The organism is Microcoleus sp. LAD1_D3 (assembly GCF_036702135.1).
GTDB lineage: Bacteria > Cyanobacteriota > Cyanobacteriia > Cyanobacteriales > Microcoleaceae > Microcoleus.
This window is the reverse complement of record NZ_JAUBSB010000002.1, coordinates 1-57,671: the sequence shown is the minus strand read 5'-3', so window position 1 is coordinate 57,671 and position 57,671 is coordinate 1. Positions and strand designations below refer to the sequence as shown.

Annotated in this window: 35 protein-coding genes, 1 tRNA gene and 1 pseudogene (1 of these 37 running past the window's edge); 28 read left to right on the top strand and 9 right to left on the bottom strand. The window is 46.3% G+C overall.

Annotated features, from left to right (window positions below):
* Positions 1-1,719, bottom strand: partial view of a PAS domain S-box protein gene (locus QUA74_RS01225; RefSeq protein WP_333324220.1) — the 5' portion only. 1,308 nt of this gene lie to the left of the window's left edge; only the first 1,719 of its 3,027 coding nucleotides appear in the window; it begins with the start codon at positions 1,717-1,719; the stop codon falls past the left edge of the window.
* Positions 1,720-1,760: 41 nt separating this feature from the next.
* Here QUA74_RS01225 and QUA74_RS01220 point away from each other — a divergent pair, with 41 nt between their 5' ends.
* A complete protein-coding gene (locus QUA74_RS01220; protein WP_333324218.1) occupies positions 1,761-2,069 on the top strand; it encodes a hypothetical protein in 309 nt (102 codons plus the stop codon).
* 69 nt (positions 2,070-2,138) lie between these two features.
* Entirely contained in the window at positions 2,139-3,566 is a 1,428-nt protein-coding gene (locus QUA74_RS01215; RefSeq protein ID WP_333324216.1) for a diguanylate cyclase domain-containing protein, read from the top strand.
* 330 nt (positions 3,567-3,896) lie between these two features.
* Here the strand turns inward: QUA74_RS01215 and QUA74_RS01210 are convergent, their stop codons facing one another.
* The gene (locus tag QUA74_RS01210; protein WP_333324214.1) at positions 3,897-9,047 is read right to left on the bottom strand and encodes a CHAT domain-containing protein; all 5,151 of its coding nucleotides are present in this window, start codon (positions 9,045-9,047) and stop codon (positions 3,897-3,899) included.
* 205 nt (positions 9,048-9,252) lie between these two features.
* Between QUA74_RS01210 and coaE the strand changes: the two genes are divergently transcribed.
* The gene (gene coaE / locus QUA74_RS01205) at positions 9,253-9,984 is read left to right on the top strand and encodes a dephospho-CoA kinase (RefSeq protein WP_333324212.1); all 732 of its coding nucleotides are present in this window, start codon (positions 9,253-9,255) and stop codon (positions 9,982-9,984) included.
* 936 nt (positions 9,985-10,920) lie between these two features.
* On the top strand, positions 10,921-11,124 hold the full coding sequence (gene patX, locus QUA74_RS01200) for a heterocyst-inhibiting protein PatX (protein ID WP_333324211.1): 204 nt from the start codon (positions 10,921-10,923) through the stop codon (positions 11,122-11,124).
* Between the two features lie 307 nt (positions 11,125-11,431).
* On the opposite strand, the gene QUA74_RS01195 is transcribed toward patX, so the two are convergent.
* Positions 11,432-12,838: a TldD/PmbA family protein gene (locus tag QUA74_RS01195; protein ID WP_333324209.1), complete on the bottom strand. Its 1,407-nt coding sequence runs from the start codon at positions 12,836-12,838 to the stop codon at positions 11,432-11,434.
* A gap of 268 nt (positions 12,839-13,106) precedes the next feature.
* Here QUA74_RS01195 and QUA74_RS01190 point away from each other — a divergent pair, with 268 nt between their 5' ends.
* Entirely contained in the window at positions 13,107-14,720 is a 1,614-nt protein-coding gene (locus tag QUA74_RS01190) for a HAMP domain-containing sensor histidine kinase (RefSeq protein WP_333324206.1), read from the top strand.
* Positions 14,721-14,785: 65 nt separating this feature from the next.
* Here QUA74_RS01190 and QUA74_RS01185 read toward each other — a convergent pair whose 3' ends face one another.
* The 3 genes from QUA74_RS01185 to QUA74_RS01175 form a co-directional block, all read right to left on the bottom strand.
* Positions 14,786-20,314 (bottom strand): AAA family ATPase, encoded by a 5,529-nt coding sequence (locus tag QUA74_RS01185; RefSeq protein WP_333324204.1) that lies wholly within the window; start codon positions 20,312-20,314, stop codon positions 14,786-14,788.
* A 155-nt stretch (positions 20,315-20,469) separates the two neighbouring features.
* On the bottom strand, positions 20,470-21,972 hold the full coding sequence (locus QUA74_RS01180) for a UDP-N-acetylmuramoyl-L-alanyl-D-glutamate--2,6-diaminopimelate ligase (protein WP_333324202.1): 1,503 nt from the start codon (positions 21,970-21,972) through the stop codon (positions 20,470-20,472).
* A gap of 200 nt (positions 21,973-22,172) precedes the next feature.
* Positions 22,173-22,478, bottom strand: a complete 306-nt coding sequence (locus tag QUA74_RS01175; RefSeq protein ID WP_333324469.1) for a glutaredoxin family protein — start codon at positions 22,476-22,478, stop codon at positions 22,173-22,175.
* A 343-nt stretch (positions 22,479-22,821) separates the two neighbouring features.
* Here QUA74_RS01175 and QUA74_RS01170 point away from each other — a divergent pair, with 343 nt between their 5' ends.
* The 3 genes from QUA74_RS01170 (at position 22,822) to sbcD (ending at position 26,116) form a co-directional block, all read left to right on the top strand.
* Positions 22,822-24,099 carry an ATP-dependent DNA ligase gene (locus tag QUA74_RS01170; protein WP_333324200.1) on the top strand — a complete coding sequence of 426 codons (1,278 nt, stop codon included), beginning with the start codon at positions 22,822-22,824 and terminating at the stop codon, positions 24,097-24,099.
* A gap of 89 nt (positions 24,100-24,188) precedes the next feature.
* On the top strand, positions 24,189-24,764 hold the full coding sequence (locus tag QUA74_RS01165; protein ID WP_333324198.1) for a Uma2 family endonuclease: 576 nt from the start codon (positions 24,189-24,191) through the stop codon (positions 24,762-24,764).
* A 110-nt stretch (positions 24,765-24,874) separates the two neighbouring features.
* The gene (sbcD, locus tag QUA74_RS01160) at positions 24,875-26,116 is read left to right on the top strand and encodes an exonuclease subunit SbcD (protein ID WP_333324196.1); all 1,242 of its coding nucleotides are present in this window, start codon (positions 24,875-24,877) and stop codon (positions 26,114-26,116) included.
* Positions 26,117-26,199: 83 nt separating this feature from the next.
* Here the strand turns inward: sbcD and fmt are convergent, their stop codons facing one another.
* Positions 26,200-27,198, bottom strand: a complete 999-nt coding sequence (gene fmt / locus QUA74_RS01155) for a methionyl-tRNA formyltransferase (protein WP_333324194.1) — start codon at positions 27,196-27,198, stop codon at positions 26,200-26,202.
* A gap of 387 nt (positions 27,199-27,585) precedes the next feature.
* On the opposite strand from fmt, the gene QUA74_RS01150 reads away from it, so the two are divergent.
* The 17 genes and pseudogenes from QUA74_RS01150 to QUA74_RS29780 all read left to right on the top strand — a co-directional run.
* Entirely contained in the window at positions 27,586-27,963 is a 378-nt protein-coding gene (locus QUA74_RS01150; protein ID WP_333324192.1) for a hypothetical protein, read from the top strand.
* Positions 27,964-28,010: 47 nt separating this feature from the next.
* Positions 28,011-28,535 carry a hypothetical protein gene (locus QUA74_RS01145; RefSeq protein WP_333324190.1) on the top strand — a complete coding sequence of 175 codons (525 nt, stop codon included), beginning with the start codon at positions 28,011-28,013 and terminating at the stop codon, positions 28,533-28,535.
* A gap of 65 nt (positions 28,536-28,600) precedes the next feature.
* A complete protein-coding gene (locus QUA74_RS01140) occupies positions 28,601-29,941 on the top strand; it encodes an ABC transporter substrate-binding protein (protein WP_333324188.1) in 1,341 nt (446 codons plus the stop codon).
* A gap of 571 nt (positions 29,942-30,512) precedes the next feature.
* Positions 30,513-33,026, top strand: coding sequence for an MASE1 domain-containing protein (locus tag QUA74_RS01135; RefSeq protein ID WP_333324186.1), 2,514 nt, complete (start codon positions 30,513-30,515; stop codon positions 33,024-33,026).
* Between the two features lie 580 nt (positions 33,027-33,606).
* The gene (locus tag QUA74_RS01130; RefSeq protein ID WP_333324184.1) at positions 33,607-37,317 is read left to right on the top strand and encodes a response regulator; all 3,711 of its coding nucleotides are present in this window, start codon (positions 33,607-33,609) and stop codon (positions 37,315-37,317) included.
* Positions 37,310-37,684: a response regulator gene (locus QUA74_RS01125; protein WP_015177895.1), complete on the top strand. Its 375-nt coding sequence runs from the start codon at positions 37,310-37,312 to the stop codon at positions 37,682-37,684. Before QUA74_RS01130 ends, QUA74_RS01125 begins: the two co-directional genes overlap by 8 nt.
* Positions 37,681-38,739 (top strand): adenylate/guanylate cyclase domain-containing protein, encoded by a 1,059-nt coding sequence (locus QUA74_RS01120; RefSeq protein WP_333324183.1) that lies wholly within the window; start codon positions 37,681-37,683, stop codon positions 38,737-38,739. The genes QUA74_RS01125 and QUA74_RS01120 overlap by 4 nt, the downstream gene beginning before the upstream one ends.
* Before the next feature lie 93 nt (positions 38,740-38,832).
* On the top strand, positions 38,833-39,351 hold the full coding sequence (locus QUA74_RS01115) for a Ycf51 family protein (RefSeq protein ID WP_333324181.1): 519 nt from the start codon (positions 38,833-38,835) through the stop codon (positions 39,349-39,351).
* A gap of 169 nt (positions 39,352-39,520) precedes the next feature.
* Positions 39,521-40,855: an ATP-binding protein gene (locus QUA74_RS01110; protein WP_333324179.1), complete on the top strand. Its 1,335-nt coding sequence runs from the start codon at positions 39,521-39,523 to the stop codon at positions 40,853-40,855.
* Positions 40,852-42,330, top strand: a complete 1,479-nt coding sequence (locus QUA74_RS01105; protein WP_333324177.1) for a tetratricopeptide repeat protein — start codon at positions 40,852-40,854, stop codon at positions 42,328-42,330. The genes QUA74_RS01110 and QUA74_RS01105 overlap by 4 nt, the downstream gene beginning before the upstream one ends.
* A 440-nt stretch (positions 42,331-42,770) precedes the next feature.
* On the top strand, positions 42,771-43,973 hold the full coding sequence (locus tag QUA74_RS01100) for a tetratricopeptide repeat protein (RefSeq protein ID WP_333324175.1): 1,203 nt from the start codon (positions 42,771-42,773) through the stop codon (positions 43,971-43,973).
* 79 nt (positions 43,974-44,052) lie between these two features.
* Positions 44,053-45,576 carry a carboxypeptidase M32 gene (locus tag QUA74_RS01095; RefSeq protein WP_333324173.1) on the top strand — a complete coding sequence of 508 codons (1,524 nt, stop codon included), beginning with the start codon at positions 44,053-44,055 and terminating at the stop codon, positions 45,574-45,576.
* Between the two features lie 129 nt (positions 45,577-45,705).
* Complete coding sequence (locus QUA74_RS01090; protein WP_333324171.1) at positions 45,706-48,126, top strand: sucrose synthase; 2,421 nt, start codon at positions 45,706-45,708, stop codon at positions 48,124-48,126.
* Positions 48,127-48,892: 766 nt separating this feature from the next.
* Entirely contained in the window at positions 48,893-49,603 is a 711-nt protein-coding gene (locus QUA74_RS01085; protein WP_333324169.1) for a peptidoglycan-binding protein, read from the top strand.
* 223 nt (positions 49,604-49,826) lie between these two features.
* Positions 49,827-49,908: transfer RNA gene (locus tag QUA74_RS01080), tRNA-Leu, on the top strand.
* 444 nt (positions 49,909-50,352) lie between these two features.
* Entirely contained in the window at positions 50,353-50,541 is a 189-nt protein-coding gene (locus tag QUA74_RS29785; protein ID WP_445251682.1) for a hypothetical protein, read from the top strand.
* Between the two features lie 12 nt (positions 50,542-50,553).
* A pseudogene (locus QUA74_RS29780) lies at positions 50,554-50,703 on the top strand (IS630-like element ISMae24 family transposase); the annotation flags it as partial.
* A 15-nt stretch (positions 50,704-50,718) separates the two neighbouring features.
* Here QUA74_RS29780 and QUA74_RS01070 read toward each other — a convergent pair.
* Both QUA74_RS01070 and QUA74_RS01065 read right to left on the bottom strand, forming a co-directional pair.
* Positions 50,719-52,494, bottom strand: a complete 1,776-nt coding sequence (locus QUA74_RS01070; protein WP_333324167.1) for an ATP-binding protein — start codon at positions 52,492-52,494, stop codon at positions 50,719-50,721.
* Between the two features lie 287 nt (positions 52,495-52,781).
* Positions 52,782-55,445 (bottom strand): DNA methyltransferase, encoded by a 2,664-nt coding sequence (locus QUA74_RS01065; RefSeq protein ID WP_333324165.1) that lies wholly within the window; start codon positions 55,443-55,445, stop codon positions 52,782-52,784.
* Positions 55,446-55,736: 291 nt separating this feature from the next.
* On the opposite strand from QUA74_RS01065, the gene QUA74_RS01060 reads away from it, so the two are divergent.
* From QUA74_RS01060 to QUA74_RS01050, 3 genes are all read left to right on the top strand, one after another.
* Positions 55,737-56,612, top strand: a complete 876-nt coding sequence (locus QUA74_RS01060; RefSeq protein ID WP_333324163.1) for an urease accessory protein UreD — start codon at positions 55,737-55,739, stop codon at positions 56,610-56,612.
* Between the two features lie 154 nt (positions 56,613-56,766).
* On the top strand, positions 56,767-57,069 hold the full coding sequence (ureA, locus tag QUA74_RS01055; protein WP_015179363.1) for an urease subunit gamma: 303 nt from the start codon (positions 56,767-56,769) through the stop codon (positions 57,067-57,069).
* Between the two features lie 33 nt (positions 57,070-57,102).
* On the top strand, positions 57,103-57,420 hold the full coding sequence (locus QUA74_RS01050; RefSeq protein WP_333324161.1) for an urease subunit beta: 318 nt from the start codon (positions 57,103-57,105) through the stop codon (positions 57,418-57,420).
* Positions 57,421-57,671 lie beyond the last annotated feature (251 nt).

The following is a 57,671-nucleotide window of genomic DNA, read 5'->3' as shown; positions in this document are numbered from 1 at the left end:
CATCAATTGCGTAAATCCCAAAATAGCATTGAGAGGAGTACGGAGTTCGTGGCTCATATTCGACAGGAACATACTTTTGGCTCGGTTTGCTGTTTCTGCTGCTTCTTTAGCTTGCTTAAGTTCCAACTCGGCTTGTTTGCGATCGCTAATGTCAATTAAAGATCCCACCATTTCCACTGGTCTACCTGCCCGATCTCGAATTAGTCTGAGTTGAACGAGTATCCAGCGATAAACCCCATCAGAGTGACGAAGACGGTATTCATGGAAATAAAAATCATTGACGAATATATTGGCTAAGCCATTAAGCACTCGTTCTACATCATCTGGGTGTAAGTTATGCACCCAAAATTCAGAATCTTCTAAAAACGCAATGCTTTCATAGCCCAATACATCTTTGATATTTTCGCTGATGAACGTTGCTGCATAGTCGCCATAAGGTTTAGAGCTAAAAATAACGATGGGGCTGTAGTTCAGGAGAAAGTTGAGGCGACTTGTGGTATCTCGCAAAGCTTGCTCAGCTTGTTTCAGCTCTGTCACATCCTCCTGAACGGCAACATATACAGTTCCGTATTCAGGATGCTCAAACCTAGACGTATGAGCTCTGCACCAAAAGAGAGTTCCATCTTTTTTCTTATTGTAGATTTCAGATTGTGCTTCTCCGTTCTGATCAATTTGAGTAACAAGATCTAGCAAGCTTGCGTCTGGTGTTAGCTGTTGATCGATATAATTCAAGACACCAACGGGTTGACCTGCGAGTTCGCCCTCTGTGTAGCCAAACATAGAGTCAAATTTGGGATTGGTGTAGACGATCGTGAGGGCTGAGGCTTTAATTAAACACACTCCACCTGCCATGTTCTGGATAATAAGACTCTGAAGAGCTAGCGTCTTTTGAGCTTCTTTTCGAGCGGTAATGTCTTGGATCTGAGCAATAAAATGCAGTGGAGTTCCCTGTTCATCTTGTACTATTGAGGCATTAAGAACAATCCAAATTATATGTCCTTGTTTATGGAAATACCGTTTTTCCATTTGGTAAGTTAAAATTGTTCCTGCTAATAGCTGATGTACATAACTAAGATCCACGTTTAAATCGTCAGGATGGGTAATGTCTTGGAAACTTAACGCTGACAACTCTTCTGAGGAGTAGCCAATAATCCGAATTAAGGCAGGATTGACTTTAACCCAGTACCCATCAAGTGAAACGATCGCCATTCCAATTGACGCATTTTCAAACGCATTGCGAAACTGCTCTTCACTGTTTCGTAAAGCCTCCTCAATTTGTTTGCGTTCCTTTTTAGCCCGCTTGCGCTCATTGATTTCCTTCTCTAAGGCTTGATTGGCCGCAATAAGTTGAGCTGGACTAGGTAAAGCTAAGGCTGAGGGAATTAAAAACACTAGCTCAGATGCAGTATATATAGAAATCAGAGCAGTAATAGCTTTAAGTCCTCCCGAAAGCCAATAAGTAGGAAACCAAAGCGTCCAAATTTCCATGATATGAGTTGTACCACAGGCAATTATGAAGGCGCCAAACAGAAAAAATACTTTCTGAAAAGGAGTATCTTGGCGCTGTCGCACAAAGTAGATTAGCATGATGGGGATGGAGTAGTAAGCTAAAGCAATTAAACCATCGGATAAAATATGTAATCCTACTAAATTTGTTTGCCAGAGATAGCAGTGACCATGAGGAATGAATCCTCCCGTCTCAAAAAATTGTGTAATCATACCTAACCTGCATTATTCATGAGTGCTGAAGTGCTTAGCGATTGAGTTCTGCCATTGCCCGCTTCATCGTCGAAGTCTTACCGGGAAAACCACTTTTGAGTAGGGAGATGTCAAGTTACGAACCCAGCAGCACGAGACATCCGCTCGCAATGACGAGTAGACTTGCCCTTTCAGAAATGTGCTTGTTCATACAGCAGATTGCGTTAAAAAAATGTTCTTTTAATGTTAGCCCAAACGAAGAAGGGCAACCACGGGGGGATTATCCCTACCTCAACAACTCAGATTTTGTAGCGGCTGTGCCAGTGTGCCAGTCCTCGAACTCTGCGATCGCAGGACTTCTGGCTGCGTAAAGTGAGTTTATAATTTAATAATTCAACTATACTCTTATTCATAGGCTTATAATCCTTTTGCAAGAAAGTATGGAAAGCAGTAGGATTCTCGTCGAGAGAACTAGCGATAGAGTTAGCGATCCACATACCAACTACCGCGGCAATATTTTAATTGTTGACGATCTGCCTGATAACCTGCGTCTTCTGGGCCGTACTTTGAGCGCACATGGTTATAAAGTTCGCTGTGCCACAACAGGCGCAATGGCGATCCGAGCCGCCCAATCGCCATGGACGGAACTAATTTTACTCGACATTAAATTGCCGGATTTTGATGGCTATGAAGTTTGTAAACAATTAAAATCTGACGAGCAAACCACAGGCATTCCGATAATTTTTTTGAGTGTTATCAAGGAAACTTTCAATAAGGTTCAGGGGTTTGCTGTTGGTGCCGTAGATTATATTGCTAAGCCGTTTCAAGTCGAAGAAGTATTAGCTCGTGTCGAAACTCACCTAACCATCCGACGGTTGCAACAAAGCCTCCAAGAGCAGAATATACGTCTCTTGAGAGAAGTGGAAGAACGCCAACGTCTCGAGGCATCCCTCTTTGCCGAAAAAGAACTCGCTCAAGTGACTCTCCAATCGATTGGTGATGCAGTTATTACTACCAATGCTCAAGGTAATGTGCGATTTTTCAATCCTATCGCTGAGCAACTGACAGGCTGGAAGGCTCATGAGGCTAAGGGACTCCCCCTGTCTACAGTCTTTGAAATTGTCAATGAAGTAACGCGACAGCCATTAGAGAATCCGATGGACAAGGCTTTGTTGGAGAAGCGAATTGTGGGCTTAGCTAACCATACTACACTCATTGCGCGCGATGGGATTGAGTATGCCATTGAGAACTCAGCAGCACCGATTCGAGACTACCAAGGTCAAATTATCGGGGCAGTCATCGTCTTTCATGATGTTACCGAATCGCGCAATATTGCTCGTCAACTCTCTTGGCAAGCCAATCACGATGCTCTGACGGGTTTAATCAACCGTCGAGGATTTGAGCAGCGACTAATTGAGGCGATCGCCTCTGTTCAAGATAGCAATCAGCAGCACGCTCTCTGTTATTTAGATTTAGATAAGTTCAAAGTCGTTAACGATACCGCAGGTCATATTGCTGGCGATGAGCTACTGCGCCAAATCACTAGAGTTTTACAAAAGGGAGTCCGCGCTAATGACACACTGGCTCGCTTGGGAGGTGATGAGTTTGGTCTTTTGCTTACTAAATGTCCCCTCTCTAAAGCAACTCAGATTGCGGAAAAGCTCAAAGACATAGTGCATCAGTTTCGGTTTATTTGGGATAGCAAAACCTTTATCATCGGGGTCAGTATTGGAGTTGTTGCCATTAACCAAACCAGCCAAGATTTGATGGAGGTTATGGGGGCGGCTGATGCTGCTTGTTATGCTGCCAAAGGCAAAGGTCGCAACTGTGTTCATGTTTATCGTCTAGACGATGGCGAACTCATATAATTAGACAACGTAGTGAGAGGCAGTTGATTTCCCAAATCAGCCGTGGGTTAGAAACCAATCGTTGTTGTCTCTACTCCCAAAAGATTGCCTCTATTACCTCTAATATCAAATCCGTTAGCATCGGAATAGTAAATTAGAGTTCACTGTTGACTGTTCACGGTTGACTGTTCACGGCGTCAACAGTCAACCGTCAACAGTCAACATCATAAGGAGTGTAACCGGAAATGATATTAATGATATTACCGCACTTTTTTAGCTATTTCCATCCTGCGAGTTTTGCGACTTGTTCTGTCCCGGTTTTTTGGCCGATCGCACCCTCTTCCTTCAGAATTACCACGGCGAACCGATCATTGTAAAAGCGGCCCAATAATAAGGATGCGACAAATTTCGATCGCCCCTAGTGACCAACTCCGACGGTAAAGGCAGAGCTTGATTATTGCCCGATCGCACCAAATAACCATCTTGCAAGCGCACTTCTCCCCGCAGCATCGCCAATTGCGCTTGCCGCAAAGCCTCAGCCTTAATCGGCGCTGTACGCAACTGCTGGTAAAACTCAGTCATCAGCCCCAAAGTACCGACATCGCTGACATACCACAAACTCGCCAAAGCCGATTTTACCCCCGCGTGCACCGCCAACCCCGCAAACCCCAACTCAGCTTGTTCGTCTCCCACCGCCGTAGTACACGCACTCAAAACCAACAACTCCACCTGCGGGTTAGATAACTTCAACTGATCCAACTGATTCAACTGCAACTTAGTATCCCAAAACTGAATGTAAGAATTTTCCGCCCCCCCAGGCTGAAAATCGCCGTGAGTAGCTAAATGAATAATTTTGTATTGCGGTTGATTGCGCTTCTGCTTCAAATTTGCCAAAGTAAAAGCTTCATTGAGAAAAGACGAACCCGGCCAAATCTTGCCCACAATTGTCGATATTTCCAGCGGCACCGCAGGCAAAGGATTTTGCTCGTACTTGGCAGGAAAATTTGACGCACCCATCGCTAAGACTTCAGAACCTTTAACATCAGCATAGCGAGTATCAGTTAAACTCAAACTGGGAATCAGCCCCAAACTATACTTTTCTACCAAAAACTGCTTGCCGTCGTAAAGAGCCGCCAAAGGCAAAGTTCGCAAACCGGCATCCATCGAAAACACCAAAGTATCAATATTGTTAGCATCCAATTCCGGTTGCAGCGGTGCAATTAACCACTGGTAAAGTTCCTCGGCAGGTTCCTTGTAATCAGCAGCATTCAATCTCCTAGGACTTCTGATAGAATTAGTGAATTGTTTAGCAACTTGCAGCACTGTCTCGCGGCTTGCAGGCACGCTTTTAAAAACATTTTTGCCGTCTGGCAATAACAACACAAGTTCTAAATGTTTCTCTTTCGCCCACACGTAAAGGATGGCGGGTTTAACTCCCGTCAAGCGATTAACGCTGCTGAGAGTATCTCGAATACTTTGCTGCGTGACCGACTTTTGACCGAGATTGCCCCCAAAGTAACGTTCAAATTCCCGGCCCTGAGTTATATCCCTTTGCTGCACTGCGTCGATCGGATTTATTTGCGCGATCGAACTCGATCGAGAAATCTCAGGAACCCTCACATTCCCGATACTTTCTGCACTCACCGCACTCGCAGGCTTCTGTGGAGTTGTTGCCACGCTGCCGTTTTCTCTCGTCGCAGGCGCGCCCAAATTGTCTTTTAACACCGACGGCACCAGCACTACCGAGGAGCCGGCCGCAGTCTCGTTCGGTCCCGCATCAACAGACGTAGCAGCAGGTTCTGGCGAGACATTTGTGGTACTGCCCTTTGGCACCGACGCTGCGGGAGGGAGACTCACCTGAGTCACAATTTGTTGAGAATTGTCTGTAGTTTGCAGTTCCACGCTGCTAGTTGGTGCCGGACTCGGCACGATCGCCAACGGCCCGATCGCAGTTGAGGAGGTGGCAGTGTTCGACTTCGAGCTTCCCGTCCCAACAGTCGCCGCCGTGCAGGTTCCCGACGGGCAAGTGCTTTGCAGCAGCGTCTGTGTACCCGATTGAGCCAGCCCGTCTGTAGAAATGCTGACCTCGGCGCGATCGGCCGCCGTTCCTGTTCCCGCAGGCCGAAACGCTCCCCCAGCTTCGATTGCCACATCGCCGCCGGTATTGCCACGAGCTTTGATCGAAACAACTTCAATATCTTTCTGCCCGGTAATTTGGCTCGAACCGGCACTTCCCGATTGCGAACTCGAGTTGATCACCCCTGTAACGATCCGACCCGGCGCCGCAATCGAAATATCTCCCCCGCTTCTGGCACCAAAAGCATCGATGTTGCCGGTTTCTACCGCACCGGCGCTGCGAATATTGATAGGGCCCGCCACCCCGGAAGTTGAGCGAGATGAAACCCTACCAGCAGTCAACTTGCCTTGACTGCTAGTGATGTTAATCCCCGCAGTCGAGGTAACGTCTCCGACGTTTACAGTACCGCCCATCAGAGAGATCGTGGCCTTATCAGTGCCGACGATCGCACCCGTTCCCACGATCGCGCCTGCACCATTGGGCGATCGAATAGTCGTCGGATCTTGAAATGTCACCGCCACTGGCGTTGAATTCGGCGTTGAATTTGAACTTCCAGAAGGAATCGAAATCACACCGCTACCGTCAGCGCGCCCGATCGTGATCGAAGCAAACCCATTCCGAAAAGTGTTCAATTCAGCAGCAGTCAAGTTCAGAGCTTCTGTATCGCCAGAACCTTCAATTGTAATATTTTGACTTGGATCAGCCGGTTGCAGCACCAGATTGCCGTTGCTGGCGATCGAATTTTTGTCACCCGTCAAGTCAATTTCGTTGCCCGTCAGGGTAATATCTCCCGGTGTTTCCGAGCCACCAGCTTCGATCGCCCCGGCAGTGACTCCATTGCGCCCCGTCAGCGTCACCTTCCCCGCGCGATCGCCCCTCGTGTCGATCGCCCCGGCAGTCACCGTGCCCTGTGCAGTAACACTAACATCTCCCGCCGAATTGCCTATATCTTCGGAAGGATTGACAGAAGTGTTGATAGTGCGGGCAGTTCCAGTAAGTAGCTGACCAGTTGTGACATTGCCTGCGGTGCTGACGATGCGAATTTCCTGATTGTTGGTAGTGATATTTCCGGTTCTGATATTGCCGTCAGCTTTGAGAGTAATTGAGGCATTGTCGGCCGCTGTCAAAGAATTTGTGGTAGTGATTGTTCCCAAACCCGCTGGCGATTGAATAATTAGTGGATCATAAAATGTGAAATCGTTGGCAATCAGAATTGAACCTATACCGTTGCTGCGCCCGAGCGTAATTCCAGCAAACCCATTTTCCAAACTTCCGAGGTCGTTTGCCGTCAGATTCAAATAAATATTAGTGCCGACATCTCCAGAACCGCCGATCGCAATATTTTGACCGGGACTCCAAGGTTGAAGTACCAAAAAGCCAGTACCGCTGACCGAATTTTTGTCACCTTTGAAATTAATTTCATTACCAGTCAAAGTAATGTTTCCCGATCCCCCTGCGATCGAGCTAACTCCCAGAATATTCTGAGCTGTCACAGTTACATTTCCCGTCGCTTCCGGGCCGCTGGCATCAAGTTTTTGGGCCGTTACGTTCAGCCCTTCGAGCAAAATATTTCCGCTGCTGCCGGTGCTGGGATTCGATGAAGAAATATTGTTTGCAACAGTCGAGCCCTGACTAATCAAACTAATATTTCCGCCGTTGCTCGACAAATTGCCCGCAGTAATTTGACTTCCCGAAATGGCGATCGCACCGCCAGCCGTGCTAATTGTATCTCCAGCATTCATCGAAAAAGCACCCGCACCATTGCGATCGGCATCTGCTCTCAATGTTACCGAACCAGTAGTTGCTTGAAAGCTCAACTGATTGTCCGCCAAATCAGCAATTGTAATATCGTTGAGCGCTTCGAGAACCACATTTGACGTAGCCGACATACTTTCCAAAGCTCTAGCCGAAATTGTCAGCGAAGGCTCAGAATTGTTTGGCTGTTCTGGTGGCGTTCCTGTTGCCAAAATATTATTGTTGGCAATAATTGCCGCATCGCCCGCAGCTTCTGGGGAATCTGTAATTAAAATATTTTCTGGATCTAACAGCAAAGTGCCCAAACCGTTTGTCCCAGAGGTATCAACAGTACCGTTAAAAATCAATCTTTGCTTGCCCGAAACTTCCACAAACCCGCCAACACCTGCGGTTCCCGTTGCAGAAACGCCATTTGCGCTGATGCTGCCCAAAAATGCTGTTGTGTTGTCAGCCCAGACAACAACACTACCACCGTTGCCGGATTCAGTTGCGTTGGCGGCGATCGAACTTTTGCCATCCACGTAAGTCATCCTGGCATTCGGCACAGTTCCCTCGCCTCGGTAATCTCCCCCGATCCGCACCGTTCCACCGCCGTCGGGCCCCGAAGCCTCAATCTTCGCTCCAAACAGCCCTACCTTGTCGCCCAACACGTTGACGCTTCCTCCTGCGCCCCCCCTAGCAGACACGTCTGCAGAACCCGCTAACAGCGCAGTTCCAGCACCTGCAGGCACTGTTTGGCCGCCTGTGAGCACGACTTCACCTTGAGCGTTCGTAGTTATACCCGTAGCGTTAGCCACGCCGGGGCCCGAAAGCAGCCGAGGTAAAGTCAGCGGAGAGAAGGGAAGAGCTTCCGAACCCGACACTCCGGCTGCTGGAGAAACTTCTAAACTCAGCAAAAGTCCGTTTTGACTCAACCGCACCAGATTTTCGCCCGGAACAGCCGCCACAGTAATTTGACCGCCTGGGGCTGAAAGTTGTCCTGTACTAATGACCGTACCGCCCAGCAAAGTCAAATTTTGCCCGGTTCCGACAGCCAAGTTACCGGCATTGACAATACTCGCGGGCTGTGAGCCAAAAACAAAAGCATTCGGCGTTCCGACTAGGGCTGCGTAGTCGTTCGCCCCTGTACCGTTGAACCAACCGTCGTCAAAACCTATACCGCTAGCGGTGGTAGCCAAAAAAGACCCGGACACATCGAGTTGGGCATTTGTTCCGAAGATGATGCCTGCGGGATTCATCAGCAACAAGTTAGAATTGCCGCCACTAACTTGAATTAGACCGTTAATTAAGGAAGCATCGCCACCGACAACCCGGCCGAGGATATTTTTAACGGTTGGGTTGGAGATGAAATTGGCCGTTTCGCCAGAATTCAGATTGAACCGAGTAAAACTGTGGAACAAATTTGCTCCGTCTCTGGAGGTAGTGCCGCCTTTAATGTCGTAGCGAGGGGGCGACCCTGTACCTGGGGCGGTGACAGTGGTTCCGGTGCCGTCTGGGGCTGGAGTAATAGATTGTGCTGCAGCAATTTGAGATTGGGGATAAATTGCCACGAGTACCCCTCCGCTGCTATTTTCTTGGAGGAAAACCAGGTTGGGGAAAAAATCTAATATCAAAAATCCAGCAAGGGGAATTGCTGCCAGAATCGACCGCACAGCACGTTGAGCATTCATAAGTTTGCCTCGGTCTAGACCTTGATTCGAGTTTAAAATTGAGATTTTAGGTAAAAAAGAGTCGATCGCACCCCAATGCTGACACTTCCTAACGCTAGTTCTCGATCGCAAATCTTAAATTTTCAGTCTAAATTTGATTGTGTCACCAACATAGCAAAGACTGACAGTAAGTGTCGAAACACAGGAAGTTTAAACAGAGAAAATTATGAGCGATGGAATTGTGCGTCTGATTGGTTTAACTGGGGGCATCGCCACCGGTAAAACCGCTATATCTAATTATCTGAGAGATGCCTGTGGATTTCCGATTTTAGATGCCGATATCTACGCCCGCGAAGCTGTGAACCCCGGTTCGCCAATACTGTACTCTATTGTAGAACGATACGGCGCGGCTATTTTGCTGCCCGACGGCAATTTAAATCGGCCCGAGTTGGGAAATATTATTTTTTGTAACCCAGCCGAGCGGCAGTGGTTGGAACAACAGATTCACCCTTACGTGCGCCGCCGATTTGTTGAGGAAACTCAAATCTGCATTGCTGCATCGAGCCCGGTATCCCAGGACACACAGAATTTAGGTACAAAGACTCCAGAAACCGGGTTTTTTCACCAAAAGCTAGAACCGAGTATTGTTGAAAAAAACCCCGGTTTCTGCGCCCCGACTGACACGTTGACTTTGGTTTTGGTAGTGCCGCTGCTGTTTGAAGCTAATATGACTGACTTGTGTACCGAAATTTGGGTGGTGTACTGTTCACCCGAAGTGCAGTTAGAACGACTAATGCAGCGAGACGGCTTGAGTTACGATCGAGCTAATGCCCGCATTAACGCCCAGTTGCCCCTAGCTCAAAAGTGTCAACAAGCTGATGTTATTTTAGACAACTCGTCAACCCTCGACTCGGTGTTCGTGCAGGTAGATGTGCAAGTCAGTCGCTTTGAGATTTGAGATTTGAGATTTGAGATTGACTCCGCGATATCGGTTTTAAAACCAGGTTTTTTTACTTTCTGCCCGCCAGTTCGATTTGAGAGTTGAGATTTAAGATTGACTCCACGATTTTGTGAACGGGCTTTTTTTCCCCAACCGCTTTCGACTCTTCCTTCGGAGTGGCGCGTAAGCCCTTTTGTCACAAAGCAAGATCAGAAAAGTCAGAAAAGATCAGAAAAAATAAGAGCTTCACAATTTATTTAAAAATACAATAGCAACCATTTATGAAGTTAATGTAAAAAATTAGGCATTGCCCGCTTTAAGGAATCTCATTCACCAAGATATTTATATGTAAGGTGCTGAGGGCGCGCCTCGGTACTCTCATGTTGTGTCTTTAATCCCCGGGTTGCCGCTTCACCTCAATAAATGATGAAGTTAATCATAAAAGTAGTAAAACTTTACAATTTGCGGTTTGTGTTTCCTTCTTGGAAGACCGTTTCAAGAGGATTCCAGGGTCATACCATTTTAGATTTTAGATTTTAGATTTTAGATTTTAGATTTTAGATTTGGGAAGGATTTATAGCAATCCTCGGATCATTTGTGAATTTCTGACTCCCTCACAGCGGGTTCGGGGAGGGTTGGGGTGGGGTAAAAAATTTACGACTCCTGCAAGGATTGCTATATAACTACCAGGGTTGGGAACACGGGCATAGACTAGGATTCTTTTTTTGAACAGGATCTTGAATTCTGCTGGTTGCCCGCCAGTAGTAGATAACGAGAAATTATCCGCGAACAAGCGAGCTAGATGATGGATTTCACCCGCTTTTAACCAAAACTCAAAAAAATTGCAGGTGCCCTCACTTACTAATTGATGATTTCCCCACAATTATTTTTTTTATCCTGATAGCAGAGTACACACTGCGTATCCAGAAGGGGAAAATACAAACACCAAAATTTATGATGCGCGTTTACTCTTCCATCCTGATGTCAAGCCTATTACTGAGCGGCACCGCAGTTAACGCTCAAAGCTTAGAAACTCGATCGACCTTTTTTGCTCAAGACAACTCTGCTTCCGAAATTTTAACCGCCGTAGCCGACACTCAGAGCTTTGACGCAGATAACGGTAAAGATGAGCCGCCAGGACGAGGCAAGGGGAGATAAAGCCGAAAAAAGCGATAATTGCAAGGAATTAGGGAGAGAATGGGAGAATATAAAATTGGGAGAAGAAGAGAAAACTTGAAGATTTCGAGCCCTTAATTGGGCACTTACGTACTGCGTACCAAAAAACCGATTTTTTAGCCGTATTTGACGACTCCAGACATAATTTTTGGCTATTCCGGTTTTTTTGCCCAATATCCTCAAAATATCAGACACCACAAACGGGCGCGAAATGTTGCACTCAAAAAATAAAGGTAAAGCGCGAGTAGGAATCTGGCGCTTTACCTTTATTTTTTAAACTTTTGCAGCTTTAATCTTCTTCCGCAGCTTCACCGCCAACAACGACATCGCGAATCCGCAAACTCGGGCCGCCACAGCCGACGGGCAAACCGCTTTGTCCTGCCTTGCCACAGCCGCCGGATTCATCCCAGTAGAAATCGTCGCCGATCGCCTCAATATCAGCTAAAGTGCTGAAAACATTACCCGAAAGAGTAACATCCCGCACCGGATTGTCGAGTTTTCCGTCGCGGATCATCCAAGCTTCGCCGGCACTGAAAGTAAACATTTCGCCGTTAGTCATGCCGCCTTGCCAATTGCGCGCATAAACTCCTTCTTTGATACCCGAAAATAAGTCAGCAACTGGCGTGTCACCCCGTTCAATCCAAGTATTCGTCATGCGGACGATCGGCGGATAATGATAATTCAAACAGCGAGCATTGCCGGTAGGCGTTTCTCCCAACTTGCCCGCAGTTTCCCGCGAGTGCAGCCGCCCGACTAAAGCACCGTCTTTAATTAACTGAGTAGTAGTCGCGGGAGTGCCTTCATCGTCGTAGAAATAGCTGCCACGGTGTCCCTCTGGCGCTGCACCGTCGAAAATTTGCAAGTTTTTGGGGCCGAACTGGCGGCCGAGGGTCATAATTTCCAAGATGTCGGGATTTTCGTAGGCCATGTCGGCTTCGGAAAGGTGTCCGAAGGCTTCGTGGACGAATAATGCGGTCAAAATTGGGTCGATGACGACGGTGTAGGTGTTGCCTTGGACGGGAGGTAAGGCTAGGGAATCTACCGCTCTCTGGGCGGCGCTGCGAACTTGAACATCGAGATCGGTTAAGTCTTCGTAGGCTTTGCGGGAACCAGTGGTTTCGCGGCCTGTTTGTACGGTTTCCCCACTGCGGGCGGTGGCTGCAAAGCGCATTTCCATGTCTGCCCAACCTTGTTCGAGCATGGTGCCTTCGGAGGTGGCGAGGAGCATCCGCTGGGTGCTGTCGCCGTAGCGCACGGAGATGGTGGCGATGCGGGGGTCAATGCTGCGGAGAATCGCCGCGTAGCGATCGCACAATTGCTTTTTGTCAATTAGGGGAACCAGACGGGGGTCTGTTCCTGTCAGCGGCAGCAAGCAAATGTCTTGTACTGGCGTAACTGGCGCCAGGATCGTTTCTTCTTCGCCGATCAGTTTTGCCGCGGCGATGGCTTCTTCGATTCTTTCGGCGAGGGTGGAAAGTCTGTTAAAACTGGCAAAGCCCCAGCCGCCTTTGTGACAAGCTCTGACTTGGCCGCCAATTGAGACTCCTTCACTGAGGGTTTCAATTTTTTCGCCCCGCAGCAGGATGTCGGTGCCTTCGGCTTCTTCCAGTCGAATTGCCAGATAATCGACTTGGTGGCGGTAGCGTGCCATTAAGTCTGACAGCAGATTTTTCGAGTCGGCGATCGAGGTGGGCATAAGGAAAGCACGGTGTTTAACTTACTTCATTTTGCACTTTTGTCAGGGCGATCGTGCAAAATATCGCCCCAAGCGCGGAGATTGCGACTTATTGGTACGGTTCTGCCAATATCGTTAGTTGACAAATGTGGATATCCTGTGAGTTAGGAGGAAGGCGCAAGAAATTATGCGGGATTTTTTGATCCTGCTGGTGCTTGACTCCTAACTCCTGAACTTTCCTATACATAAATACTTCACCCTTCATGCCTCCGAAGGTGGGTTTATAACTGTGAATACTTACTTTTTACCGACAATAAGCGCAATTTTAGCCTCCGAAGGCCAAGAAAATGACCTCAGTCTCTTTGATGCTAAGTTGGCGGGAGAAAACCGCCATCGATGTCCTGGAAGCCGTGGGGCTGCTCGGCTGAAAGCTGAACAGGAATGGTACGGGGCGATCGCAACTTTGAATCAAATGCTCGATCGGCAAAAAGCAGGACAAAAAACAGATGCCGATCGACCAAATTGTCGATCGACCATCCCCAATTCCTGTCAGGGATTGGTTTTGTCAGGCCCATCTTCGGTTTTGACTGACCCCGCTTTGGCCAACGGCTTTGCCAATTGGATTTTTACCAGTATTCCTGACAACGATGCAGCTTTGTGGTCTTTTCGGGCTAGACAAACTTTAGCTTTAATGCCGGCGGCTGATGTGCAAACATCAGTGCCTGCAGCGGCCCCGGCTTTGGCTTTGACAAGTGGCGATCCCTTAGCCAACGAGCAGTTTTGTTTGGTTTTAACTGTTAGTTTTAGCCTGGTGATGGTTTTGGGTGAAAATTCTGCGGGAATTCCGGCTTTTCTATTTTCTTTCGATCCGCAAGTAGTGGCGAAAGCGTGGGAAGTTTTGCGGCGCCGGGTGACTGAAAGCGACAGTTTGCTTGCCAATTCTGACGCCAGCTTCAATTTACCAGTTAGCCAATTAACTAATAATTCTACTAAATTAGATGCGCTGTTCGAGCAGTTTTTGCCTGGGGAGCCAAATTATCAAACAGTGATGCAGTTCAGCCGCTTGCTGTTGCATAATTTGCCTTTGGGTAAAGATGAAGCAGGCAGGATGAAGGATGAAAGAATTGATGATGGTTTGAACCCGATGCCTCAAAAGTTATCGGCTACAGATATCAACTGTAAATCTCCAATTCCTCTGGCTACTAAAGAGGTGGAATTGCTACAGGCGATCGCCCACGAAGTCCGCACACCTTTGGCTACCATTCGCACACTGACTCGGCTGCTGCTGAAGCGCCCCAAGCTCGATGCGGTAGTGATCAAGCGTTTGGAAATGATTGATGCTGAGTGTACCGCTCAGATCGATCGCTTCGGTTTAATTTTCCGCGCCGTGGAATTGGAAATGTCGCAAGCTAAAAATTCTGGCGTGCAGCTAACAGCAATGTCCCTGGGGGAAGTGCTGCAAAATAGCATTCCCCGCTGGCAAAAACAGGCGAGTGTTCGCAACCACACTTTGGAAGTTATTGTGCCGAAAAAATTGCCTGCGGTTGTCAGCGATCCGACGATGTTGGATCAGGTTTTAACTAATTTGATTGAGAATTTTACTCGAACTTTGCCCTCGGGGAGTCGCATTCAGGTGGAGGTGACATTGGCGGGTGATCAGTTAAAGTTACAGTTGGAATCGGAACACCTACCTGAAGCTAATGGCGCATCGACTTTTGCAGCTAAGGCGAATGGTCCTTTGCGATCGATCGGGCCTTTGTTGATGGTGCAGCCGGAGACGGGAAGTTTGAGTTTAAACTTGAGCGTGACTAAGAATTTATTTCGGGCTGCTGGCGGGAAGTTGGTAATTCGCCAGCGGCCCCAAAAGGGTGAGGTGATGACGGTATTTTTGCCGCTGCAATAGTGATTAGTGATTAGTGATTAGTGATTAGTGATTAGTGATTAGTGATTAGTCATTAGTCATTAGTTTTAATCTATTAAAATCTCAATGACAAATTCCGTTCCTTCTCCCGGTGTAGAAAAACAACTCAGTTTGCCGCCGTGTTTTTCTTCTACAATTTGACGTGCGATCGCCAGTCCTAACCCAGTTCCTTTGCCCACATCTTTAGTGGTAAATAGATGGTCGAAGATACGATTTTTCACGTCTTCTGACATTCCTTTTCCATTATCGGCGATGGAAATTTTTACCTTTTCACTTTCTAGTTTTGTCCGAATAGTGATGTGATTGGGATGGGCTTGAATTTCCGCAAAAGTCCGTCCTTGATTCGATTCTTCTAAGGCATCGATCGCATTCGCCAGCAGATTCATAAATACTTGGTTTAATTGTCCCAAATAACATTTGACTTTGGGAATCTTGCCGTAATTTTTAATGATTTGAATTTCAGGATGCTTTTCGCTAGCTTTCAGGCGATGGCGTAAAATCATCAAAGTGCTATTGAGTCCTTCATGGATATTGGCCTCAACTTTATTGGCGGTATCGGCGCGAGAGAAAGTGCGGAGGGAGGTGCTGATGTTTTTGATGCGCTCGCATCCTATTTTCATGGAACTCAACATTTTGGGTAAATCTTCTACTAGATAATCTAAATCTATTTCCTCTGCTTTCTCAATCAATTCTGCTTCCGGTTGAGGAAATTTTTCTTGATAGAGGCGCAAATAATCAATTAAATCTTGGACTCCAGCATTAGCTTCATTAAGGTTCCCGGCAATAAAACCAACGGGGTTGTTGATTTCATGGGCAACCCCTGCCACGAGATTACCTAATGCTGACATCTTTTCACTTTGGATCATGTGCATCTGAGTTTGCTGAAGTTCATTCAAAGTCTGCTGCACTTGGTGATAGAGGCGGGCATTCTCCAGAGCGATCGCCGCTTGACTAGAAAGAAAATTCAGCACTAGGAGGCGATCGCGACTAAACACCCCACTGGTTATCCGATTTTCTAGATACAAAATGCCGACCAAATTCCCCTGATTTAGAATTGGCAAACCCAGCAAACTCTCTGGTTGGTGGTGGTCTAAATAATCGTCCATCACAGGCAGATCAGTTTTGGCGTGATCAATGACAACTGCTGCTAGGGTGTTTTTGACATACTGGATTAATTTAACAGGAACGGTGGGATTATTCTCTAGGGGTTCCCTTTGCAGGCTAATGTGTTCCCTGGTAGCCATCGCCCGCACTTGCCATTCTTGATCTTGGCAGAGCATTAGTGCACAGCGATCGGCTCCCGAGTTTTGTAACATGGTTTGGGTCACAATTTGCAGCAACTCATCCAGGTCGATCGTGCTGGAGATCATTTGGGAGATTTGCAGGAGGGTCGTAAAATCTAGAGCATGGTTGATCGAGGTGCTTGAGGTAGTGGGGTGGGTACTCGAATGAATTGAGTAGGTGGGATTGGTGAGGGTGGATAGGGTTTCTAAAATAGTGACGGGTTGGGCGGACTGTTGTAAGATGGGGCGCAGCAGATCGGGATAACGTTTTTCTAAGTCATCGGTTTTGGCTTTTGCTCCCCAGCGAGCGTAACAATAATAGGCTTCCTGCATATAGCCTGCAGCGACTTTTTCTTTTCCCCAGCCGAGGTAGAATTTAGCGGCGAGTTCGTGGGCGAGGGCTTCTTCGTTGAGGAATTGGTTTTCTTTAGCGAGTTGAATGGCGCGATCGTAAAACTCAGCAGCCTGCCATTTTTCTTGAGCAACACGAGCCATCTCCGCCTCTAAAAGCAGAAATTTGGACAGACAGTTTTCAGGACAGTTGTCTGCCCACATTTTAAGTTGTTGCCGATTATTCTGAACAACTTCTTGATAATCTTTTGGGTGTTTTTCCGGTGCTTCCCCATAAAGTTGCAATACAGTCAAAGACTGATAAAAACAATGCAGGACACGTTGAAATTGTCCATAAAGTGTATTAGAAAACTCTGCCGCCGCTACTAACATTTCATAAGCTTTAGCATACTCACCATAGGTAAAAAACAAAAATGCTTTAGCGAAATAGTAAGTGCTACTGCCATAGCCATAGCCAATTTCATTGAATGTTGCTAGCGCCGACTCTTCATCAAATGTTTCAGAGCTAAGGCTATACTTCCCTATCGTTAGCCCTTGCAAATTCTCTAGGAGCTTGCACTGAAGAATTAGGGCAAATGCTGTCGTAATCTCCGTTCGTTCCGCAAAGCTGATGTACTTTTCATGTCGAGCCAGCAAACTGTGAATATCGCTTGAGACGATCGCCTGCTGCCAGAAACTGAACAGAGCACTGTGATGACACCAAGAAAAATCCCCTACCTCCATTGCCCCCTGATAAGCAGCTTGTTGCAGAACAAGATTGGAACTGACGTGCTTGCGCCAATGGTTGATAAAGTTGCCGAACGACATATAAATTTTGCCATTGAGGGTGGTGTTATTAAATTTTTCATTCACATTCAACCCTAAAAGTCCAAACTCATAGCCCAATTCATAGTCTTGAAAGCGTTGGCAGAGAATTGTGCCATACCAAACATAAACAAAACCCGCCACATTTGTATTCCCGTATTGCAAACAGAGATTGGTCATGTGTAAAACAACCAACACTAACAACTCCTGATTAGTTAGGTAAGTGGGCGGTACCATGTTCATTAGCAGTTTGATCAGCATCTGGCGTTCTTCATCGACAATTAGCGGTGCGTCGATTAGTCCTGCAACTGGGCGCTGATTTAAGGTTTTTTTTACTTCCAGAGCCATCCCTTCTAACTCGGCTTCATTTGGCAGAATCGACAGTTCTAAGCCTAACAGTTTTAGCCCTTCTATTCCTACCTGAATCGCCTTTTGATACAGAGCATTATTTTGATAATGAGTTAGCTGAATTGCAATAATTTTAGCTCGATCAAGAATATATTTGGCAGAAGTAAATGCGATCTCTATCAACTTTTCAGCTTCCTCAAAATTTCCTGCCAAAAATTCAGCCTCAAGGCTTTCTAGATACATTGTAAATGTTAATTTATATGCAGATTCCCATTTATTGCTGGGTAGAAAACTTAAACCGAAAGCGAGATATTTGGTCGCCGATTCATAAGCCGTTGATAGTTTGGCTCTCTGCCCTGCAAAGAGGCTAATTTTAGCAAGCTTTGTTCGTTCTTCTTGCTGCGTTATTAGCTCCGAGCCAATGATAAAATGATTAATAATATCGAACACTTCTTCTCCTCTTTCAACTTCTGAGAAATTCGGAAGAAGTAACTGTCCAATTTTGAGATGAGTTGCTTGCTTTTGGTCATCAGGAATTAATGAATAAGCAGCTTGCTGAACCCGATCGTGTAGAAACTTGTAGTGAGGTAATTGAGCTGCTGTCGTTGGCAAGGCGGGGCTAGTTGTCCGCTCTTCTTTTCCTAGATAAAACTTGTAAATTTCACTGGTTGGTAAGATGAATCCTTCTTGCAATGATTTCCATAAATCCGCAGCAGTTTCTTCCGGCGACTTCTCGCTGACTACCGCCAATGTATTCAAATCAAACTGCGCTCCAATGCACGCAGCCAACTTCAGCACATCCTGAGTTTCTGGTGGCAACTTCTGCAATTGCACCGCCATAAACTCCACTACATCATCGGTGATAGTTAGGGCTTTGACTTTGGCAATATCGCACTGCCACCCCCCTGTTACCCCCCTCTGCCCCCCGTTAGTAAGGGGGGATGAAAGGGGGGTGGGGTTAAACGCAATCAGCCCATCTTCCTGTAGCGCTCTGAGAAATTGCGTGGAAAAAAATGGATTGCCTTTTGTTTTTTGATAAACTAACTCGGTTAATGGCTGAGCAAGAAGGATCTCGCACGAGAGCGTATCTGCTATCAAATCGTTAATATCGTCTTGACTCAGAGGTTCCAAGGTAATAGTATTTACCGTTACTTGGGATTTTTCCATCTCTGCTACTGCCAACATAAATGGATGAGCCGGAGATACTTCGTTATCTCGATATGCCCCAATTACCAGCAAATTCTGACTATCTTTTTCACTCATCAACACTTGCAAAAGCTTCAGGGATGCTGAATCTGACCATTGCAAATCATCCAAAAAAATCACTAAGGGATGTTCTTTGGTGGCAAAAACAGAGATAAATTTTTGAAACAGTAAATTGAAACGATTTTCGGCGGCACTTCCCGAAAGTTCAGAGACAGGCTGTTGTTTGCCAATAATTCGTTCCAACTCAGGAATTACTTCTACAATAACTTGACCATTTTCGCCAAGAGCTTTGATAATTTTCCTTTGCCATTGTTTGAGCTGAGCGTCGCTTTCTGAGAGTAATTGATCCATTAAATCTCGGAAGGCTTGCACAAAAGCACTAAAGGGAATGTTACGTTGAAATTGGTCGTATTTGCCTTTGATAAAATAACCGCGTTGGCGAACTATGGGTTTGTGAATTTCGTTAACTACAGCGGTTTTCCCTATGCCGGAAAATCCGGCAACTAGCATCATTTCGCTGCCGGATAAGTTCGAGTCACGCCCGTCCTCCTTAATCAAAAGGAGGTCTTGTTTTACATCATTTTTATCGGTTCCCGACTCTTCTGGAGAACGAGAGTTAGAGGGGTTTGCTACTCGATCGAATGCTGCTAATAATGCAGCGACTTCGGTTGCTCTGCCGTAGAGTTTTTCGGGTATGATAAAGCGATCGCAAAAATCCCGCCGCCCAATGGTAAAACTCTCTATTTTACCTGTATTATTGAGTTGCTGCCAACAGTTTTCTAAATCGGCTTTCAGCCCTAATGCACTCTGATAGCGAGCTTCGGCATTTTTCGCCATCAATTTGCTGACAATTTCCGAGAGGACAAGGGGTATTTCGGAATTAATTTCACGTACTGATGGCGGGTGCTGGGCAATATGACAGTGGATCAATTCCATCGGATCGCTGGATTGAAATGGCAATTTTCCTGTCAGCAACTCGTAAAAAGTTACACCTAATGAATAAAAGTCTGTGCGGTAGTCAAGGCCGCGATTCATCCTTCCTGTTTGTTCTGGAGATAAGTAGCTGAGTGTTCCTTCAATTACGTTGGGACTCATCAGCATTTGAGTTTCTCGCGGCAGCAAAGATGCAATACTAAAGTCAATGAGTTTGATTTGTTTAGTCTCAGGATTAATCAGAATGTTAGCTGGTTTAATGTCTTTGTGAATGATGCGGTGGCGGTAAAGTATATCTAATGTATTGCTTAGGTCGATCGCAATTTGGAAAAAATCTACCAGAGATTGCACGGTTTTTCCTTTCCCCGTCCATTCCTTCAGAGAAATTCCCCCGAAGTCTTCCACAATCAGCGCATAGCTGTTCCGGTAGGGTTCCAAGCTGTAGGTTTCGATGATTCCGGGCAAATTCAGGTTTTTGGCGATCGTGTATTGATTGCGAAAATGCAAGAGTTCGCTGAAGCTGGGATACTCATTCCGCAAGACTTTGATGGCGACCGGTTTTTGGTCGCAGAGGCGAGTTCCGCGATAAACTAGGGTGCGAGTGCCTGAGTAAATGCAACCGAGAATTTGATAGTCAGTTAGTTCTATCATAGCAATAATTATTTTGCTGTTAAAATATTTTGTATTACTATTATAATCTAGTGCAAATCAGATTCTAGCTTCGTATCAATACTTAAAAATACAATAAATTTTACAGCCAGCGAACAGCTAACAGTTAACTGTTAACAGTTAACTGTTAACCGAATCTAGTTAACTGAATTTATTCTGGCTTTCAAGGCATCTCGCGCTTGTTCTCGATCGTCAAAATGGACTTTTTCGGTGCCCAAAATCTGATAATCTTCGTGTCCCTTTCCTGCAATTAGCACGCCATCTCCCGGTTTAGCGTCCATAATAGCACTGCGAATTGCAGCGGCTCGATCGCACATCACGATCGGCTTTACTGCGGCGGGAATTCCTGCTAAAACATCCTCCAAAATGCGATCGGGATTTTCCGTGCGCGGATTGTCGGAAGTAACAACAGTTAAATCGGCTAATTCTGCAACGATTTTACCCATGATCGGGCGCTTAGTGCGATCGCGATCGCCACCGCAGCCAAACACGCAAATCATCTGGCCCGGAATAAACGGCCGCGACGCTTTCAGCAAGTTCTCCAAACTGTCGGGAGTGTGCGCGTAATCGACAATAACGCTAATATCTTGTTCCGGGCTAATTTGCACCCGTTCCATCCGTCCCGGTACTCCGGAAAACTGAGATAATTTCTCCACAATTGCGGACAAATCTAAACCCAATTCTAAAACAGCACCGACAGCAGCTAACATATTTGATAAATTGAACTGACCGACTAAAGGTAAAACAAAAGCAGTTTCTCCCTTCGGCGTGTGCAGCATTCCCTTAACTCCATTGGGCTGATACTGCAAATCTGAAGCATACAAATCTGCGGTCTTATCGCTAGTGCTATAACTCCAAACTTTTTCAGAGTTGAGTGTTTCAACTATCCGCTTGCCGTAGGGGTCGTCAATATTAATTACAGCGCGATTTTTGAGGTAATGCGAACCAAATAAAAGCGACTTAGCCTCAAAATAATCTTCCATATCGCGGTGATAATCGAGATGGTCTTGAGTCAAGTTTGTAAACACAGCAACTTCAAAAGTACAGCCCAAAACTCGCTGTTGCGCTAAAGCGTGGGAACTGACTTCCATCACGCCGTGTTTGCATCCCGCTGCTACAGCTTCTGCTAGTTGTTTTTGCAGGTCAACCGCAAAAGGTGTGGTGTAAAGTGCAGTTTGTTGGAAGCCGGGCCAGCGAGTGTAAAGCGTGCCGAAAATCGCCGTCGGCAACTGCATTTGATTGAGCAAAAATTCGATTAAATGAGTTGTTGTAGTTTTGCCGTTAGTCCCGGTAACGCCGACAAGTTTTAAGTTGCTAGCTGGATTGCCATAAAATGCTGCTGCTATTTGACCGCAAACTTGAGTCATATCGGCTGCTGCGATGACGCAAGTACCCCCGTCTTCGGAAGGTGTTTTCTCGGCTGCTTGGGTGGAAATTATGGCCGCAAGTGCACCAGATTTGATCGCACTTTGCCAAAAATCTCCCCCATCTACCCGAGTTCCCGGCATTCCCAAAAATAAATCCCCCGCCTGACAAGCGTGGGAATTAGTGGATAAACCCTTGACTTCGGCATCGAGGGCGGGATGTTTGGCGTCAAAGGAAATGCTGGGAACTGCTGCTAATAATTCTCTCAATTTCATCTGAAAAACTCCTCACTTGGATATCTTGAACATGACTGGCGCAACACATTGTTTGAGTCGCTATCTACAAGCCTTTGCTGTGCGCGGTGCAAACTCTACGGTTTTCTCTGTGCGCGGTGCGAACCCTACAGGCTTAGAGTAAAGTGCACACCGCGCACGCCGAGGCCAGGATTAAAACCTGAGTTTTTGCGTAAATCGTATTATTGTGACGGATCTATTTGCAAATATTTCTGTAACATTTGCTCCAATTGGACAATTGTGCAGCGCGGAGAAGGACGGGGCAAAAGTTCTTCCGGGGACAATGCAGCATCGCTAGCAGAATTTATTGGCTGAGGCTGCACTTTAAACAAAACTGGAACTTCGTACTGATAAGCTTGAAACCAGTCGTCGCGTTCAGTAATATCTCGGACTTCGAGTTGAAACTTGAGGCTTTCAATCTGTTCGAGTTTTTCTTGCAACCCTTCGCACAAGTGGCATCCGGGTTTGCTGTACAAAATCAATCGCATCATAAGAGTACAATTAAACTCGATCTTAAATTCTCGAATGTGCGATCGCAACGAAAGCTAACCCAACGCGAGTAAGACGCAACTCACGGCTTTATTGGTCGCAATGCGCGATCGAAGTTATCTTAGCATTGGCGGCGAACAGATTACCGCGCTTGACCATCAACACACTACAACCCCATCCCTCTCTTTCTCTGTCCCCTCTGCGTCTCTGCGGTTAAAAAATAAATCTAGTCCACCAATGAAAGAGTTAAATTTATTCACATCACCTAATTGTCAACTTAAATTTGACTAATAAATCAATGTTTAGTATAGTATATAAATAGCCCTACACAAAGGAGGCAGTATGGACTGCACCGAATACGCAGAAGCAAAGCGAAAAGCAGCTAAAAAAATTAGCGCCGACATTCGAGAACGCTGGAACAATCGCATTGTTCAGCGGGAATTGCACTTGATGGGTGAAGCGGGGGCCGTGCAGTATTTATCTGATTATGGGCGCGGCATCGGTACGGCAAAAGTTATCGGTTTTGCACTGTGTGCGGAGTCGGAAGGATACCCCGAAATGGCGATCGGATTTTGGAAAAGAGCCTTTGAATTGGAAACCGGAGAAAAGCCGATCACCCTCAATGCTCCAAACAATTCTACCACCGATCTCGCTCCTGATAAACAATCAACTTCCGCCCCAAAAATAGAAACTGCCAACAATCCTATTGTGGCAGAATTGCCGCCGCACTTGCAGCCGGGAAGGATTGTGACAATGCAGCCAGTTGACGCGCCGAGCGATCGTTCTTATTATATCGAAAATCCCGATTATTGGGGACAACCAAAGCGCGACGGCAATCGAGTCGTTGTTATCGCGACGCCAGATAAAGTATACTACCAATCGCGATCGACTAATCTGCGACAGCAGCCATCGGTTGAAATTGAACAAGCATTAATCGACACAGCCGCTAAAATGGGCATCTTTGTTTTAGACGGCGAACTATATTACAAAAGCTGTACCGGCAGCGAACACCGCACGGGGGCGCAAGCTGCTACAGTTAATATTGAAAGCGGTTTTCCGACAATCCAGCCCAGCGCAATTTATGCCATTTTTAAAAGTTTGTTTTTCAAAGGCAATGACCTAACAATGGTGGCAGAAGCCGAACGAATTGCAGCGGGATTTGAAGTTGGCAAAATGCTGGCGAATTTATCCCCAGCCTTTGAAATTGTACCGACATTTCGCACTACCGCCGAAAAAATCGTCCTGGCAAATCAGCAGGAATCTGAAAATAGAGAAGGCGAAGTTTGGGTGTTGCACAACTGCCGCTATGTCGGTGGCAAAGATGTCAAGAAATATCCGATGGTGAGGACTAAATACTGCCTGGAATTCGACCTGTTTATTGTCGGATTGACGGCGACAAAAGTAGCGGGGCGGCCCTTTAGCGCCGTGAAAGTGGCGCAAGAAATGGATGGCAAATTAGTGCCAGTAGGAACAGTGGGAACGGGTTTTAGCGCCGGGGAAATGCTGGAAATTGCCCGACTCTACGAGGCTAACCCTAAAAGTGTCAAAATTAAAGTGCGATCGCAGGGTTTGACGGAAAGTGGCAAACTGTGGCACGCACGGTTTCTGGAGTTTTGTTAAATTTGTAGGGAAACGGCACTGCCGTTTCCTTCCCCAAATATGCGAGTTCTAACACATAGTATCAGATAAAATCAGCGGAGTAAAAATCAATGGTTATTAGCAAAAACAATTTCTACATTTCTCCAGAAGAGTACCTAGAAGGTGAGCGAGTAAGCCCGATCAAACACGAATACAGACGCGGACACGTTTATGCAATGACAGGGGCCAAAAAACCTCACATTATTATTGGTAGTAATTTAGTTCGGCTGCTGGGAAATCATCTTCTGAATACGCCATGCTTAGTTTTATCATCAGATATAAAAGTCAGACTGGAAGAGGCAAATTGCTATTACTATCCTGATGTAGCGGTGACTTGCGACGAAAGGGATACCTCAACTACTGAAGATTTCATTTTATATCCATCTTTAGTAGTTGAGGTATTGTCGCCCTCAACGGCAGCTTTCGACAGGGGCGATAAATTTGCCGATTACCAAACTTCTCGGAGTTTGCAAGAATACGTACTCATCACTCAATCTGAGATTAAAATTGAGTGTTTTCGGCTCAATGAGTCAGGAAATTGGGTTTCTCAAACTTACGGACAAGGAGATAGAGTAGAATTTGTTAGTGCGAATTTTAGTTGTGCAATTAGCGAAATTTATCAAAAAGTCCCCGGCCTCATATTGTGATGTATGAAAAAAAAACTTTCTTTGGTTCGTAGTCAGGAATGCAAGTCCTTCTTGTGAAGACTTCCGTCCTCACTCCGAACCGAAACGATAGCTAACCAATAGAAAAAACAATGATTAAAATCTTACACCTTTCAGACATTCACATGGGAAGCGGCTTTTCTCACGGCCGGATTAATCCAGAAACCGGTTTAAATACGCGGCTGGAAGACTTCGCGGCGACGCTGAGCAAATGTATGGATAGAGCAATTTCTGAACCCGTAGATTTAGTCATATTCGGCGGCGATGCTTTCCCGGATTCGACGCCGGCCCCGTTCGTAAAAGAGGCTTTTGCCCGCCAATTCAGCCGCTTGGTGGACGCGCAAATTCCGACTGTTTTGCTAATAGGAAATCACGACCAACATTCTCAGGGACAAGGCGGCGCGAGTTTGGGGATATATCGGACTTTGGGGATACCTAAGTTTATTGTAGGCGATCGCCTGGACACTCACCTCATTCAAACCCGCAACGGGCCCGTACAGGTGGTAACATTACCTTGGTTGACTCGATCGACCTTAATGACACGTTCCGAGACTGAAAGCCTGTCTATGGGCGATGTTAACCAATTATTAACCGAAAAACTGACGATCGCCCTAGAAGGAGAAATCCGCCGCCTCGATCCAAACGTCCCCACCGTACTTTTAGCACACTTAATGGCAGATAAAGCGAGTTTGGGTGCAGAGCGTTTTTTAGCAGTTGGAAAAGGCTTTAACATTCCCGTTTCCATGCTAACTCGCCCGTGTTTCGATTACGTTGCTCTCGGCCACGTTCACAAACACCAAAATCTGAATGCTTCTAACAATCCGCCCGTAATTTATCCCGGAAGTATCGAACGAGTTGATTTTAGCGAAGAGAAAGAAGATAAAGGTTTTGTGTTAGTTAATTTGGAACGGGGAAAAGCTGATTGGGAATTTTGCACTTTACCCGTGCGAGTGTTTCAGACTATTAAAGTGAATGTTGCGGAATCGGAAAATCCGCAAGCTGAGCTGGTGAAAGCTATTGGGAAGAAGGAGATCGCAGACGCGGTTGTGAGATTGATCTACCAATTGCGATCGGAACAATTAGACTTAATTGATAACGCAGAATTGCACGCACTTCTCGGCGAAGCCCACAGCTACACAATCCAGCCGGAATTAGTCAGTCAGCTAGCGAGGCCGCGGTTGCCAGAATTGAATGCTAACAATAGTATAGAACCGTTAGACGCTTTGAAAACTTATCTGGCAAGTCGGGAAGATTTGAAAGATGTTGCCGACAGTATGTTAGAGGCGGCGCAGGGTTTGTTGGGCGGCGCGGAGGAAGTTTTGGTCGAATTTTAGTCAAGAATCGCGCATCTAATTACAGGATGATTTTGCTGCCAAATATTGTAGGGTGGGCATCTTGCCCGCCCTAAATATACTATTTAACTCCCAAAAATCTCACCCACCGCCAATCGAGTTCCATTGGCAAAATCCACCCCAGACTGCACCTTTTTCCCCGCCAACTGCACCTCCCGCAACAATAATAAACCATCACCAGTTTGGACGATCGCCCCCAAGCCCTTCACAACCTTGACAACTTCCCCATTTGCGCCCGACAATTGATCCAAAACAGGCCATTCGCGTTCCAAAACTCTCAAATCCGCTGGCATTTGCAGCCAATATTCCGGCCCGACGGGCACAGTAGCTATCACCTTCAGAGAATTGCCACGAAAAGCCGTCGTGCAATCCGGGAAAAAGCCCCTAACTTGATTGTGAAGGTCGATCGCACTTTTCGACCAATCCAGCACATAATCCGTACTCTTAATCATCGGCGCATAAGTCGCCTCAGCATCATCTTGAACAACAGCTTCAATTTTGTCGTCCCTCAATTTCACCAAAGTTTCCACCAACAAATCGGCCCCAAGTTCCGCCAACCTGTCTCCCAAAGAATCAGCATTATCCAACAGCGTAATACCCGCAAAAGCCTTCAACAGCATCCCGCCAGTATCCATACCAGCATCCATCAGCATAGTAGTAATTCCCGTCGCCTTTTCCCCGTCATAAAGACAGCGCTGAATCGGCGCGGCACCGCGATACTTCGGCAAAATTGAACCGTGAACGTTAACGCAAGCCAAACTAGGAATATCCAGAATTTCTTGAGAAAGAATTTGGCCGTAAGCCACCACCACAAAAAAATCAGCTTCTGCTTCCCGCAATTTGGCAATTGTTTCAGAATCTTTCTTGATTCGCTGCGGCTGCCAAACCGGGAGATGGTGATTTAAAGCCGCCATTTTTACAGGTGAAGGTATCAATTGATTGCCTCTTCCCCGACGTTTATCTGGTTGAGTCACCACAGCCACTACCTCGAATTCGGGATGACTTAGCAGACTGGATAAAGTAGGAACAGCAAATTCGGGAGTGCCAAAAAAAACAATTTTCATAGATTTTTAGTTATTAGTAAGTAGTTATCAGTCATCAGTTAGAGCGTGTAACCGTGATTCCTCTAGATACTGTCTTGCACTGTCAAAACGAGAAATCTACCAATCAACCCGGTTTCTAGCTCCCAATGCGTCTAGGACTCCAATAATGGTAGTTTCCTCCTCGATTATACACTTCGACGATAGTTCCGCCTTGTGCGATCGACAAAAAGGAACTCGATTGATACTCAGGTGCAGCCAGACTCAAACGCTCACAAGCAATGGGTTTGATAGACGCAAAAACCTTTGCATCTATTCTTCCCAAGTTAACTTTAACTGTTCTACATTAGGAATTCTCATCGAATATACCTTTATTACTGCTAATCTCAATCTTATCATATTTCCCCGAACATGGAAAAACCGTCGAATCTCCTGCTTAAACTCAGCCGCAGCTTATTTGCAGACACCGCCGAACAAGAAAAGTTTATTCATGCCGTCACCAATCCCCAAGCTTTTAATCCTGCTATCTTGTGGCGGCAACCCAAACCAACAGACAACCCATTTACTGTCGAAATTCCAGTTTCTTGGCAACCGGAATTTGTAGATAGACTAGCCTTAGAAGGGCAGCCGGGAAAACATTCCTTACATCAAGCAGGACATTACTACTGTCTCGACTTTCCCTCAATCTTCGCCGCCTCCACCTTATTAACAATAACGCAGCCAATCAAACTAATCCTAGATATGTGCGCCGCGCCGGAGGTAAAAGTGTATTTTCCTGGAAAACATTAAACCCACAATTGCTGTGGTGCCACGAAGTCATAGGCAAACACATGGGAATGCTTATCTCTAATTTAAGACGCTGCCAAATTCAACCATCTGTCGCCACTAACGTCGATTCAAAAATACTTGCCGAGAAGATACCACAAACTGCTAATTTAGTAATAGTAGATGCTCCTTGTACTGGTCAGTCACTCTTACCAAAAGCAGACAAAGCACCCGGATGCTTTCATCATGTCACCATCAACAGCCATGCCAACCGCCAAAAAATAATTTTAGCCAATTCTGCTAAAATTGTAGCGCGGCCAGGTTATCTTGCATATATGACCTGCACTTATTCCACCGCAGAAAATGAACAAGTCAGCAAATGGCTGTTAAGCAAATTCCCCGAATTTCAGCCAGTCACTGTTCCTCATTTAGAAAAATATCGATCGCACCTGACAGAAATTCCTTGCTATCGGATGTGGCCACAAGATAGACTAGGAGCAGGAGCTTTCACCGTTTTGTTTCAAAACACCTCGGAGGGAGAGAGAAATCAACTACCAGCAGATTTTCTAGATTTAGCTCGTTTTACCAACATCTAACTATCCGCGTCCATCCGCGTGCATCTGCGGTTAAAAAAATCTTCTTCCCTGAATCCCAATAAAAAATGATTTTATCCCAATTATCCCAAGCAATTAAAATGCCACTAAAACTAGCTGTCTGCATTTTATTTATCTTAAATATCCTAATACTAAGCGGTTGTCAAAACAGCACAACCCCAGCCTCAAAAAACGGCGATCCGATCGAACTCACACTGTGGCACGGCATCAATCCCCCGCCAAATCGCGACGTATTTCAAACCCTAACAGACCAATTCAACAAAACGCATCCCAACATCCAGATCAAACCAGTTTACATCGGCCAGCCAGACCAACAACTGCCAAAAATATTAACAGCAATAGTTGGAAATGCACCTCCTGATTTGCTTTGGAATGCTGCCACAAGTTCCGGAAAACTAGCAGAACTCAACGCAATTAAGCCGTTAGAAAACTGGCTCGACAAATCGCCTCTGAAAGCCGAAATCTACCCGGCACTCTTCGAGTCAATGGAACTCGACGGACACACTTGGTCAGTTCCCCTAGCGACAAACAACGTCGCCATCTTTTACCGTCCCAGCTTATTTGCAGCAGCAGGAATCAAAGAAGTGCCCCAGAATTGGGCGCAATTAAAGCAAGTAGCCCGATCGCTCACCCGAGACACCAACGGAGACGGCCGCACAGATCAACACGGCATAGTGCTCCCCCTAGGCAAAGGAGAATGGACAGTATTTACCTGGCTGCCATTCATGTTCAGCGCCGGCGGCGAACTCAAAGGCAAAACACCTCAAAGTCCTGTACCCCAAATAGATAATCCCGGTTCTCGCGCCGCCTTAGAATTGTGGAACGACTTGTTAAAAGAAGGTTCAGCAATATTGTCAGCACCCGAACGCGGTTACGAACTCGACAACTTCATCGCCGGGAAAGTCGCCATGCAAATTACCGGCCCGTGGACGCTAGCACAGTTGCAGCAAAGCGCGATCGACTACGCAGTAATGCCTTTACCGAGCCTCAAACGCCCCGCAGCCGTCGTAGGGGGTGAAAACCTATTTTTAATGAAAACCTCGCCAGAACGAGAGCGAGCAGCCCTAGTATTCTTAGAATACGTTCTAGGTGAAGAATTCCAAACAGCATGGGCATTGGGAACAGGTTATTTGCCCATTAACTTAAAATCGAGACAGAGCAAAGCTTATCAAAGCTTTGTGGAAAAAAACCCTGTTTTGCAAGTATTTTTAGAGCAAATGAACTCAGCCAGAGCGCGACCCATTATTTCAGGTTACTCCCGCCTGTCAGAAAACCTCGGTCGTGCCATAGAGGCAACCCTTCTGGGGCGCAACCCCCAAGACGCCCTTAAAGAATCTCAAGAGCGTTTGACACTAACCTTAGATATTGCAACAGCAACAGGGAAATAGAGAAGGGAAAATATTTTTTGTGCTGTAACTTCTCCGCCTTCACTGTATTCGATCGCAATACTTGAAGCCTCGATTGATGGGTTAAAAATCTAGTGAAAATTACTACCGCCTGCACTTCTAATCAGAAACCGTGTTTCTTGCCCCAAACTTACCTAAAAGCAGAGATTTTACGTCGCTGTTATTGATATTTTAGGTATTTTAGGTATTTTAGGTATTATTGAGCATGGTGCAAGATGTTAGGGTGAATTGACTTACGATCGCCCGACACAAAAAGACACCCGCTGTGGCTCGGTAATAAATTTTTAAGAAAAACCAAAAATTTACAAACCAATTGCTTAGCCATTAGAGATATATTTACAAAAAAGCGATACTCCCGAAATTCATGGGCAGATTTGATCGAACAAAAAAACCGAACCCTCAACGGCACCACAAAAAGTTAGCTCAAACGCTTCTCTCACTACCTACCACCCATGACCTACTATCACCTAATAGAAACATTTTCTCTACCCTCTGCCTGTCCCGTGCCACCTACTGAGACCCCAACAACCGTCCACCTTTTCCCCAAACGACCATGCAGACAAAGTTCCTTAACCCAATCAAAGGACATTCCTGGCGGTACTTCCTCGCAGTAGGCGCGATCGCCCTGGTCTACTATTGGGCGTCGCAATTCGCAATTTCCACCCTCACCCTCAGTTCAGAAATTTACCCGATGTGGCCAGCAGCAGGAATTGCCCAAGTCGCCCTGCTGCTGTTTGGGCGGCAACTGTGGCCGGGAATCGCGATCGGAGGCTTCCTGTTCAGCATGAGCGTACCGTCGGCCAACATCGGCACGGCATTGATCTCGGCAGGCGCCAGAACCCTGCAAGCGTGGGCGGGAACTTATCTACTGCAGCGCATTAACTTTAGCGCAGGGCTCGATCGGCTCAAAGACGTTTTAGGAATAGTCGGACTAGCAGCCTTGGGCTCTACTCTAATCAACTCCAGCATCGGCAGCATCCTCGTATGCCTGACCGGTTTATCTAGCTGGAGCAATTTTGGCACGATTTGGGGGACTTGGTGGGTGGGAGACGCTATGGGAATTTTGCTCGTCGCCCCGCTGCTACTGACGTGGCAACAATTGCCCAAAGTCCCCACCCATCGCAAACAGATAGCAGAACGAGCGATTTGGCTGCTGCTGCTACTAGCAGTCGGCTGGCTCGTCTTTTGCTCCCGCACCCGCGCCGCCTACGCCCGCTATCCCCTCGAATACTTACCATTTCCCCTAGTAGTTTGGGCTGCCTTTCGATTCGGCCAGCGCTACACGGCCCTCTCCAACCTCATCCTCTGCGGCTTCGCCATCTGGGGTATAGCCCGAGGCAGCGGCCCCTTCCTCAAACACGCCAGCAGTATCCCCCAAGCACTGTTATCCCTGCAAGCCTTCATCGCCGTCATCGCCGTCACGGGCTTAGTCTTAGCTGCCACCGTCGCCGAACGCCACCAAGCAGAAGCCTCCCTGCGGGCCAGCGAAGCCAGCCTCGCTAACGCCCAACGCATCGCCCAGCTAGGCAACTGGGACTTAGACCGCAACGCCCAGCAATTGCGATGGTCAGAGGAAATTTACCGCATCCTGGGACAGCAACCGGGAACTTTTGAACCCAGCCTGGAAGCCTTCTTGGAATACGTGCACCCTGAAGACCGAGAATTAGTCAAAACCTCGATCGAAGCCGCTTTATTTCAGCAACAGCCTTACAGCATCGACTACAGACTCATACTCCCCGACGGTAGCAACCGCACAGTCTACGAACAAGCCGCCGTCACCTCCCTCTACATCACCAGCACCGTCCAAGACATCACAGACAGAAAGCAAGCCGAAGCCGCCCTGCGTTCTTCAGAAGAAAGATTTTCCAAGGCCTTTCACGCCTCCCCAGTCGGGATCAGCATCTGCACCCTCACAGACGGATGCTTCCTCGATGCCAACGAAAGCTTTTTGCGCTCATTAGGCTGGCTGCGGCACGAATTTATCGGCCGCACTCCCAGCGACTTAGGAATATTTGTCAATTCAGAAGACGGGGGGCGGCTCGCCCAGATTTTGCAATCACAAAATTCAATCAGCAACCAAGAAATCAAAATTCGCACCAAAGCCGGCGAAGTGCGCGACTGGCTGCTGTCAGTGGAACTCATCCACCTCGGCACCACTCAGTGCGTTTTAATCATGACCACCGACATCACCGAACGCTTGCGTTCCGAAGAATTCCGCCGGGCCGCATTAGCCGCCGAAGCTGCAAATAGATCCAAAAGCATTTTTCTCGCCAACATGAGTCACGAACTCAGAACCCCCCTCAACGCCATCATCGGCTACAGCGAGATCCTGCAAGAAGACGCCCGAGACCTCGGTGCCGAAGAATTCATTGACGACCTCCAGAGAATTAACACCGCCGGCAAGCACCTACTAGACCTGATTAAAGATATTCTCGACTTGACCAAAATTGAAGCAGGCCGCACCGACTTGCACGTCGAAACCTTCACCATTTCAACTCTGGTTGAGGAAGTAATTGCCACGATCGCGCCGATGGCAGACAAAAATAGCAATATCCTAGAAATACAATGCCCCGATGATATTGGCTCGATGCAGACCGACTTGACTAAACTCCGGCAGTCTGTGCTCAACCTCCTCAGCAATGCCTCGAAATTTACTCGCTCCGGCGCGATTACCTTCGCCGTTACCCGATCCGTCGAAATCCCCGCCGACGCTGCCAAGAAAGGCAAAAAACTTGGAGCGTATAGAGGAGGTGGCCAAGCTGAAAATAGCTTGTCTCTTTTATCTTCCGCTCAAGATTGGATCATTTTTACGGTCAAAGATACCGGCATTGGCATGAGTCCCGAACAGTTAGCCAAAATCTTTGAGCCTTTCACCCAAGCCGATTCCTCAACTACTAAGAAGTACGGCGGCACTGGTTTGGGGCTGACGATTACTAAGAAATTCTGCGAAATGATGGGCGGAGACATTACTGCATTCAGCGAGGTGGGCAAAGGTTCTACTTTTACCATTCGGCTGCCAGCTATTTTCACCGACCTTTCAATCTCAACCGAAAAGTCTGACCAATAATATTTTTTTGACAGTTATTTTCGAGACCTGCAAATTTTATTTGCCTCCTCACTTAGCTGATTATTTCGCTAGCAGTTAGGGAGATTTGAAACATAATTTGTCACATTATTAACTGAGTTTTTTTAGTAGGTGTTCGTAATATAGAACTCGAAGATTAGGTTGGGCTATCTAACCCTAATTAAGTTATAAGTAAGTAAGTAAGTAAGTACGAAAAGTCCTGAAATCGTTTCCGCTGGCATTAAAATAAGAATTTTTCCAGTGCAGTGCGAGCGTCCCGCGATCGTTGTTTGGCTGTCACCGAGTTTTTGAGCGTAAGTTCACTTGATAAGATGATATTATTTTTGAGCGTGCTGCCGACATTCAGATCATTGGTTTGTTGACAACCCTTAAAAGTACAGATAATCAATATAATTAGCGCATTTTGAAAAATTTTGGATAGCAGAGCTCCTCCATCGGCTTCTCGATAAAACCTGTGATGCGGGTTCGATCCCCTAATTTTCCCTTAACTGTATAGGTGCGTATATATACTATTAATTAAAAAGATATACTGTAGAAAGTTGCCTACAAAGCGCCAGAAAATATGCACCCCCACCTCCAGCGCCAACTCGAACAGCTCGGTTTAGCCAGCGAGTCTCCCCCTCCCACTGCTGAGCAGTGGCAGCTTTTATTAGAGCAGGTAAGTTGTAGCTATGACCGAGTTCAGAGTCAGCAAGAACTTCAGCAGGAAGATTGTTTTAACTTGGAGACGGTGGCATTAAAGGATTTAACTGACTCGCCCCAGTCCCCTCAAGACTCTCCAACAACTTCAGAATTCGATCGACTGCGGGGGATTGTCAACAGTTTGGGGGCGGGATTGTGTATCCTTGACGCGAAGGGCTGTGTAATCTCGGTGAATCCAGAGGCAGAACGCTTGCTGGGATGGCGAGAGTCGGAACTAGCAGGCGTTTCCCTGCTAGAGCGCATCGGGAAGCAAAAGAAAGGCAAGAAATCCCCACTTTTGACAGATCCGAAACAGTCGCTAAGTAAAAGTGAAGATGCGACGATCGCACCTACACTAGATTTACAAGAGGCGATCGCTTCCAGTCAACCTTGCAACAATTGGGACGACGAGTTTTTGTGTCGCGACGGCAAGATTTTACCAGTTTCCTATTTTTTCAATCCTGCAGTTGAGGGCGGCGAAATCTCAGTCTTGGTGTTTTTTGAGATTAGAGAACAACAGCGATCGATCTCGATGCTGCAAGCAGTTCTAGAATCTACAGATGCGGGAATTATAGCGGTTGACAGAAACGGCAATATATGCAATTATAATCAGAAATTTTTAGAGATGTGGGGTTTGTCCGCCAGCAGAGGAAAGTTGAGCCGATCGACCTTTGGCACTGTCAAAAAACCGCTCGAAACAGGATTCCCCTTCGCTAGGGAACAATTAAAAGACCCGCAAAGATTTCTCCAAAAAGTGATCAAAGTGTCGGCCCATCCAGATACTCAAATCCGCGAATTATTAGAATTTAAATACGGAAAAATTATTGAATTAAATTCCTTGCCGTCAAAAATCGGAGCGAAGACAGTCGGCAGAGTCTGGAGCTTTCGAGATGTTACCGATTGCAAAAAAGTAGAACAATCTTTGCAGTATCGAGTAGAATTCGCTCAGTTGATTGCCAGTTTGTCAACCGATTTTATCAGCCAGCCCTTATCAGAAATAGATAAAAGCATCGATCGCACTCTAGAAGCGATCGCCACCTTCACCGGCTTTAACCGCAGTTACATCTACCTGTTATCAGAAGACAAAACCCGCGCCGACAAAACCTACGAGTGGTGTGCCGGCAGCATTCCGGCAATCAAAGACAGCACCGACAAACAAATAGACATCGCACAAATCCCTTGGATTGGAGAAAAACTCGATCGCGCCGAATGCCTCTATATTCCAGAAATCGGCGAACTCCCGCCCCCAGCGATCGCCGAAATTGCCTATTTTATCGGTCAAAATCAAGCCCAATTCCAGACAGAATCCCCATCCCAAACAGTCAATCAAACAGCAACCGCCTCAATACCTTCGATTGGCGCTTCCCTAAATAATTTAGAATCAAAAAAACAGCTTAAAAATATCCAATCGCTGATAATTATTCCCCTAATTTGTAGTAAAAACCTAGTAGGATTTCTCGGATTCGATGGCTTAAAGCAAACAGCAGGTCGAGGAACCGAAATATCCCCACAGCTAAAAATGGTAGGAGAAATGCTCGCCAATGTCCTAGAGCGCAAGCGAGCAGAAGCAGCCTTGAGACAATCCGAAACAAAATACCGCAGCATCTTTGAAAACGCAGTCGAAGGCATATTCCAGACAACACCGACCGGGCACTACCTCAGCGGCAATCGCGCACTAGCCAGAATTTACGGCTACGAATCCTGTTCCCAAATGCTTGCCGAACTCACCGATATCAACCGTCAATTTTACGTTAACCCCAATCGGCGCGCCGAGTTTATGGCCCAATTGGGCGCGCGCCGCCAAGTGTCAAAATTTGAATCCCAAATATACCGCCGAGACGGTAGCACGATCTGGATTTCCGAAAACGCGCGCAGCATCGGCGACGAAAACGGCAGCGTTTTGTACTACGAAGGCACAGTCCAAGACATCACCGATCGCAAACAAGCAGAATCCGCCATGCAGTTGGCCCTAGAAGCAGCAGAATCAGCCAACCGGGCAAAAAGCACATTTCTCGCCAACATGAGCCACGAACTCAGAACCCCCCTCAATGCCATCATCGGCTACAGCGAAATGCTCAAAGAAGAAGCCGAAGAATTGGGCAGTGGCGAATCCGTCCCCGACCTCGAAAAAATTTGCAGCGCCGGCAAACACCTGCTATCCCTGATTGACGACATCCTAGATATTTCTAAAATTGAAGCAGGCCGAATGGATCTCTACTTAGAAACATTCGACATTCATACCTTAATTGAAAGTGCTGTTGCCACGGCCAGACCACTGGTCGAGAAAAATGGTAATACCCTAGAAGTGTACTGTCCAGACAACCTCGACACCATGCACGCGGACATGACCAAAGTGCGGCAAGTGCTGCTGAATTTGCTCAGCAACGCTGCCAAGTTTACCCAAAACGGGAGAATTGCGATCGGAGTGGAAAGAATTAAAAATGAACAATTAAAAATGAAAAATCAAGAGGAATCTTCCCAAATTTTAATTTCCAACTCCGAATTTTTAAGTTTCCGCGTCGCCGACACCGGCATAGGCATGACACAAGAGCAATTGCAGCGAATTTTCCAACCTTTCACCCAAGCTGATGCCTCGACTACCCGCGAGTACGGTGGCACCGGTTTGGGACTAGCAATCAGCCAGCGCTTCTGTCAGATGATGGGTGGCAGTATTGAGGTCAGCAGCAGCTTGGGTGCAGGCAGCACTTTCACCGTGCTCTTGCCCAGCGCCATCAAACAGCCGGAAATCTCCAACAAAGTCCACGACAGCACGATCGCTCCGGACGCCCCCGCTGTCGGCACGGTGCTGGTAGTGGACGACGACCCGATCTCGCGGGATTTAATTCAACGCGCCCTCGCTCGCCAAGGACTGCACATCGAAGTCGCCGGCGGCGGCGAGCAAGCTCTCCGGCTCGCTAAGCAACTACGGCCAGACGCCATTACCCTGGACGTGATAATGCCCGGAATGGACGGCTGGGCGGTACTTTCAGCGCTGAAGGCAGATCCTGACCTTGCCGAAATTCCCGTAATCCTGCTATCCTTTGTGGGCAACAAAAGCCTCGGCTTTGCATTGGGTGCCTCGGACTACCTCACCAAACCAGTGGACGGCAAACGGCTGGCTGCTTTGTTGAAGAAGTACCGACGCGACCAAGACGGCGTTGCAAGTAACAATTTGACCTGTCAGATTCTCATTGTGGAAGACGACGTGGCCACGCGCAAAATACTGCGACGCATACTAGAAAGACAAGGCTGGGCAGTAACAGAAGCTGACAGCGGACGCGCTGCTCTCGATCGGCTAAAAGTTGCTCGCCCGCACCTGATATTACTGGATTTGACGCTGCCAGAAATGGATGGTTTTGAGTTGATCGGCGAACTTCGCAAATCGTACTCTGGAGATCCAATACCGATTGTTGTGATCACGGGGAAAGACCTGACACCGGCCGAAAGCCAGCAGCTAAACGGCTACGTGGAGCGGGTGCTACAAAAGGGAGTCTACAGTTGCGATACTTTGTTGCGCGATGTTCGCTCTATAGTCAATGACAGGTTCGATCGCAGGTACGACTCGAAAGGCAAGGAGAACACCAATGGCTAAAATCCTGTTGGTCGAAGATAACGAAATGAACAGGGATATGCTTTCTAGGCGTCTGGCCCGCAAGGGACATGAGGTCTTTATTGCTGTTGACGGTGCTGAGGGAGTGTCCATGGCGCTCGCGAAAGTACCCGATTTGATTCTGATGGATATGAGTCTGCCGGTTCTCGACGGGTGGCAAGCAACGCAGCAAATTAAGGCGGCTCCTGAAACTAGCAGGATTCCGGTGATTGCGCTGACGGCTCACGCAATGGCGGGCGATCGTGAAAAGTGTCTTGCCGCCGGCTGCAACGACTACGACACTAAACCGGTCGAGTTTCCCCGACTTTTGGGTAAAATTGAAACTCTTCTGAAAGAGGCCCTGACATGAAAGGTGATGAGGGCAGCGTACTGGTTGTTGACGACAATGAGGTAAACCGCGATTTGCTCGCCCGCCGACTTCAGCGTCAAGGCCACGTGGTGACTGTTGCTGAAGATGGTCTGCAAGCTCTGGAAATGTTGCGAACAGAGCCTTTTGATTTGGTTCTCCTCGACATTATGATGCCGCAAATGAACGGCTATCAAGTGCTCGAAAGTCTGAAGGCGGATGAAAAGTTGCGCCATATCCCGGTGATTATGATTTCGGCGGTGGACGATATCGACAGTATCGTCCGGTGTATAGAGTTGGGGGCGGAGGATTATCTTTCTAAACCGTTCAATCCGGTATTGCTTAAGGCTCGGATTAGCGCTTGTCTGGAAAAGAAGCGACTGCGGGATAAGGAACAGGCATATTTACATGAGTTGGCGCAGGAAAAGGAAAAGTCCGAGCGTTTGCTGTTAAATATTTTACCGAAGGCGATCGCGCAACGCCTCAAACACGGGGAAAGTACGATCGCAGACAGTTTCGCTGAGGTGACAGTGATGTTTGCCGATTTGGTCGGTTTTACTAAGCTTTCGGCTCATTTATCGCCGGCCCAATTGGTGGAGTTGCTCAACGAGATTTTTTCGGCTTTTGACGAGTTGGCCGAGCGCTACGGACTTGAGAAAATTAAGACGATCGGCGATGCTTATATGGTGGTTGGCGGTTTGCCGACGCCCAGCGACGACCACGCCGAGTCGATCGCCGAAATGGCGCTGGAAATTCAAGCAGCAATGACTAAGATACATACCAAGGGAGGTCAGCCGCTCAGCATTCGCATCGGCATCCACACAGGCCCGGTAGAAGCTGGGGTAATCGGTACTAAAAAATTTACTTACGATTTGTGGGGAGATACGGTAAATACAGCTTCCCGGATGGAATCTCAAGGCGTCCCCGGCAGCATTCAGGTGACAGTTGCTACCTACGAGCGCCTGCGGGATAAGTACGTTTTTGAGGAGCGCGGCGTGATTCCAGTGAAGGGCAAAGGCGATATGATGACTTATCTGCTTGTGGGCCGAAACGCTTAATTAATCATTGGGCATTGGCCAAACAGGGCATTGGGCATCGGGTATCGGTAACTAATATCAACAGTCAACAATCAACAGTCAACAAATCATCAAATGAACGTAAATTCTAACCTTTTAATGTACGCCCAATGGGCGGGAATTCTGACAGTAGCTTTGGCTATTTTAACAGTTATAGCATTTATCTTCAAATGGGGTTTTCGCTTCCGATTGGTAGGAGTGACAAGCTTTATGGGAGTAATTGCTGCAGGTATATTCGGTCTGGGTTTGGGACTGTTTGCGCGTACAGAAATTCCTGGGGCGGTGCGCTATTCTTTAGTTTACGATACAGGCGGCGCTCAAACAGTAGTTACTGTGCCACCTACGATCACCGAATCGCAATTAGAAGCAACGATGCAGCAAGCGGCTGCGGATTTGTACTCTCCAGGGCGCTCTGGGCGGGGCAGAGACTACATGACAATCCGGGTTCGTACAGTTGTACATCCTGAACCTGGGCTGTCGCAGCCGCTGTTTTTGGGCGAAGTGAGGCGATCGCTCGCGACTCGTTATGATGACAAAATGGCGATCGAAATCTTCCCCGAAAAAGTCGCAATTTTGAAAAAATATCAAGCTTAGAAATAGGGTGCAGCAGCATTCTTAGGACTTACGCATCGGAGATCAGAAACCGGGTTTTTTACGAAAAGAGGCGTTGTAACGGGCAGATTCGGTAAAAAACCCGGTTTCTTTGGTCGTAGTGCGTAAGTGCTGAAAAAATACTTTAAAGTTATCAAAAAAATATCAAATTATGACTCAAGAATCAGAAAAGTTACTAACAAACCTCTACAATGCTTTTGACCCATTCTATCCTTTACCAGCAGGAGATCCGCAGTATGTTGACTGTCGAGAAGTGCGAGGAGATGGTAATATTACCGTAGATTTGGGCACAAAGATTCAGCTATCGCAGCGAATGACTTGTCAGTTGTATACTGGACATCGCGGTGCGGGAAAGTCAACGGAATTGCTGCGACTAGAGCAACATTTGCAAAACAAAGGCTGTTTTGTCGTCTATTTCGCGGCCGAAGAAGAAGATATCGATCCAGAAGATACTGAATATACCGATATTCTCCTCGCTTGTACCAAACATTTATTGAAAAAACTTAGTTCAAACTCTAAATCTCCAGCTTTATTAAATTGGGTAAAGAGTCGAGGGGGTGAATTGAAAGAATTAGCACAAATGGACGTTGCTCTTGACTCTATCAGCCTAGAGTCTCAAATTACTCTGTTTGCAAAACTCACAGCAAATATTAGAGCTGTACCGAGTCTGCGTCAAGAAATTCGCCAAAAAATTAACCCCCACACAACAACTTTAATTGCAGCACTAAATGAATATATTGCTGATGCCAAACAGCACCTCCCTCGCGGCTATACTCAACTAGCAGTTATTGTGGATAATTTAGACAGAATTGTGCCCTTAATCGTAGCAGAGGGACGCAACAATCATGATGAAATCTTTATTGATCGCTGCGGACAACTTAAAGGATTAGATTGTCACGTTATTTATACTTTGCCAATTTCAATGATGTATTCTAACCGTGCGAATGAGTTAGCATCAAATTACGATAACACGGAAATTTTACCAATGATTATGGTGCAAACTCCTGATGGCAATATCCACGAACCCGGATTGAATAAAATAAAAGAATTGATTCGTAAGCGAGTTAGCCTTTTTTCTCCTAACTTATCTCTGGAAACTGGACTGTTTGAAAACCAAGAAATACTAAATCAAATTTGCTTGATGAGTGGCGGTCATGTAAGAAATATGTTACAGTTAATGGAAGAAGCAATTCAACGTACTGAAAAATTGCCGATTTCTGCAACAGCCGTGCAAAGAGCTATTACGAAAGCACGAGATCCTTTTCGTAGAACTGTGGACGATGGAGAATGGCAAATTTTAGCTAAGATTTCATGCTCAAAAGAAATCAAAAATGAGGAGGAATGCCGCAAATTATTGTTTAACCGTTGTGTTTTGGAATACCGTTACTTTGATGAAGCAGGAGAAATACAGTATTGGCATGATGTTCACCCGCTGATTAAAGGAATCAAGCAATTTAAAGATAGTCTTGCACAACTTCAGCCATGACAGCAGAAATAATTGATTGGGATGCCGACTTACCCGAAGCAGAACCCGAAGAAGAATATCAAACTCTGGTACGCACTTTCAAACGGACAAATGGTTTCCGGTTGTTGTTTGTTGAGTGTTCGCCTGCGGAAGGTGAACGCTTGATTGCGAAAGTTCAAGCAGATGTGCCGCAGAAAAAGATTGAGGTGTTGTCGCTGGATGAGTCTGTTTATAATTTTTATAAGATAATTGAAGATTTGCCAGAACGAGATGCAATTAATATCCTGTTTGTGAAAGGCTTAGAATATTCACTTTATGAATATGAGAAAGACAAAAAAGATATCGGATGGGAAAGCAAGGATATTTATTCTTATAGTTGGCGGGGTGTGCCGCCTGTTTTAATTAATTTAAACCAGCAGCGGGAAAGGTTTAGAGATGATTTTAAGATTTGTTTTGTGTTTATTTTGCCTCGTTTTGCAGTAAATTATTTTATCCAGCGGGCCCCGGATTTCTTTGATTGGCGATCGAGTTTATTTAAGTTGTCAATGGATAAAGAACTGCTGCTACTAGAATCAAGGCAGGCTTGTTCCGAAAGATGGAAGCAAGAAGATTATCTAGCTTTGACTCCCCAAGAAAGAAAACGGGAATTGGTGAGGATTCAATCTTTAATTGATGAGGATGGGCAAACACCCGAACAAAAAGCTGCATTGTTTTTTGAACAAGGTTTATTGCATGATTTTGCTGAAGAATATGCAAAGGCGATAGCCTCCTTGGACAAAGCCTTAGAAATCAAACCAGATTATCACGAAGCCTGGATCAATCGGGGCCATGCACTGGGTAATTTAGGAAGATGGGAAGAAGCGATCGCCTCCTTCGACAAAGCCTTAGAAATCAAAACTGATTATCACGCAGCCTGGTACCTTCGGGGCATTGCACTGGGTAAGTTAGGAAGATGGGAAGAAGCGATAGCCTCCTTGGACAAAGCCTTAGAAATCAAACCAGATTATCACGAAGCCTGGTACATTCGGGGCTATGCACTGGGTAATTTAGGAAGATGGGAAGAAGCGATCGCCTCCTTCGACAAAGGCTTAGAAATCAAACCAGATTATCACGAAGCCTGGTACATTCGGGGCATTGCACTGGATGATTTAGGAAGATGGGAAGATGCGATAGCCTGCTTCGACAAAGCCTTAGAATTCAAAGCAGATTTATACGAAGCCTGGAACTATCGGGGCTATGTACTGGGTAATTTAGGAAGATGGGAAGAAGCGATCGCCTCCTGCGACAAAGCCTTAGAAATCAAACCAGATGATGACGCAACATTTTATACTAAAGCTTGCTGCTATGCGTTACACGGTCAGATTGACCAAGCGATTCAGAATTTGCAGCAAGCCATCAATCTGAATCCTGACAAATACCGAGAAATGGCAAAAACTGACTCGGATTTTGACAGCCTGCGATCGCATACTCGGTTTCAAGCCTTGATTCAAGAATAGGGATTTGCCCTTGGGCGGGGCGGGTTTAGGAGATTGTCGGTTTGAGGCAATTATTGTTGGTAAAACCCCCCCTTACAGCATCAAAAACACTCTTATTATTTATTAGTCGGCAAAGGCAGACCTCGCTTGACAAGACGCGGTTTCAACCGCCGATCGCTCAAAAGGGTTACGTGAAAATGATATCTTGCGTGAGGTTTGTCACACCTCAGTACGATCGCCCTTTCCTCTTTTCTACCCAGCCCTATAAAAAATTAGTATTAATCTATACTTCCAAATCCCAGCTCTAGCATTAGAATGAAAAAAATTGAAAAACTCCCCAAATTCCTGTAAAATGGCCATAAATAACCAAATAGTCGCGATCAAAAGCACTCAAAGGCGAAAAAGATCGCATATAAAAAAGAAAAGAATCAATTAGACAGAAAATAATGAGGTGAAACCCCTTGCAAAAATTAGCCAGCATAGAAAAGCCGATCGACTCAGGGGAAAAATCCATAGCAGTCAACACCCAAAAGGCTCAAACATTGTACGATCGCGGCAACGCCCTAGAAGCAATGGGACGATTCCAAGCTGCGATCGAATCCTGGGAAGAAGCGATCGAACTCGAACCAAACTTTTATGAAGCGTGGTACAACCAAGGTGTAGCCCTCAAAAAATTGGGCCAGCTAGAAGAAGCGATCGCAGCCTACAACCAATCCCTAAAAATCCAACCAAACAATCCCGAAGCGTGGTATAATCGCGCCAACGTTTTGCGGAAGCTCAACAGACTCTCAGAAGCGATCGCATCCTACGAAAACGCGATCCAACTCAACCCCAGCTACCCGGAAGCTTGGACGAACCGCGGCAACACCCTCGTCAGCTTAGAGAAATTATCAGAAGCGATCTCCTCCTACGAGAAAGCTATAGCCATCAAACCCGACTACTGCGAAGCTTGGTACAACAAAGCGTTTGCCCTGAGAAAATCAGACCAAAATACAGCCGCGATCACCTCCTTCGACAAAGCGATCGAACTCAAACCAGACTTGCATCAAGCCTGGTACAACCGCGGCTTAGCCCTAGCCGATGAAAAACTCTACCCGGAAGCCGTCGCCTCCTACGACAAAACCCTGCAACTGCGGCCGAATTCCGCTGAAGCCTGGAACAAACGCGGCAGGGCGATCGCACAAATGGGAGAATTTGAAGCAGCGATCGCATCCTGGGACCAAGCCCTCGCACTCAACCCAAACGACAGCGAAACCTTTTACAACCGCGGCTTAGCCTTTGCCAACTTACAACGCTTTGAAGAAGCAATTGCCTCTTGGGACAAAACCCTAGAGTTGCAGCCAGACAACATCGAAGCCTGGTACAACCGCGCCATAGCCCTCAAAAAAATTCAACGATTTACCGAAGCCATCGCCTCCTACGATAAAATCATCGCACTCAAACCCGACGATCCAAACTTGTACTATCAAAAAGCTTGCGTGTACGCCCTGGAAAAAGAAGCAGGCGAGCTCACAAACAGTCAGGAACTTGTTGCTACCAGCATCCGGCTGGCGATCGAAAACTTATCCAAGGCGATCGAACTCAATCCCCAGAAATACCGGAAATTGTGCAAAAATGACTCTAAATTGCGTACAATACGGGAAGAAGTGCGGTTTTTAGCTTGATTTCAGGGTAGCAATGATTGATGGATACCGATGCCGCACTGCAACCGTTGTAGGCAAAACAGCACCATAAACCCCCATCATGCAAACCCTAGACAAAACTCAAGCAAAATTCGCTCAACTGGCAGCCCACCTCAGAGAAGTTAACGACATCGAATCAGTCTCGTCGCTACTGCATTGGGATCAAGCAACATATATGCCTGCCAAAGGTGCAAGTGCCAGAGGTCGCCAGTTAGCCACTCTCAAACAAATATCCCACGAAAAATTTACAGATCCAAAAATTGGTGAACTCCTAGAAGACTTGCGTTTCTACGAACAAACCCTCCCCTACGACTCCACCGCAGCCAGCCTGATCCGCATAGCCCGCAGAGACTACGATCGCGCCGCCAGAGTCCCCGCAACCTTCATGTCCGCACTCTGCCGCCACCAAGCCGACAGCTACGAAGCTTGGGCCGCGGCCAGGGCAGCCAACAACTTCGCAGCCGTTGAGCCGTATCTAGAAAAAACCTTAGAATTAAGCAGGCAATACGCCGACTTTTTCCCCGGCTACGAACACATCGCCGATCCGTTGATAGATCGTAGCGACTACGGCATGAAAGTATCTCTGCTGCGCCCGCTTTTCGCCAAACTGCGTGAAGAATTAGTGCCGATAGTCGAAGCCATCACCTCCCAACCTCCCGCCGACGACTCCTGCTTGCACCAAGACTTCCCAGAATCCCAACAACTAGAATTCACTCGCAAAGTCGTAGAACGCATGGGGTACGACTTCCAGCGGGGACGGCAAGACACCACCCTGCACCCGTTCATGACCAACTTCTCCATAGACGACGTGCGAATTACCACCCGCGTCTACGAAGACCACTTGGATCAAGCACTCTTCAGCAGCATCCACGAAGCCGGACACGCCCTCTATGAACTCGGAAATTCCCCGGAATTTGAAGGCACGCTTCTGGCAGGCGGCATTTCCTCCGGCGTGCACGAAAGTCAATCGCGACTTTGGGAAAATCTGGTCGGGCGCAGCCGCGGTTTTTGGGAATGTTTTTACCCGCAACTCCAAGGCGTATTTTTGCGACAGTTGGGACACGTATCCACTGACGCATTTTACCGGGCAATTAACAAAGTCTCGCGATCGCTCATCCGCACCGACGCCGATGAAGTAACCTACAACCTCCACGTCGCTATCCGCTTTGACCTAGAATTGGCAATGGTAGAGGGAAAACTAGCAGTGCGAGACCTCCCCGAAGCGTGGAACGAACGTTATAAAACCGACCTCGGCGTTGTCCCCGCCACCGACAGCGAAGGCGCGATGCAAGATGTTCACTGGTATGTTGGTACGATCGGCGGAATGTTCCAAGGTTACACCCTCGGCAACTTGATGAGCGCTCAATTCTACGAAACAGCAGTAAAAATCAATCCTGAAATTCCCGTAGAAATAGAACAAGGCAATTTTACCGTACTCCACGACTGGCTAAAACAAAACATCTACCAGCACGGCCGTAAATACACCGCTGTCGAATTGATCGATCGCGTTACAGGTTCTCCTTTAACTATCGATCCCTTTATCCGCTACATTCGCCACAAATACGGGGAGTTTTATGTCATTTGAGGGATAGCAACTTCATTTTGCAGACTTTAAAATGACAAAAAAACTAGCCGCTTAAAAAAAAAGGCGATACAGTTTGAGTATCGCCTAATTTCACAGCGAAAATCAAAAGTCTTAAATAAGGGAGTATGTATGTCTGAACTCTTTCAGGCTGTGATCGCCAGCGACGAAAAAACCGAGTTGCGTCAGTTTGTCAGCGATTTACGCGCTTTGGGAAACAAATATTTACTGCGAAATGACATAGTTAACGCTTTTGCCGCCTACTGCACCAAATACGAAAAGTCGGAACAGTTCCATCAATCTTCTCTTTTAAGCAAACTGATTTACTACGTTCAGGAAATTATTCTCGAAGATGACAGCTTTTGCGTCCTGCTGCGGCCAAAAATTGCTACAATGGAAATAGTGCGAGTTGCAGACGACTTGACTGTTGAGCAGATGACAGTGCAAGAATTGCTCGACGTGCGCGATCGCTTCGTCAACCACTTTCACCCCCAAGAAGGCGACATCCTCGAACTAGATTTCGGCCCTTTTTACGATTATTCCCCCACAATTCGCGACCCTAAAAACATCGGCAAAGGAGTGCAATTCCTCAACCGATATCTCTCCAGCAAACTGTTTCAAGACGCCAGACAGTGGCAGGAAACTCTATTTAATTTCTTGCGGATTCACCGCTACAACGGCGTACAATTACTAATTAACGAACGCATAAAATCCCAAGAACAACTTTCAGAACAAGTCAAAAAAGCCCTCACCTTTGTCAGCGATATTTCTGAAGAAGAACCCTACGAGAGATTTCGATTGGTTCTGCAAGTGATGGGTTTCGAGGCGGGTTGGGGAAATACCGCCGCCCGCGTCCATGAAACCCTAGGAATTCTTGACGAATTAATTGATTCCCCCGATCCGCAAACCTTAGAAGCATTTATTTCTCGTATCCCGATGATTTTCAAAATCGTCCTAGTTTCTCCTCACGGCTGGTTCGGCCAAGAAGGAGTTTTGGGGCGGCCGGATACGGGAGGGCAGGTAGTTTATGTCCTTGATCAAGCCAAGAGTTTAGAGAAACAACTGCAAGAAGACATTCATCTTGCCGGTCTCGATAGTTTAGGCGTCAAACCTAAAGTAATTATTCTCACCAGGTTAATTCCTAACAGCGACGGTACGCGCTGCAACGAACGTTTGGAAAAAGTTCACGCCACAGAAAATGCTTGGATTTTACGGGTTCCCTTCCGCGACTTCAATCCTAAAATAACTCAAAATTGGATTTCGCGGTTCGAGATTTGGCCTTACTTGGAAACTTACGCGATCGATTCAGAAAAAGAACTGCTGGCTGAGTTTCAGGGCAAGCCCGACTTAATTGTGGGCAACTATTCTGACGGCAACTTGGTAGCATTTTTGCTGTCTCGCAAACTCAAAACTACTCAGTGCAATATTGCCCATGCGCTGGAAAAATCTAAATATTTGTTCAGCAATCTCTACTGGCAAGAATCCGAGGAAAAATACCATTTTTCGCTGCAATTTACTGCCGATATAATTGCCATGAATGCAGCTAATTGTATTGTCAGCAGCACCTATCAAGAGATTGTGGGCCAACCGGATAGTGTCGGCCAGTACGAATCTTACCATTGTTTTACCATGCCGGATTTGTACCACGTTGTGAACGGGATTGAACTGTTCAGCCCTAAATTCAACGTCGTGCCGCCGGGAGTTAACGAAAGTGTGTACTTTCCCTACACGCGGATTGAAGACCGGGTGCAAGGCGATCGCGATCGGCTCAACCAATTGCTGTTTACTCTAGAAGACCCAGAACAAGTCTTTGGAACACTCGACGACCCGCAAAAGCGCCCTTTATTTTCGATGGCCAGGCTCGATCGCATTAAAAACATGACCGGCTTAGCAGAATTGTTTGGCAAAAGCCAGGAATTGCAAGAAAAATGCAACTTAATTCTAGTAGCTGGCAAGCTGCGGGTCGAAGAAACCGAAGACTACGAAGAAGCAGAAGAAATTAAAAAGCTCTACGCAATTATCGACCAATACAACCTTCACGGTAAAATTCGCTGGCTGGGAGTGAGGCTTTCCAAAAGCCTGTCCGGCGAAATCTACCGGGTAATCGCCGATACCCAAGGTATATTTGTTCAGCCAGCATTATTTGAAGCTTTCGGCTTGACAATTCTCGAAGCAATGATTACCGGGATTCCCACTTTCGGGACGCAGTTTGGCGGCCCGCTGGAAATCATTCAAGATGGCGTAAATGGGTTTTATATCAACCCGACTAACCACCAGGACACTGCCCAAAAAATTCTAGATTTTTTATCGAAATGCGAACACAATCCCAACTATTGGTATGAAATTTCAACGCGAGGAATTGACCGAGTTTACAGCACCTATACCTGGAAAATTCACACTACCAAGCTGCTGACGCTGGCGCGGACTTACGGTTTTTGGAACTACTCGTCCAAGGAAAACCGCGAAGATATGCTCCGCTACCTAGAATCGCTGTTTTATCTGATTTACAAGCCGAAAGCCAAGGCTTTATTGGCAGAACACGCAAATCGATAACTGCCGAGTTTTGCTTTTTATATCAAATCGGTTGGTATTGGAATTATTCATCTCTCTCTTCTCTTTCTCTGTATCCTCTGCGTCAAGAGGGGTTTAATAATTCCGATACAAGTGAGATGTTGTACCATTCTCAAGAACAGGCATCTTGCCTGTTCCACAAGACATGAATTTTCTTGTGGAACAGGCAAGATGCCTGTTCCTAAACAAGTAATTGAGAATGGTGCAAGATCTCAGATACAACCGAAATTGATATTACGGGGGGATTAAAGGAAAAAACAAGGAAAAAACTTCGCCTTTCATAGATCAACTTTGTACAAAATCTGCCTGTAAAGATTTGTGAATGACGGCAGGTTTTGTACCATAAGACTGAGGCTAAAAGACGTGGTTTATACGAAAATATGGGGTTTAGTAACCAAACATCTCGGAATCAACCGGGTTTATGAGGAATAGTGGGAACCGGGCCCTACTTCTAACAGGTAACTTCCAACTCGTAACTCCTGAGTGCGTCTGTCCCCATTGCCGAACTTCTAGAAGTCGGGGCAGATATAGCAACCGCGCCAGACGCTTAGAACTTTCTTAATGGCCCAAACCAATGCGGTCTATTACCCCTTCTCTCGGACTTCTTGTTACCCGATCGCCAAGTGAAATGGCCTTGTTCCTTTTTCCTTTTGCTATATGTCTCAGAAAGCAGTCCGGGTAATACAATTAGATTTAGAAACATGAAAACAGGGAAACCTTGTCAAACCTCACTAATAGGATGAAATTTATGCGTGTGACTACTGTTACGATTTTCAGCTTGCTCGCTCTGCTCGTTCCCGCCTTGACCAGAAAGGCAACTGCTGCTTTCGACTCCGAACCATTTGTGCAGGAACAGTACCGCAGAGATTTTACGGCTCCCGCCGATCCGGGTGCCTCAGCATCGCCGGAGGGAAATTCCCAAGGAGATATGTTTAACAAGCCTTTTTACGCGGGCGAGCAGCCGCCAGTGAGAAAGGAAAAAACTATCTCGGCGGGAGCTGACGGGCCAGAAGTTGCAGCCATACAGCAACGGTTGCAGGTGCACAGTTTCAAGGTGGGGACGATCGACGGTTCCTATGGCTCTCGCACTACATCGGCGGTTCGTGCCTTTCAGCAGTCTCAGGGTTTGAAGTCAGACGGCATTGTGGACAAAGAAACTTGGACAGCTTTAGCAGCAGATCCCGCGCTTGCTCCTGAAACTGTGCAGAGCAATGTTCCCATTCTGAGCAATGCTGCTGTTCCCGGCAATCCTCCAACTGTTCTAAATAAAGGCGCTGTCGGTTCCAAGGTGAAGACGCTACAGGTGCGTTTGGAAATACAGGGTTACGATCCGGGCCCCATCGACGGCATTTTTGGCGCTCGCACTGCTACGGCTGTCAAGAACTTTCAGAAATTTCAGGGTTTGATGGCTAACGGTATGGTGGACGAAACAACCTGGAAAGCGCTCGGCCAAAAGTAAGTGACAAGTGAAAAATACGGAAAATTGCTGTGGCGATAACTCATGATTGAACCCGGTGTCCAAAAATGACCGGGTTTCTCGATGTGGGGCGATCGAGCAATTGGGTCATCAGCCTGGGGATTTATCAGTGGGTGTCTTTCTTCAATCTAAAATCTAAAATCTAAAATCTAAAATCGATTGACCAATCGCTCTGTTGTGTGCTATAGTCTTTGAATGTCAAAATGCGGATATGGCGAAATTGGCAGACGCGCCAGATTTAGGTTCTGGTTCCGAAAGGAGTGAAGGTTCAAGTCCTTTTATCCGCACTACTCTCAACGCTTTGTACATCAATAGTTTCAGGTTTGTTACGGCGGCATTAAAACTTACATTTTCCGCTCATCCTTCGCTCTGTTAGGTGTTGAGGATTTCCAGAACTGCTTCCATATCAGCCAAGTCCGCCCTCGACTTTTTACGCCGCGCTTTTAACTGGTTGAGTAAGTCACCCGGCTCTGGAAATTCTGCGACTGCCGGAGTTGAGTTGTTATTTTCCTGCCGATCAGCCCAGGAAGATCAAGAGAAAAAGGCGCAATCAGAAGAATTAAAGCAATTGAATGATGAGGGTAAAATTGATTTATATTACTTGGATGAAAGGGGATTTTGTTGGATTCCTTGTGTCCCCAAGGGCTGGCTGGATATAGAAGAATATTTAACAATTCCTAGTCGTCGTAGTCAGCGAATGAATGTACTAGGAATTATGAATCGAAATAACCATGTTGAAACTTATATTTCATCTCAAAGTATTAACTCGCTCTGTGGTTATTGCCTGTATTGATGCTTTTTTACCCGCAGTACATAAGCCAACGGTGATTGTCACAGATCAAGCTTCTATTCATACCAGTGATGCTATTGTTGACAAACTTGAAGAGTGGAAACAACACAATATTACTCTTTTTGAGTGACCTTCTTACTCTGCTGAATTAAATGTAATTGAAATCCTATGGCGGTTGCTCAAGTATGAATGGAGGGAGATATCTCCTTACAAAAGTTTGGAAACTTTCGTTGGAACTGTCGAAAAAATTCTGAAAATTTTTGGAGAAAACTATGTAATTAATTTTGTCTAGCTACTTAACAGCTTATTACGCAGCAACTGGCAAAGTAATCACAAATTCCGTACCCTGTCCTATTTGAGAATTTACCTCAATTTTGCCGTGGTGCTTGGCAAGGATTTGATAGGAAATAGCCAATCCCAATCCAGTACCTTTGCCGATCGACTTTGTAGTAAAAAACGGGTCAAATATCTGTTGGACACTGGCGGACGCAATTCCCGGCCCGTTATCCCGAATCTTGACGGTGACAGTATTGTCCGCCGTAACTTCCGTGCTAATCCAAATCGTTGGCGCATAGCCTTTGTCTCCCTTTTTTACCTCCTCCAGCGCATCTATGGCATTGCTGATAATATTCATAAATACTTGATTCAGTTGGGCTGGATAGCACTCAACAGCAGGCAACTTGCCGTATTGTTTAATAACTTGAATACCTTGTTTGAGCCGGTGATTGAGAATTACGAGGGTGCTGTCTATTCCTTCGTGAATGTCGGCTAATTTCATTTTTCCGTCGTCAGATCGCGAAAAATTCCGCATGGATACGACAATTTCACGGATGCGATCGGCTCCCATTTTCATCGAAGAGAGGGTTTTTGGTAAATCTTCTCTGAGAAATTCGAGTTCAATGTCTTCGATGCGCTCTAAAATGGCATCTGGTGGGTTGGGATAATATTCTTGATAGAGAGTTACCAAATCTGCCAAATCTTCGATGTATTGGTTGGCATAGTCAATGTTGCCTCCGATGAAGTTGACGGGATTGTTGATTTCGTGGGCGATCCCTGCAACCATTTGACCGAGAGATGACATTTTTTCGGTCTGAATTAATTGGGATTGAGTTTGTTTGAGTTCTTGTGTATATTCGCTAACTCGCTGAATCAATTGATTGAAAGAGGCCGCTAAAACTCCGATTTCGTCGTCTGTTGTGACTGGTACTTGCAGGTTAAAATTGGATTCGCGAGTGACTTGCTGAGCAAAATTAGTAACGGTTTCGAGGGGTTGGGCGATCGCACGGCTGGTTTTGTCGGCTAGCATGGCGGCGATGAGTGCTGAAATTAGCATACTCCCGACAATAATTCGGTTTCGCAAACCTTCAGCTTCTTCTAATGCTTGGGTTCCTTGCTGTTTGTGAATTTCTACTGTAGAAATTAGCTGGGTTAAACTCTGAGCAAGGTGATCAAGTACGATCGCCTCTTGACCGCTGCTAGTTCTCAACATTTGTAGCTGTACGGACTCGATGCTGTTGGGCGGCAAATTCCAAACTTCCGCATCTTTTAACTGCAATTTAATTAGCTGACCGTAGTAATCAATTACGAGAGCAGATTTCTTCAAGAGGGCCTGTAATGCTGCCTCTTCTGTTGCTAGTCGATCGGGGTTTTCTCGTGCAAAAGATTCAATTTCGGAAATCAGAATTTTCGCCTGATTGATTTGCCCGAAAAACCTATCTTGTTCGTATTTCAGCGCCACAGTGTTTCCCAAAAGGACTGGCAATCTCGCCGCGTGCGATCGGGCTTCAAATACGGTATTTTGCAAATTTTGCAGCATTTGCTGCTGCTGCCCAGCAACATTCACCTGAACTAAAGCTTGCTTGCGAAAGTAGTCTCCCAATCTCAGTCCCGCACCAGTTCCCAAAATCGCTATGCCTATAGCTAAAGCATAGCCATAGCTAATTTTTTGACCTATCCGCAAATGGTTAAATCCTCCATTCAGCCAAGTTAAATTAATAGATGAATGCTGTAACAACTTTTTTTTAGCAGAGGTTTCTTTCTCTACTGTGCTATCTAGGGACTGAGTGTGGGTAAATAATAACATTGGCAGTTCCTCCCAAACAAATCAGGAGTAATTGAGCGAAGAAAAGCAGAATGCACTTATGCTGAAGGCGAAAAACAGTTTTGAGTGTTTAATTTTGAATGGGGAAATCTTTAACTCAAAACTTAACTCTTCCCCTAGTATCTCTGTTTTTAGACTAGAGTGTTTGTGATCTCTATCAACAATCTATGTGATTATACGCAAAGTTACAAAACTTATGATTACAACGATTAGTATTTTTAGTCAGTTGGGACACAAGGCCCAACTACGGGTTCTCCCCGTTTTTCTTTTTATGCCAGTTCTAGGTTTAATTCCAGCAGTTGTGCTAAAATATCGTCGCTGTCCGTAAATCCGTAAGCTGCATTACATTCGCGATCGAGCTTAGCATGAAGTTTATAAAGTTGACTTGTTGGCTCTTCAAAAAATTTATTGTAAAGTTGAGTAATTCCCCACTGTTTAGCTGACATTTGTTGAGTGCGGTATTGATGCAATTCGACCGCCGTTGCCCGAATTTCCTCTACTGATTGACCAGTCGGTGTCTGCGGAAATGGGAAAGTTTCAAAGCAGGTATTGTGGGTGTATGCGATATCTCCTTTGAGAGTTGATTTTTGAGCGTGCATCCAAATTCGGTGAATTTTAGATGAGAGAATGCCGAGAATATAAAAGTCTTCAGAGGCAACAACTACTGATTTGTCTCCCGGCAGCCAACTAACGGGAGCGGGAATGAAGACAGCCCACTTTGAGACTCTCGGTACAGTGAAGTAGTGAGATAAAGGGGCGATCGCCTTTCTCATTTTAGGAGCATTTTCGCCAAACTTCCACCAATTAATTCTCCTAGTATCCCTGCGGTTCTTATCCCGTTCGGGTTTGACAGTAGCTTTTATATGCTCAAAAGGGATTGCATAATCTATAGCTTGTTCAATCATCATCTCATTGAAATCAATTACCCAACGTTCAGGTCTACCGTGTGGATTTTGAGCTAAGTTTGCACCCATTGAAAAAAGCTTGAGAACATCTTGGTTCTTTAAATCTGCTTTAATCCAATCCTGAGCCTGTTGTTCGCTCGCAATAAACCCCATACCAAGAGGAATTACACCTTGAAAGCATTTGTTTAAATTCGCTGACAACCTAGCAGCTTGAGAAACATCAATCGTAGCTTGCAGCGAAGAGTTAATACTTGAAACCGCGAGATTATCTAAATAGTAGACTCTCGGCTTTTCCTTGCTCCAGTTAATCAAACTCACATGAACCTTAGCTTCCCCCGACCAAGGCTGAGTAGAAACGGCTGCATAAATGTGACCGCCATTTTGCGCGACATAATCTAAAGCAGCAGCACGACTTTTACCTTGACTAATTGAATTAGTAGCAACTAAACCAGCCCTGCCATTGAGTTCTAAATTATTGTGAGCAATGCGAAACCAATAAGCACAAAAATCAACCGAATCTTTCACATCAGGAAAACGTTTAAACACGCGGTCAATATATTCATCTCCCAGGGCAATCCTCATGTGCTTTCCGCCTAAAAACGGAGGATTGCCAATAATCGCGTCAGCCTTCACCCAATCAGTAAATAAAGCATCAGCATAGACAATATTTTTATCCAAAGTATCTAAAGGCAGAGAAGGTTCTTTCAATCCTAAATTATCGATCGCCACCTTGCGGCCAATCATCAGCGTCACCCGCGCCAACTCCACCGCAAACGAGTTAATATCCATGCCGTAAAATTGCTGCGGCGTGACTAAATTCATATAACCTCTTGTACCGTCGAACTCGTTTAGCTTATCTAAAAGTAACTTTTCAACTTGCTTGAGTTCCTGATAAGCTACATACAGAAAATTCCCCGAACCACAAGCCGGATCGAGGACGCGATAGCGACCTAATTCTTGGTGCAGGTTTTGCAGTTTGGCTACGGTATTTGCAGCGTTAATTCGCTCTTCCCAGTAATAGCTAATTGTGGGCAGAACAATGCGGCGAATGTCTCCCTCTGTAGTAAAGTGAATCCCGTAAGCGCGGCGCTGTTTTTTATCTGTTTTCAAAGCCGATTCAAAGATATTGCCAAAAATAGAAGGGCGTACCTGACTCCAGTTTTGTTCGGCACAAACTTCTAATATTTTCAACTCTCCCTGTTGCAGTTCAATGGGGTGTATTTCCGAAAATAATCCACCGTTGAAATACTCGACTCCTTCATAACGTCCTGCGGGCGTGACTCCCTGCTGATTCATTGCTTGAAATAAGCCGCCCAAGACATCGTAAGAACTTGCTCCTTCCAGACAATCTTTGACGCAGCGAGTAAAGAGTGCCGGCGGCAAAAGTCCCCTATCTTCGGCAAACATTGCTAAGACGCATTGCAACACAAATCGCTGTGCCTGAAACTGATTAAATTTAGCAAATTTGCGCTCTTGGCCGCGTTCGATTAGCATCTCCAGCAGCATCCCCATTCTGCTAGCAGCTTTTTCGGTAATCTCGACTTGGTTGTTTTTGAATATGGGGCGGCGGCTGGTAGATTCCATGAAGGCAAAAGCGGGCGATCGCGCGGGCAATTGCTTTAGGGATATAATGTCTACAGGCTGATCCGGCTGAAGGTCGAAATCGTAAATGTGAAACTCGTCAAAATTGCACATCATCACGTAGCGCGGGCGATCGTCTTTTTTGAGGCGAATATAATAGCGTTCTGTTTGGGTGCGGTGTTCTCTTTTAGTCAAGTCTTCTCCGCGCTTTTTCATTTCAATCAAAACGTGCTTTTTCCACACCAAATCAGCAAATCCCATTTGACCTTTTTTGCTACTTTTCTCTATGCGTTCCTCATAGGTTGCGCCTGCTTCTAATGCCCCCTCGTGGCCGAAAGCCCGAAAGAAGCGGTCTAAAAATACCTGTGCTTGTCCTTTTTCATCGCCTGTAATGTGTTGTTGGCAGTAGGTAACGAATTTCTGGAGGCTTTCAGGGGTTGCTGGCATGGGAGGATAATTTAAAACGCATATTAATTAGTATAATCTGCTATCTTGTATTATTGTTATCTTTTGTCATAAGCTGTTACGCATTTAAACCACTAACGAGGCTTGTAGGGCGCGTCAGGCGCGAACACTTACGCTTACAGGGGAAACACTTCTATACTGGCGCACCATACTATCGTCTTTTAAATGCCGAACAGCTTAGACCGCTAGGGAATTCATTCCCTGGCGGAATGTTGGGTAGCGGGTAGTAATACTATATTGTTAATAATCTTTATTATTCAATCCTAAAAATCTGTGATTCAAAACTCGACTGACACACCTACAAATAACATTCAAACTGGATGGCACGGTCGCCTGAATTTAGCCTACGCTAACTGCGGTGGCGCAACTCAAATCATTCACAATCAAATGCAAGCGCCCCTCAAGGTGCAGCGCCCGTTTTATCCTGAAGGGAAAGACGTTTGTCACAGCGTCATCTTGCACACGGCTGGGGGAGTTGTCGGGGGCGATCGACTTTCCAGCCATTTTCACCTCCAACCCAACGCCAAAGCCTTGATTACCAGCGCCGCCGCTGGTAAAATCTATCGCAGCAGGGGACTAGAATCACAACAAAATATCGACATCCAACTAGAAGCCGGTGCTAGTTTAGAATGGCTGCCACAGGAAACAATAGTTTTTGACGGCGCAATATATCGGCAAAATTTGCGGGTAGAATTAGCACCAACAGCGAGGATTTTACTGTGGGAAATTACCAGATTTGGACGCAGTGCTAGGGGCGAAAAGTTCTTGTCGGGAGAATGGCGATCGCACACCGAAGTCTGGCAACAAAACAGCCCTTTATGGATTGACAGACAATTGCTCAAAAGTCGAGAAAAAATGCTCGAAAGTCCTCACGGCCTCGCAGGAAAACCCGTAGTCGCCACCCTAGCTTGGGTAGGCGAACCTGTTACAGCCGAACTCGTGGAAAAAGTGCGAAATTTGCCATCCGAGGCAACAATGTATCCTGGTAATTCCACAGTCGGCGTGACTCGTATTCCTAACGGTTTGCTGTGCCGATATCGCGGTACATCCACAACTGCAGCTAGAGACTGGTTTGTCAACATTTGGCAGTTGCTGCGCTTGTCTTTTTCACAACGCCCTTGCTGTTTGCCCAGAGTTTGGATAAAATAGGATGATCATTGAGTTTCAATGTATAGTTGCCCTCCTAACTAGATTATTCATCTCTCTCTTCTCTCTCTGCGCCCTTTGCGGTTAAATCATTCACAAACAACCGTAAAAGATATTATCATAATCAAATAATGCGATCGCCCTTACCCCAATAAAAATGCAACTCACCCCCCAAGAAAAAGACAAGCTGCTGATTTTCACCGCCGCCCTGGTAGCAGAGCGCCGGAAACAAAGAGGTTTAAAATTAAACTATCCAGAAGCACTAGCCTACATTTCCGCCGCCATTTTAGAAGGAGCCAGAGACGGCCTCACCGTCGCCGATTTAATGAGTTATGGAACCACTCTTTTGACGCGGGAAGATGTGATGGAAGGGATACCAGAAATGGTGCATGAAGTCCAGGTGGAGGCGACTTTTCCCGATGGAACTAAACTCGTTACAGTACACGATCCGATCCGTTAACAAATCAACCACAGAGACTCACAGGAAGAAAAAATGATTCCAGGAGAAATGATTGTTTCAGCAGGCGAAATTGAACTAAATGCAGGTCGTAAAATCGTGTCATTGGTGGTAGCAAATAAAGGCGATCGACCTATACAAGTTGGCTCGCACTATCACTTTTACGAAGCTAATGAAGCCTTAGAATTTAATCGAGAACAAGCAAAAGGAATGCGATTGGATATCCCCGCAGGTACAGCAGTCAGGTTTGAACCGGGAGATGAAAGGGAAGTGCAATTAGTACCTTTTGTAGGTAGTCGTCAAGTCTACGGCTTTAATGGAAAAGTGAACGGTCATCTGGATGCTGAAGTATGAAGCCCGATGACCGTTCACGATTGTTGAGTTTTGAATTTGAAACTTTTTAATTTCAAAGTTCTGCCAGTTTCCAAAAAGAATGCAACTGTAGGAAATATCCACACCATGATAGTAATAAGTCATCCGCAATCCCCAATCTAACATGGTGTCATTTCCAGCCCTATGCCTGGAGAGTGACCAAAAAAACGGGATTCAAGCCCCGTCCTTCTAGGACGGCTTTTCTTGATTTCTAATATATTCCTTCAAAACTT

Excerpts from the sequence above, each read along its gene's own strand:
- QUA74_RS01140 (WP_333324188.1), top strand. The coding sequence starts at position 28,601 with ATGATTTTATCCCAATTATCCCAAGCAATTAAAATGCCACTAAAACTA.
- QUA74_RS01120 (WP_333324183.1), top strand. The coding sequence starts at position 37,681 with ATGAAAGGTGATGAGGGCAGCGTACTGGTTGTTGACGACAATGAGGTA.
- QUA74_RS01150 (WP_333324192.1), top strand. The coding sequence starts at position 27,586 with ATGGAAAAACCGTCGAATCTCCTGCTTAAACTCAGCCGCAGCTTATTT.
- patX (WP_333324211.1), top strand. The coding sequence starts at position 10,921 with ATGATGCGCGTTTACTCTTCCATCCTGATGTCAAGCCTATTACTGAGC.
- QUA74_RS01110 (WP_333324179.1), top strand. The coding sequence starts at position 39,521 with ATGACTCAAGAATCAGAAAAGTTACTAACAAACCTCTACAATGCTTTT.
- QUA74_RS01070 (WP_333324167.1), bottom strand. The coding sequence starts at position 52,494 with ATGTTATTATTTACCCACACTCAGTCCCTAGATAGCACAGTAGAGAAA.
- QUA74_RS01090 (WP_333324171.1), top strand. The coding sequence starts at position 45,706 with ATGTCTGAACTCTTTCAGGCTGTGATCGCCAGCGACGAAAAAACCGAG.
- QUA74_RS01180 (WP_333324202.1), bottom strand. The coding sequence starts at position 21,972 with ATGAAATTGAGAGAATTATTAGCAGCAGTTCCCAGCATTTCCTTTGAC.
- QUA74_RS01125 (WP_015177895.1), top strand. The coding sequence starts at position 37,310 with ATGGCTAAAATCCTGTTGGTCGAAGATAACGAAATGAACAGGGATATG.
- QUA74_RS01105 (WP_333324177.1), top strand. The coding sequence starts at position 40,852 with ATGACAGCAGAAATAATTGATTGGGATGCCGACTTACCCGAAGCAGAA.
- QUA74_RS01115 (WP_333324181.1), top strand. The coding sequence starts at position 38,833 with ATGAACGTAAATTCTAACCTTTTAATGTACGCCCAATGGGCGGGAATT.
- QUA74_RS01130 (WP_333324184.1), top strand. The coding sequence starts at position 33,607 with ATGCACCCCCACCTCCAGCGCCAACTCGAACAGCTCGGTTTAGCCAGC.
- QUA74_RS01210 (WP_333324214.1), bottom strand. The coding sequence starts at position 9,047 with ATGAATGCTCAACGTGCTGTGCGGTCGATTCTGGCAGCAATTCCCCTT.
- QUA74_RS01085 (WP_333324169.1), top strand. The coding sequence starts at position 48,893 with ATGCGTGTGACTACTGTTACGATTTTCAGCTTGCTCGCTCTGCTCGTT.
- QUA74_RS29785 (WP_445251682.1), top strand. The coding sequence starts at position 50,353 with ATGTTGAAACTTATATTTCATCTCAAAGTATTAACTCGCTCTGTGGTT.
- QUA74_RS01195 (WP_333324209.1), bottom strand. The coding sequence starts at position 12,838 with ATGCCCACCTCGATCGCCGACTCGAAAAATCTGCTGTCAGACTTAATG.
- QUA74_RS01050 (WP_333324161.1), top strand. The coding sequence starts at position 57,103 with ATGATTCCAGGAGAAATGATTGTTTCAGCAGGCGAAATTGAACTAAAT.
- QUA74_RS01065 (WP_333324165.1), bottom strand. The coding sequence starts at position 55,445 with ATGCCAGCAACCCCTGAAAGCCTCCAGAAATTCGTTACCTACTGCCAA.
- ureA (WP_015179363.1), top strand. The coding sequence starts at position 56,767 with ATGCAACTCACCCCCCAAGAAAAAGACAAGCTGCTGATTTTCACCGCC.
- QUA74_RS01215 (WP_333324216.1), top strand. The coding sequence starts at position 2,139 with ATGGAAAGCAGTAGGATTCTCGTCGAGAGAACTAGCGATAGAGTTAGC.
- QUA74_RS01175 (WP_333324469.1), bottom strand. The coding sequence starts at position 22,478 with ATGCGATTGATTTTGTACAGCAAACCCGGATGCCACTTGTGCGAAGGG.
- sbcD (WP_333324196.1), top strand. The coding sequence starts at position 24,875 with ATGATTAAAATCTTACACCTTTCAGACATTCACATGGGAAGCGGCTTT.
- QUA74_RS01170 (WP_333324200.1), top strand. The coding sequence starts at position 22,822 with ATGGACTGCACCGAATACGCAGAAGCAAAGCGAAAAGCAGCTAAAAAA.
- fmt (WP_333324194.1), bottom strand. The coding sequence starts at position 27,198 with ATGAAAATTGTTTTTTTTGGCACTCCCGAATTTGCTGTTCCTACTTTA.
- QUA74_RS01095 (WP_333324173.1), top strand. The coding sequence starts at position 44,053 with ATGCAAACCCTAGACAAAACTCAAGCAAAATTCGCTCAACTGGCAGCC.
- coaE (WP_333324212.1), top strand. The coding sequence starts at position 9,253 with ATGAGCGATGGAATTGTGCGTCTGATTGGTTTAACTGGGGGCATCGCC.
- QUA74_RS01185 (WP_333324204.1), bottom strand. The coding sequence starts at position 20,314 with ATGATAGAACTAACTGACTATCAAATTCTCGGTTGCATTTACTCAGGC.
- QUA74_RS01145 (WP_333324190.1), top strand. The coding sequence starts at position 28,011 with ATGCTTATCTCTAATTTAAGACGCTGCCAAATTCAACCATCTGTCGCC.
- QUA74_RS01135 (WP_333324186.1), top strand. The coding sequence starts at position 30,513 with ATGCAGACAAAGTTCCTTAACCCAATCAAAGGACATTCCTGGCGGTAC.
- QUA74_RS01165 (WP_333324198.1), top strand. The coding sequence starts at position 24,189 with ATGGTTATTAGCAAAAACAATTTCTACATTTCTCCAGAAGAGTACCTA.